Origin of the sequence: Stieleria bergensis (genome assembly GCA_007745635.1) — a bacterium.
GTDB classification, from domain to species: Bacteria; Planctomycetota; Planctomycetia; order Pirellulales; family Pirellulaceae; genus Stieleria; species Stieleria bergensis.
In genome coordinates this window covers 526,443-584,113 of sequence record CP036272.1, presented here as the reverse complement: position 1 = coordinate 584,113, position 57,671 = coordinate 526,443, and the positions used below count along the sequence as shown (strand labels likewise).

38 protein-coding genes (2 of these 38 cut by a window edge) are annotated in these 57,671 nt (G+C 55.8%); 20 read left to right on the top strand and 18 right to left on the bottom strand.

Annotated elements, in window-relative coordinates:
• The 3 genes from SV7mr_RS01860 to SV7mr_RS01850 form a co-directional block, all read right to left on the bottom strand.
• Positions 1 to 967: the 5' end (the start) of a hypothetical protein gene (locus SV7mr_RS01860; RefSeq protein ID WP_145268688.1), read on the bottom strand. Its footprint begins 3,011 nt before the window's first position; only the first 967 of its 3,978 coding nucleotides appear in the window; it begins with the start codon at positions 965 to 967; its stop codon lies beyond the left edge, outside the window.
• 63 nt (positions 968 to 1,030) lie between these two features.
• Positions 1,031 to 2,368: a histidine--tRNA ligase gene (gene hisS / locus SV7mr_RS01855; RefSeq protein WP_145277914.1), complete on the bottom strand. Its 1,338-nt coding sequence runs from the start codon at positions 2,366 to 2,368 to the stop codon at positions 1,031 to 1,033.
• 163 nt (positions 2,369 to 2,531) lie between these two features.
• A complete protein-coding gene (locus tag SV7mr_RS01850; RefSeq protein ID WP_419187974.1) occupies positions 2,532 to 2,984 on the bottom strand; it encodes a YkgJ family cysteine cluster protein in 453 nt (150 codons plus the stop codon).
• 114 nt (positions 2,985 to 3,098) lie between these two features.
• On the opposite strand from SV7mr_RS01850, the gene SV7mr_RS01845 reads away from it, so the two are divergent.
• The 4 genes from SV7mr_RS01845 to SV7mr_RS01830 all read left to right on the top strand — a co-directional run bounded on the left by SV7mr_RS01845 (position 3,099) and on the right by SV7mr_RS01830 (position 8,138).
• Complete coding sequence (locus tag SV7mr_RS01845) at positions 3,099 to 3,962, top strand: formyltransferase family protein (protein ID WP_145268686.1); 864 nt, start codon at positions 3,099 to 3,101, stop codon at positions 3,960 to 3,962.
• Between the two features lie 510 nt (positions 3,963 to 4,472).
• A complete protein-coding gene (locus SV7mr_RS01840; protein WP_145268683.1) occupies positions 4,473 to 6,026 on the top strand; it encodes an OprO/OprP family phosphate-selective porin in 1,554 nt (517 codons plus the stop codon).
• Positions 6,027 to 6,076: 50 nt separating this feature from the next.
• Positions 6,077 to 6,631, top strand: a complete 555-nt coding sequence (locus SV7mr_RS01835; protein WP_145268681.1) for a hypothetical protein — start codon at positions 6,077 to 6,079, stop codon at positions 6,629 to 6,631.
• A gap of 106 nt (positions 6,632 to 6,737) precedes the next feature.
• Entirely contained in the window at positions 6,738 to 8,138 is a 1,401-nt protein-coding gene (locus SV7mr_RS01830) for a lipopolysaccharide biosynthesis protein (RefSeq protein ID WP_419187972.1), read from the top strand.
• Here SV7mr_RS01830 and SV7mr_RS01825 read toward each other — a convergent pair.
• The gene (locus SV7mr_RS01825) at positions 8,123 to 12,319 is read right to left on the bottom strand and encodes a DUF7133 domain-containing protein (RefSeq protein WP_419187971.1); all 4,197 of its coding nucleotides are present in this window, start codon (positions 12,317 to 12,319) and stop codon (positions 8,123 to 8,125) included. The genes SV7mr_RS01830 and SV7mr_RS01825 overlap by 16 nt on opposite strands.
• Before the next feature lie 276 nt (positions 12,320 to 12,595).
• Entirely contained in the window at positions 12,596 to 13,765 is a 1,170-nt protein-coding gene (locus tag SV7mr_RS01820; protein ID WP_419187970.1) for an alpha/beta hydrolase, read from the bottom strand.
• 257 nt (positions 13,766 to 14,022) lie between these two features.
• Here SV7mr_RS01820 and ribA point away from each other — a divergent pair, with 257 nt between their 5' ends.
• The 3 genes from ribA (at position 14,023) to SV7mr_RS01805 (ending at position 19,919) form a co-directional block, all read left to right on the top strand.
• A complete protein-coding gene (gene ribA / locus SV7mr_RS01815; RefSeq protein WP_145268675.1) occupies positions 14,023 to 15,264 on the top strand; it encodes a GTP cyclohydrolase II in 1,242 nt (413 codons plus the stop codon).
• Positions 15,265 to 15,279: 15 nt separating this feature from the next.
• Entirely contained in the window at positions 15,280 to 16,137 is an 858-nt protein-coding gene (locus tag SV7mr_RS01810) for a prephenate dehydrogenase (protein ID WP_145268673.1), read from the top strand.
• 269 nt (positions 16,138 to 16,406) lie between these two features.
• On the top strand, positions 16,407 to 19,919 hold the full coding sequence (locus SV7mr_RS01805) for a WD40 repeat domain-containing protein (protein ID WP_145268672.1): 3,513 nt from the start codon (positions 16,407 to 16,409) through the stop codon (positions 19,917 to 19,919).
• Positions 19,920 to 20,182: 263 nt separating this feature from the next.
• Here the strand turns inward: SV7mr_RS01805 and ltrA are convergent, their stop codons facing one another.
• The gene (ltrA, locus tag SV7mr_RS01800; RefSeq protein ID WP_419187352.1) at positions 20,183 to 21,466 is read right to left on the bottom strand and encodes a group II intron reverse transcriptase/maturase; all 1,284 of its coding nucleotides are present in this window, start codon (positions 21,464 to 21,466) and stop codon (positions 20,183 to 20,185) included.
• A 674-nt stretch (positions 21,467 to 22,140) separates the two neighbouring features.
• Positions 22,141 to 22,869 carry an HAD-IA family hydrolase gene (locus SV7mr_RS01790; RefSeq protein WP_145268667.1) on the bottom strand — a complete coding sequence of 243 codons (729 nt, stop codon included), beginning with the start codon at positions 22,867 to 22,869 and terminating at the stop codon, positions 22,141 to 22,143.
• A 104-nt stretch (positions 22,870 to 22,973) separates the two neighbouring features.
• Here SV7mr_RS01790 and SV7mr_RS01785 point away from each other — a divergent pair, with 104 nt between their 5' ends.
• Positions 22,974 to 24,305, top strand: a complete 1,332-nt coding sequence (locus SV7mr_RS01785) for an MFS transporter (RefSeq protein ID WP_145277906.1) — start codon at positions 22,974 to 22,976, stop codon at positions 24,303 to 24,305.
• Positions 24,306 to 24,394: 89 nt separating this feature from the next.
• Here SV7mr_RS01785 and SV7mr_RS01780 read toward each other — a convergent pair whose 3' ends face one another.
• Positions 24,395 to 25,948: an ammonium transporter gene (locus SV7mr_RS01780; protein ID WP_473163668.1), complete on the bottom strand. Its 1,554-nt coding sequence runs from the start codon at positions 25,946 to 25,948 to the stop codon at positions 24,395 to 24,397.
• Positions 25,949 to 26,938: 990 nt separating this feature from the next.
• Between SV7mr_RS01780 and SV7mr_RS01775 the strand changes: the two genes are divergently transcribed.
• Complete coding sequence (locus SV7mr_RS01775) at positions 26,939 to 28,234, top strand: glycosyltransferase (RefSeq protein ID WP_145268665.1); 1,296 nt, start codon at positions 26,939 to 26,941, stop codon at positions 28,232 to 28,234.
• Here SV7mr_RS01775 and SV7mr_RS01770 read toward each other — a convergent pair.
• The 7 genes from SV7mr_RS01770 to SV7mr_RS01740 form a co-directional block, all read right to left on the bottom strand.
• A complete protein-coding gene (locus SV7mr_RS01770) occupies positions 28,213 to 29,178 on the bottom strand; it encodes a glycosyltransferase family 2 protein (RefSeq protein ID WP_145268663.1) in 966 nt (321 codons plus the stop codon). The two genes, SV7mr_RS01775 and SV7mr_RS01770, sit on opposite strands and share 22 nt — an antisense overlap.
• Before the next feature lie 45 nt (positions 29,179 to 29,223).
• On the bottom strand, positions 29,224 to 31,077 hold the full coding sequence (gene asnB / locus SV7mr_RS01765; protein ID WP_419187969.1) for an asparagine synthase (glutamine-hydrolyzing): 1,854 nt from the start codon (positions 31,075 to 31,077) through the stop codon (positions 29,224 to 29,226).
• Positions 31,078 to 31,168: 91 nt separating this feature from the next.
• A complete protein-coding gene (locus tag SV7mr_RS01760) occupies positions 31,169 to 31,987 on the bottom strand; it encodes an FkbM family methyltransferase (protein ID WP_145268659.1) in 819 nt (272 codons plus the stop codon).
• 53 nt (positions 31,988 to 32,040) lie between these two features.
• Complete coding sequence (locus SV7mr_RS01755) at positions 32,041 to 33,237, bottom strand: glycosyltransferase family 4 protein (protein WP_145268657.1); 1,197 nt, start codon at positions 33,235 to 33,237, stop codon at positions 32,041 to 32,043.
• Complete coding sequence (locus SV7mr_RS01750) at positions 33,234 to 34,364, bottom strand: CgeB family protein (protein WP_145268655.1); 1,131 nt, start codon at positions 34,362 to 34,364, stop codon at positions 33,234 to 33,236. The genes SV7mr_RS01755 and SV7mr_RS01750 overlap by 4 nt, the downstream gene beginning before the upstream one ends.
• A gap of 42 nt (positions 34,365 to 34,406) precedes the next feature.
• On the bottom strand, positions 34,407 to 35,132 hold the full coding sequence (locus SV7mr_RS01745; protein ID WP_145268653.1) for a class I SAM-dependent methyltransferase: 726 nt from the start codon (positions 35,130 to 35,132) through the stop codon (positions 34,407 to 34,409).
• Positions 35,129 to 35,881, bottom strand: a complete 753-nt coding sequence (locus SV7mr_RS01740) for a DUF268 domain-containing protein (RefSeq protein WP_145268651.1) — start codon at positions 35,879 to 35,881, stop codon at positions 35,129 to 35,131. Before SV7mr_RS01740 ends, SV7mr_RS01745 begins: the two co-directional genes overlap by 4 nt.
• Positions 35,882 to 36,452: 571 nt before the next feature.
• Here SV7mr_RS01740 and purL point away from each other — a divergent pair.
• From purL to SV7mr_RS01720, 4 genes are all read left to right on the top strand, one after another.
• A complete protein-coding gene (purL, locus tag SV7mr_RS01735) occupies positions 36,453 to 39,416 on the top strand; it encodes a phosphoribosylformylglycinamidine synthase subunit PurL (protein ID WP_145268649.1) in 2,964 nt (987 codons plus the stop codon).
• A gap of 4 nt (positions 39,417 to 39,420) precedes the next feature.
• Positions 39,421 to 40,458 carry an ATP-binding protein gene (locus SV7mr_RS01730; protein WP_145268647.1) on the top strand — a complete coding sequence of 346 codons (1,038 nt, stop codon included), beginning with the start codon at positions 39,421 to 39,423 and terminating at the stop codon, positions 40,456 to 40,458.
• A 240-nt stretch (positions 40,459 to 40,698) separates the two neighbouring features.
• A complete protein-coding gene (locus tag SV7mr_RS01725; RefSeq protein ID WP_145268645.1) occupies positions 40,699 to 42,039 on the top strand; it encodes an HlyD family secretion protein in 1,341 nt (446 codons plus the stop codon).
• Positions 42,036 to 43,271: a prenyltransferase/squalene oxidase repeat-containing protein gene (locus SV7mr_RS01720; protein ID WP_145268643.1), complete on the top strand. Its 1,236-nt coding sequence runs from the start codon at positions 42,036 to 42,038 to the stop codon at positions 43,269 to 43,271. The genes SV7mr_RS01725 and SV7mr_RS01720 overlap by 4 nt, the downstream gene beginning before the upstream one ends.
• A 41-nt stretch (positions 43,272 to 43,312) precedes the next feature.
• Here the strand turns inward: SV7mr_RS01720 and SV7mr_RS01715 are convergent, their stop codons facing one another.
• Positions 43,313 to 44,611, bottom strand: a complete 1,299-nt coding sequence (locus SV7mr_RS01715; RefSeq protein WP_145268641.1) for a glycosyltransferase family 4 protein — start codon at positions 44,609 to 44,611, stop codon at positions 43,313 to 43,315.
• A 249-nt stretch (positions 44,612 to 44,860) separates the two neighbouring features.
• Between SV7mr_RS01715 and SV7mr_RS01710 the strand changes: the two genes are divergently transcribed.
• The 3 genes from SV7mr_RS01710 (at position 44,861) to SV7mr_RS01700 (ending at position 50,250) form a co-directional block, all read left to right on the top strand.
• Positions 44,861 to 45,928 carry an ROK family protein gene (locus SV7mr_RS01710; protein ID WP_419187968.1) on the top strand — a complete coding sequence of 356 codons (1,068 nt, stop codon included), beginning with the start codon at positions 44,861 to 44,863 and terminating at the stop codon, positions 45,926 to 45,928.
• Positions 45,925 to 47,721, top strand: a complete 1,797-nt coding sequence (gene lepA, locus SV7mr_RS01705) for a translation elongation factor 4 (RefSeq protein WP_145268639.1) — start codon at positions 45,925 to 45,927, stop codon at positions 47,719 to 47,721. The genes SV7mr_RS01710 and lepA overlap by 4 nt, the downstream gene beginning before the upstream one ends.
• A gap of 336 nt (positions 47,722 to 48,057) precedes the next feature.
• On the top strand, positions 48,058 to 50,250 hold the full coding sequence (locus tag SV7mr_RS01700) for a sulfatase-like hydrolase/transferase (RefSeq protein WP_145268637.1): 2,193 nt from the start codon (positions 48,058 to 48,060) through the stop codon (positions 50,248 to 50,250).
• A gap of 55 nt (positions 50,251 to 50,305) precedes the next feature.
• On the opposite strand, the gene SV7mr_RS01695 is transcribed toward SV7mr_RS01700, so the two are convergent.
• Together SV7mr_RS01695 and SV7mr_RS01690 are read right to left on the bottom strand one after the other, a co-directional pair.
• Positions 50,306 to 52,315: a hypothetical protein gene (locus SV7mr_RS01695; RefSeq protein ID WP_145268635.1), complete on the bottom strand. Its 2,010-nt coding sequence runs from the start codon at positions 52,313 to 52,315 to the stop codon at positions 50,306 to 50,308.
• A gap of 399 nt (positions 52,316 to 52,714) precedes the next feature.
• Positions 52,715 to 53,671 (bottom strand): acetyltransferase, encoded by a 957-nt coding sequence (locus SV7mr_RS01690; protein WP_145268633.1) that lies wholly within the window; start codon positions 53,669 to 53,671, stop codon positions 52,715 to 52,717.
• A 297-nt stretch (positions 53,672 to 53,968) separates the two neighbouring features.
• Between SV7mr_RS01690 and SV7mr_RS01685 the strand changes: the two genes are divergently transcribed.
• The 4 genes from SV7mr_RS01685 to SV7mr_RS01675 all read left to right on the top strand — a co-directional run.
• Positions 53,969 to 54,226, top strand: coding sequence for a DNA-directed RNA polymerase subunit alpha C-terminal domain-containing protein (locus tag SV7mr_RS01685; RefSeq protein ID WP_145268631.1), 258 nt, complete (start codon positions 53,969 to 53,971; stop codon positions 54,224 to 54,226).
• Positions 54,227 to 54,245: 19 nt separating this feature from the next.
• Positions 54,246 to 54,653 carry a hypothetical protein gene (locus SV7mr_RS25005; RefSeq protein WP_419187967.1) on the top strand — a complete coding sequence of 136 codons (408 nt, stop codon included), beginning with the start codon at positions 54,246 to 54,248 and terminating at the stop codon, positions 54,651 to 54,653.
• Complete coding sequence (locus SV7mr_RS01680; protein ID WP_145268630.1) at positions 54,640 to 56,115, top strand: vWA domain-containing protein; 1,476 nt, start codon at positions 54,640 to 54,642, stop codon at positions 56,113 to 56,115. Before SV7mr_RS25005 ends, SV7mr_RS01680 begins: the two co-directional genes overlap by 14 nt.
• 135 nt (positions 56,116 to 56,250) lie before the next feature.
• On the top strand, positions 56,251 to 57,671 hold the 5' portion of the coding sequence (locus SV7mr_RS01675; protein ID WP_145268628.1) for a tetratricopeptide repeat protein. It continues 1,000 nt past the right edge of the window; the window shows 1,421 of its 2,421 coding nt (coding positions 1-1,421); it begins with the start codon at positions 56,251 to 56,253; the stop codon falls past the right edge of the window.

Below are 57,671 nucleotides of genomic sequence, written 5' to 3'. Positions count from 1 at the left end.
TCGAGGGACTGCTGGTGGTTCGTGCTCGATGGCCTGTGTAATCCGGTGGACGGATTTGGATCTTGCGTACCGCGACAACGGGTAGATTTTCGATGTCCAGCCGATAGGGTCCTGACTTGGCATCGCCTGCAGTGATTTGATACTCGATGTGTCCGGACATGGAAGGGTCCAGCGACAGGGCGGCCAGATAAAGACCGCTGTCTGGATCGACTTCCATGGGCAATTCGCGAACCGGTCCATCACTGGCCCAGACACACTGCACCGATTCGTCGCTGTACAGACCCGCAACCTCGGCAGAAAACTCGACAGTACGACCAGCCAAGACCTGAGCACTGCCTGGCTGAACATCCAAGATGGTCACACGCTTGGCAGGTTCAACTGTCGCCAGCGGCAGGAACAGTCGCTGGGCAGAGACCAAAGGGCTTTTTGGTGTCAGGACACAGTACAGGGCCAGAATAAAGAATGCAGCAATCGTGACCAACCACCAAGAAAACGTTCCCACGGCTTCGGCGGGCAGGGACTCATTGATCCGCAGCAAACTGGCTGCGCGAGCGCCGATGACTTTGACCACGCGAGCGCGAAAACCGCTTTGCTGGTCTTTTAAGGTCACGTAGCTGGTCAGCTGCTGACGGAAGTCTGGATGTTCTTGTTCGAGTGCCCAGGCGGCATACTCGTCGGTCACCTTGGATGTCAGGACGGGCCACAGCCGGGCAACGCAGTACCAGATCAATGCCGCACCGAAAGTAAGAAAGCACAGCGTGCGCACCATCAACCCGGGCGAGTAGATCCACTGATCGATCACGATCCATGCCAACGTGACCACAAAGCACGCGATCACAGCGCGCAGGGCGGTCCGCGTCAGTTCACCGAACCAGAGAGCACGGCGAGCCTCGTCGAGACGCTGGCCGATGAGCTGGTCGGTGGAATGAGCTGCCGGAGCATTTGCAGAGGGGATGCTGGTTGCCATGAATGAGATTCTCGGAAATCCGCCAAGAGATGGAAAAAGCAACGCACGGGACTTCACCCTCTACTATAGCTCGCCCCCCAGGGCCTGGGCCAGCTTTGCCAGGAGTTCCGCGGGCTGATCGTGCCGATAATTCACATCGACGGACTGCTTCTTGTCCAATAACTTGATTTGGATTTTCCCGCTGTCCCATTCGTTGCCCCCCGCAATCAGGGCGACCGGAAAGCCGTGGGCGTCAGCGTATTTCAACTGGACACCCAGTTTTTTCGGATCCGGATACAGCTCGCTGGAAATCCCCTGATCTCGCAGCGTGGCGGCGAGTCGCAAATAGTTCTCTCGCTGCGATTTGTCGAAGAAAGGAATGAACACATCGGCGGGCGTGCTGGTGCCCGGCAGCATCTCCAACTGCTCCATCGCCGCCAACAAACGATCCAGTCCCAACGAGCCTCCGATGCCAGGCAGATGCTGTTTGGTGTACAACCCGGCCAAGTTATCGTAACGACCGCCACTGCAAACGCTGCCGATCGATGGCAGGTCATCCAAGATCGTTTCGAAGATCACGCCGGTGTAATAGTCCAATCCGCGTGCGATCGAGACATCAATTTTGAGGTGTTGCTCAGGAACACCGGCCGCCAAGGCTCCTCGATAGATCGCCTCCAATCGCTCAATCGCTTCGATCGCTGACTCTGATCCACCGGTGATTTCTGGCAGCGCTGCGAAAATCGATTCCGCATCTCCTTGAAGTTCCGCCAGCTTAAGAACGTGATCGGCTTGTTGGGCCGAGATTCCCGCTGCATCGCACATTTCTTGTGCCACCGCTTCGCGACCGATCTTGGCCAGCTTGTCCAGGGAGCGCAAAATGGCAACGCTCTGATCGAGCAGTCCCAGGTGAGACAACAACTCTGTTAAAACGCAACGGTTGTTAACGTGAATCTTGAACCGTTCAAAGCCGATCGATGACAACAAGCGATCAATGACCGAGACCGCTTCGATATCAGCGACGACACTCTGAGTGCCAATGGTATCGAAGTCGCACTGCATGAATTCGCGATAGCGACCAGCCTGCGGTCGTTCACCGCGCCACACCGGGGCAATGTGATACCGTTTAAACGGCGTCCCAAGTTGGTGAATGTGCTGTGCAGCAAAGCGTGCCAGGGGGACGGTCAAGTCGAAACGCATGCCAACTTGGCGGCCACCGTTGTCTTCAAAACGATAGATTTGGCGATCGGTTTCATCGCTGCCCTTGCCGGTCAGAACCTCCAGGTACTCAAGCGTTGGAGTGTCGATCGGTGCAAAGCCATACGAACGAAACACAGCGCGAGCGGTCTCCATTAAACGCTCTCGCGGAATCATTGCCGCTGGCAAGTAGTCGCGGAACCCGTTCAACGTGCGAGGCTTAATCAATGACATGCGTGGTTCTTTCTATTCAGTAAGGGAGATCGTGGCGGGTCTGGGAACCCGAGTCACATCGACGTTTGCCGCATTGAGACAAGGTCGTTCGGAGCGAGTGATGTTGGTAACGAGGCGTCAAGCCAATTGAATCGGGAGTTCTAAATCACAGAGAGTTTTAGATCACGGGGAGCTCTTGCTGTCGACGGCGGCGCAATTTGTTGATGCCCCCATGATTTTGATCCGGAAAGTGCACTCCGTACAAGGCTTCGGCATAATCCTGAATCTGCTCTGGCGATTCAAAATACAGGTCGTAGCACCAGTCATCATCAAACTCGCATTCGTCAGTGGTGTAGTCGCGGCAGATCTGAGGTCGCGTTTGATAAATCCCACAGCGATGATCATCTCGAAGGTGTTTGCAGGTGGTATGCACCAACAAGTACCAGGCGCTACCTTCGGCAAATACCGTCGCTCGGTCGTGCAGCAAGTACCAGCGGATGTAGTCAAAGTCTTTCATCGACTTTGGTTTATCGATGGGTAAGGCAAAATAGCGACAACACTTGGCCGTACAAAGGTCGCACAACATCTGATCGCTGGGCACATCGTCACGATTGAGTCGTTTGGTCGACACGGAGCCTAAACCTGCAACTGTTTTGGGAAAAAGCCGCCCTCAGGCCGCGACTGCACGGATGGAAATTTCTGCAGATCATGACGACAATAGCCGCAATCACAAAGGAGCAATTTAATGGAAGTCGTCATCACTGCACTAGGCCCGGACAACGTGGCCCTGGCCGATCCGATCATTCACCACGTGACGTCCCAGGGTGCTCGCATCACCGAAATCCAGATGTATGACCATGACGAAGAGCAATTGTTCGCCATGTTGTGCCGAATTTCGATTGATGCCCAGCATTACGACCAACTGGATGCGGCAATGCGTCAAATTGGCGACCACACGGGGCTGGCGATTCGGGTTTGGTCCAGCCAACGGCACGCCGTCCCACGACTGGCCATCTGCTGCACCTACAGCGAATTTACCCCGCGGGCGGTCCTGCAAGCGATTCGCGATGGCTTCATTGTCGCTGAACCGTCGGTCCTGATCTCCAATCGCTCCACACTGGCTCACCTCGGCGAGGAGTTCGATGTCCCCTTCCACCAAATCGCCAACGATGGCGGGGTACCCGATGATGAACAGATGGTGCAACTGGTCGATCAGTACGACGTGGACTACGTGATTCTGGCTCGTTACATGCGGATTCTGCCGGCGAGCACCTGCTGGCAATTCGCTGGCGGACGCATCATCAACCTACATCACGGCTTGCTGCCCGGTTTCCCCGGCTTTCGCCCCTACCACGATGCCTTCGCCGCCCGCATGCTGACCTTCGGGGCCACCTGTCACTTCATCATCCCCGAACTAGATGCCGGCAACCAAACCATCAACCAACGCACCTTTAGCGTTGCTCCAGGAACGGATTTGCCAACCATCATCAAGCAGGGTGAGACCGAAAACGAACCTTCCTGCTTGGTCGAAGGAGTTCGCAGAGTGGTGGACCGTGAGGTGCAACTTCGCTTTCATCGTGTGATCGCGAGGTTGCCCGAGACCCCCTGAGATACCGGCCCATTGAGCACCATCCCAAAAGAAATGTTAAGAAATTAAGATCTCCCTGAAGCAGGCTCAACAGCCCGAACCTGCCCGCCCAAAGCACGCAGGCAGAATATCTTGCCGGATTAACCCACAAAAAGACGTGAAACTCACGTCGCTGCTATGACTTTAACGACTAGGCGAAATCTAGACACATCGAGGGTTCAATTGCACGGCGCCCCCAATGTGTCCCGACGCTAACACAGTTCTTTGAAAGGAGAGTCAGGCGACATGCGTTCGCCTGCCTCACGAACAGAATGGTCAAAGCATCTCGACAACGGATTGTCGACTTGATTGACTCGATGATTCCAGCTGCCAACACTCGCTTGGTTGGATAGTCGCTTGCTGCGAACAAAGCAGAGTGGCGACGCAACGCCGTGACACCCTCGCGACGCACCGAACGTTTGATGGCAACATTCATTGAGCAATCTTCATTGCCTTTGACCTGATCGATAGTCAATTATCACGGATGATAAAATGTCAGCTTCTCGTCAGCATCGACTTCGTCGGTGCGCGTTGGCAATAGGCGCCGTCCTCTCTTTAGGGGCTTCTCAAGTCTTTGCCGATCAACCCCAGAGCAATGATTTGGTAGAGGGTGGCCCGTTGCTGGACGCCTCGTATCCGTTGCTGTCAAGCAATGTGACCCAACCCATTCTGGCGTCCGCTGAAACGCCGACCACGGCTGAGGCGGCGCCTGACGCAGAGTATCAAGCGCTACTGGATCGGATCGAGTCTCTGGAAGCTTACAAGCTTGACCAAGAGGACGCTGCAGCAGCAAAGAAAAAGAAGTCTGCTTACAAACTCAATGGTCGAATTCACCTCGACAACTGGCTGTTTTCCAACAGCGATCCGGGGATCAATGAACTGGAAAACGGCATTGGCAACCCAGGCTTTGATCCGGAGAACCGTTGGGATTTCCGTCGCATTCGTCTGACCTGGACGGGAACGGTTCCCAACAACATGAACTACCGGATCCAGATTGACTTCCATAACCCTCAGACACCTGAGCTGAAGGACGTTTATCTGGGATTCACCGATCTACCACACAATCACACCTTTTTGATCGGTATTCAGAAGCGTCCTATCGGCTTGGACCATTTGAACAGTAGCCGTCACAACGTCTTTGCCGAACGCCCCCTAGCGGTTGAAACATTCAACGAAGACGCGCGTCGTCTGGGGATGTGTTTCTATGGGCTCAGCGACGACGAGTCGATGAACTGGAGATATGGTGCGTTCTTGTTGGAGAACATCACCTCCGATGGTGCTGCAATTGGTGACAAGGAACAGGGTGGCCTGTATGGCCGTTTCGCCGCGAGCCCCTGGTACGACGAGATCTCTGGCGGCCGTGGTTACTATCACTGGGCCATTTCCGGATCCGTCAACCAAACCGATGGTGATGGAACGACCGACGTTGACACCAATTCGAACGAAGCTCGCTTCCGGACACGTCCTGAAGCACGAAGTTCAAACCGCTGGTGGAACACCGGTCGCATTCTTGGTGCCAACCAGTACCAACAACTTGGTGTTGAATCGATGCTAAACATCGGTGCTTTCTCACTGACCGGAGAATACATCGGCAACTGGGTGCAGCGTGACGCCTCGGGTGGATTCAATGGCGACGACCTGTTCTTCCATGGCGGTTACTTGTACGGCTGTTACTTCTTGACCGGTGAGCACATTCCGCTGAAACGGTCAGCAGGAACGATCGATCGAGTCAAACCCTTCGAGAACTTCTTCTTGGTGGATCGCTGCCGCGGTGGCTGCGGGAGCGGCTGGGGAGCATTGGCACTGGCTCTGAGAGGCGATTACCTGGACCTGTCTGATTCAGACATCAACGGTGGCCAGGGTTACACCGTCACCGCTGGACTGAACTGGTACTGGACCGCCTATTCCAAGCTTCAAGTCAACTACATCACCGGTCACATTTCGGATGCGGGACAGGACGTCAACAACGCCAATTCAACGCCCTTTGGGACTCCACTGGCTGGCGACTTTGACATCTTTGGCATGCGTTACATGCTTGACTTTTAATCGGCACCAAGTCTTGATCTGACACATCGAACACTCTTTACGGAAATCTCATGATGACCTTCACAAACAATCACCTCAGGAATGGCTTGACGAGCTTGGCGTTCACGCTTGTGCTCGGCCTTTCTCTGGGCGTCACTGCCACTGCGGGTGGCCTAAAGAAATGTGATCAAACCGGCGTGCAATGCTGTCCTGTTTGCGACCACCGTTGCACCTTGGACGCAAAACCGGACACAAAAAGCAAAACCTGCTTTGAAGTAGAATCCAAAGTGATTTGTATTCCACGCGTGGTGTTTCCTTGGCAGAAACGCAAAGCGGGCTGTGCGGGATGCGATTCCTGCGATGGCAACGGCTGCACGGCCTGTGTCAACAATGGAGCTCGCCTGCGTCGCATTTGTGTCTTAAAGAAGGACAAGATCACTTGCCCCTCTTGCAAGTACACCTGGTCCGCCGAGAAAAAGGCTGGCTGCTGCGACATGCCTGTGGTCGAAACGGTGACTGCCGATTCGGCTCACCAACCGGTTTGGCAACAGGCCACCGCGTCTGAACAGGCGGTGTTGACCCAACGGCGCTTGCTGCCTCCACGTCCAACAGTGGCCGCCCAGTAGCGAGAGCACTTGCCAGCACGCAAACCAGCTGCTGGCAGGACGCAACGCACACTCCCCAGGCAGACCGCCCTCCCCGGCGGCTGCCTGATCACACGCGGACTCACGTGTGTCTCCTACAACGGTTTCCAACGACAGTATACTGTTAGCAGTCACTGGCTCCACTGTCCTTCAAGGAAACGTCTTGCATCAATCGGCTCGCAGCGATTCGAAACCTCAACCGTTACACGTTCATGCCGAGCTTGCCCTTCTAACTGCGGGGACCATTGGAGCTCTGCTTGGTTATGCGGTAACCGTTGTTGCTGCACGTAACCTTGGCCCAGAGTTCTTCAACCGGTTCATTCTGACCATTACGCTTCTGGGCGTTGCCAGCAACCTGACCGAAGCAGGTGTGGGCAAGTATGGGTTGAAAATCCTGCCGGCTTACAAGGCCGAAGAAGCATGGGGTTTCTACGCCGGCTACTGGCGATTTGGGATCGCTGTTTGCGCGATCGCGAGCTTATCGATCAGCAATCTGCTGGTCCTGAATGTGTATTTAAAGTCACACCAGTCGATCGCATCAGAAACGGTGTTTATTGGCGAACTGTGCCTACCGATCATCGCGTTATCAGGTGTTCTGTCCGAATACCTGATGGCTGCTGGACGAGCGGTGATCGCGACCGTCACGATTCGTGTGATTGCACCTCTGACGACCTTGATCGGGCTAGAACTCTTGCCCTATCTGTTTGAACAACCCACCGCCCCACAAGCGATCACTTGTTACGTGATTGGCTCCGTCATCGCGTCAACGATCTGCTTGCCGCTCTTTCTTAAACGGATCCCCCAACAGGCCAAGGAAGCCAAGCCTGTTTACCGTGGGGGCAGGTGGCTGTTTTCCTGTATCTCATTTGCAACGTTTGGCTTTTTGATGGCCTGGCTGCTGCAGATGAATCTGGTCATCGCCGGGATCATTGATGTCCCCGAAGACCAAGTGGCGCACTTGGCCGCGGCGATGCAATCCGGTTGCCTCGTGATGCTGGTCGCCAAGTCGACAGACAAATACTTTCAGCCACAACTGTCCAAGCTGATTACCAAAAAGCAATGGCAAGAAAGCATTGGACTGAGAAACCAACGCCACCAATTTGTTGCGCTTGGCAACCTTCTGTTTTTGGGCATCATCGCCTTCTTCGGACGCAACATTCTCTCGATCTACGGACCAGGGTATGTCGATGCTTATCCGACGCTGTGCTGGATCGCGGTGGGCGCCTGCTTTTGGACGCAATTTTCCATGGCACCAGCGTTTCTCAACTTCATCGGCCTCACACGATGGGTCAACACAATCATTGCGATCACGGCGGTGGCCATGACCGGGCTGACGGCCTGGCTGTGTCCGACCATGGGCATTCGTGGCGCCGGCATTGCCTTCACTGTCACCGTTGCACCACTCGCGGTGGGCTTCGCACTGTGGGCCAACCTGCTTGTGTTTCGCAAATCTGAACGACTCGCGCGATTGGATTACTTGGAGAGTTGAACCAGGTAATCCAACAGCGACGCCAAGTCTTTCACCGAATAGGTTTTTAACAAACCATCGGGCATCACCGACGTCTTAAGTTGCTTGCGCACTTCGATGTCCTCTTTGCTGATCACATGATCCTTGGCCTGAGCGTCCCGAATCGTGACTTGCTCGGCTTGTTCGTCGGTCACAAATCCCGTGATGACTTCTCCGTCAATGGTCAACACCTGCGTTGTTGCAAAGCCCTGTGCGATGGTCTTGCTGGGGATCAAGATCGCTTCGGCTAGCTGAGCGCGTTTGTAGGTCTTGGCAATGTTGCCCAGATAGGGCCCTTGTTGCGGACCCGACTTGCTAACCGTATGACAGCTCACACACGAAGCTTGCTTAAACAGCTCTTTGCCAAGCTGAACATCACCCGGCATCTCAGCGACCATTGCCAACGCATCGGCAACACTTAACGTTCCAATCTTGGGCGAATCATCTTGCATTCGCTTGACCAAATCCAACTGCTTGACGGCTTGGCCAGCCACTCGTTTTAGATCCGCATTTTCAGTCGACTGATACAGCGACCAAATCTTGCCATCGAGCAGATGATGACGCCATTGGCCAGCGACTTTGATCAGCTGTGACTGTACTGAGGCGTCTTGCCAAGCCGATTCAATGGCGTCTTCAGCAAGCTCCAAAGCTTCAGGACTGGCGTTGCCGGTCCCAGCGACTTGCAAGATCATTGCCCAACACCAATCACTTTCTGCTGTGCCTAACTTGGGCTGATCCGAACCCAACATCTGGATCAAGACGCCGACCTGATTCTGAACCAGCGCCGACTCCAATGCGACTTTCTGTGCCCGGCCGTACTGTCCACGCATCGATCGGTCAGATTGCATGCGAGCGAGTGCCTGCACCAGCGTTTTAATCGCGGCAGGCTGATTCATTCGGCTAAGCGCTTCCACGCAGTGCAGCAAAGACTGGCCGTCAATCTTGGGTTGCTTGATCGCATTTTCCAAAACAGACATCGACTCAGCTGGCAACTCTTTAGCCGCGGCGATCTGCTTGAACGCCTGAGGCATCAACCTCGCATCGACCAAGGCGAGCTGCAGCAGACGCTGCAATCCTTGACTGGATTCCATGCGGTTGCGATTCATTGTGGCGACCATCGCCGCTGCATCCGCTGCCTGTGCTTCGCCCAGCTGGCGTTGCAAGAAGGCCCGGATGCGATCGGTTTGCTCCCATGCGATCGGCTGGTAGTAAGGTCCGCGTGTATCAGGACGCGTGCCCCATGAGTCTCCGTTCCACTTGGCTTCGCGAAAATTCAAACGACAGATCGCAGCAAACAGAGCTTGGCGATCGAACGTGGCGGTCGCCGACTCGTAGCGCTGCATCAGTCCGCTGACAACATCCTCTCGATGAATCATCGCCAGCGCCCGCAAGGCGGCTTGCTTGACCGCATCGCTGGAGGCACTATCGAGCACTGCGAAAGCCTGCTCGGCAGAGCCACGTTTGCCCAGTTGTTGAATCGCGACGTGCACAACGATCGGATCGGCATGCGATAAAGCCTTGGCACATCGCGACGCGTCTTCGGTGGTCTGCAACTCCTCGACCAAGTTTCGTTCAGCGGTGCGCTGCGACTTGACTCGATTCAGCAGATCGGCGGCTCGTGCATCCTTGCGACGACTGAGTTCACGCTGTGCTGCTAGGCGGCGTCGATAACTAGGATCGGCATACAAGGCAACCAATTGATCACTGGAAAGCGAAGCGAAATCAGGCAACTCTCTTTGCGGTGCATCAACCGGCTGAACACAGACGATGTAGCCAACATCCGGTCCCTGCCACTTAAAGGTCGCACCTTTCCAGCTCGCACAGAACAAGCGACTCTGACCGTCAACATCAGCATCCGTCGGCCGCGTCATCCGCACCAGTGGCTGAGGCTTTTGAGTTTCCTCGAAAGTTGCTCCCTTGGGCTGAACACTGTGATGCCAGATAGCACCTGTCCCCCAATCCGCTGTCAACGGCGCGTCGTTATAAATTCCAAACCCTGGTTCGTCCACGTAAACCGCGCCACAACCTGAACCGCCGCCGTAATCAGCGAGCGGCACAATGCACTCATCAGCAAAGTTCTTGTACAGCCGTGGGTAGCCATGGTCATCGCTGCCGGTAAAGTGATGAAACCGAACGTCCCAGCCACCGCCGTCATTGGTATTATCCCGAGCAAACATGTCGAGTCGAGGACTGATCGCGACTTCAAGAATGTTTCGCGTGCCGGTCGAGTACAGTTCCAAGCCCGTGCCATCGGGCCGAACTCGAATCACCCCTCCACCGCGATGTGTCAGTTTGCGACCATCGGTTCCAGTGGCATCGATGAAACCAAAGTCACCGCCAGCGACATACAACCAACCATCCGGTCCCATCGACAGTCCGTTGGTGGTGTGATCTGCCGGTCGCTTGTCATAACCAAAGGCCAAGTCGCGAACCAGAATGCGTTGCTCATCGGAGACTCCATCTTTGTCATGATCAATGAACACCGACAGGTGTGGCGGGTGCATGAGATACAATCGATCGTGATCCCAAACCAAACCTCTTGGAGCATCGATTTCACAGAACACTTTCGTTTCATCCGCTCGGCCATCACCATCCAGATCACGCAACCGAATCACACGTCCGCGTCCCGGGTCACGGCCCAGTGAACCGTTCCCATCAGAACTGACAAACACGGTGCCATCAGGAGCAGCGGCAACAAAGACGGGATAATTCACAGCCGGTGGAGCAGCAAACAGCGTGGCCTTGAACCCATCGGGCACACGCACGTCTTTCAGAATGCCAGCCTCACGCTGAGCAGTCATGGGCTCGATCGTCGGTGGAATGTTCCCCGAGGTCTTGTAAGGATCGGCAAGTTTCGGTGCAAAGGTTTTACCGACTCCCTTGGCGACACTGGGCCACAAGACACTGAACTGATCACCACCGAGAGACACCTGACGGATGCTGCACCATGCCCCGGGGTTGCCACCCAGTCCGTTGATTCGCATGAACTTCACCGGTCCGGTCAACGTCAACGGGCGGGGCTGATTGCCAGCCTTCTGATTCTTCGATGCGTCTAACAACGTCTGCCAGGTTTTCCCATCAGCAGACCCCTCGACCGTATAAGCATACAGACGATCAGCAAATTCCCAATCAATTGAGATCGTTTCGGGCTTGCGCGGTTGTTCGAATTCCCATGCCAACCACTGTGGGAAACCGCCTCCGTTGGCACACCAACGTGTTTCCAGATCATTATCAAACGCGTTCTCTGGATCGTTACCGCTTTGCACCGAACTGGCCGAGGCAACCACCAACGTCGCTCCCTTGGGCATCACACCTCGTTTCTTGACCGCAGCTTCTGCCTTGCTGATAAAGGAAACCTTGTTCACTCCTTTAAACGGTGTCAGGTACTGATCATTCAGCTGATCACATGACCACAACAGCCCACGGGTGACTAAATCTAAGTAACGACCGTCAGCGACCGTCGCCGTGTTGTGCCCCAAGGTGGTGCTAAAGCTTCTGGCAAAGCCGGGCACTTGATTCGTCCAAGCCACAACGGCTTTGTCAGTGATGGTTTTCCCGTTGCGATCAAACTGCTGGACGCCTGTCATCAACGGGTGCGCTGTTTCAAAGACTTTGACATTATTGTAAAGCTCTTCGTTGCCGGTCTTCCAATCCACCAAGGGCTCGGTGATGGGGTGAGTCGGATCAACCCGGTTGATTTGGATCGGTTGCTGTGGCCCGTGACTGGTGGACTGCAAGCCAAGGTGTTTGAACCACAGATCTGTGCCAGTGCGAAAACTGTGCATGGCACAATGCAAATGCACCGCAGGAATCTTGCGATGCACCTCTAAAATGCGATTCACGATCGCCATGTCTTTGTTCGATGCTGCGCATTCATCATGAATGATCACATCGTAACCCTCGGCCCATTTTTCATCCTCAAACAACATCAAGGGCGGATTGGTACTGCCATCATCGGTCCAGTAAACATCCACCTGCACATTGGCACGCGATTGGATGCCCTTGGCCAGCACCAGATGTTGGCCGCTATAGTCATGACAGCAACCACCGGCAATCAGCAGTGCGCGGAGCGGCTTTTGCGCCTGAACCACAGCCACAGGCCCAAAGCAAAGGGCAAGAGAAACAAACGCTGTACAAAGTGAAGCAAGCCGAGCAGCCATCATCTGCATTCCATTGAATCGGAGAGACAGGGCAAAATGATCAGGAAACGTCGCGGTAGTTTAATTCGCGTGGATTGAAATGGGTATTGCAAAGCAAACGATCATCGCCGTCGCACGTCGGTGGTACGTCATGAACAGGAAATCACGAACAACCCGACACGCCAGGGGATCGTCAGAGAAGTTTGTGTCGGACCGGTCAAGGCAACCTGGGTGTCGCGTTGACGACGGCAAAGAGACTGCTGTCCGGGTGAGGATGAGGCCACTGACGACCAACCGCCACTAAAGACGATCGCCAAAGAAGTCCAGCAGCGCTTGGTTGAGCTGGCCACTCAGGAAGGTGGTCATGTGCCCGTGATTGGGTAACGTGATCAAGGTCACATCAATCCCTGCACGCTTGCACTGACCGGCGAACGATACCGTTTGCTTGCAACTGACCAACAGGTCGCTTTCCCCCTGCACGAGACAAATCGGTGGATCCTGCATCGATGTAAACTCAGCCGGCGAGGCCAGTCGATATTGCTCGGGGACCTGCTGACGGGTCCCGCCAAGAAAAAATTGGTAAAACGTTCCACGCTCGGGAACCTGCCGAAAATCAGTCGGCGGGCCACCTGCCAGAACCGCCTGAATCCTGGGCAACTGGCCCCAGCGTGGATCAGCTGGCTGCCACAAACTGGTCTTCTGCACCACTGCGGCTGGCTCATCTTGCAAACACCCCAGCAACGAGACCAAATGAGCCCCAGCGGAATAGCCATACAAGCCCACGCGATCGACGTCCAACTGGTACCGCCCCGCGTTTGCTTTCAACCAGCACAACGCCAACCGTAAATCATCCAAATGCGACGGAAACTTGACGCCGGGCGAAAGTCGATAGTTGATGTTTAGCGCCGCATAACCGTTGGCCGCTAAGTGCCGGGCATGGCGCTCCATGTTCCACTTGTCCCCGGCAACCCATGCACCGCCGTGCACCAAAACGACAACAGGAAAGCTGCTCTTTTTCTTGTCCGCTTTGGCGGCCGCAGCACTGTCCTGGCCAGCAATGATCGATTCAACAGGCAAGAATAAATCACAGCGCTGCTCACGGTTTTGTTGCGCTGGCGGATCCTGCTGAGTGGTTTCATCGGCACGATCCCGCTGATTGGGCACGCGGGTGTAGTCCAAGTTTGCCAGCTTCTTGACCGACCACGTTTTGGCAGGCGTCTCCGGCCTCTGCTTTTCCTTTTCCTTTTCCTTCGCCTTTGCCGCCGCAGGCGGAGGAGACGGATCATCTGCACTGAGCGTTGTGTCTGGCGAGCTTGCACCGGTCTGCTGGGGATCACCGGTTTGCTGGGGATCACCGGTCTGCTGGGAATCAGCAGATTGACTGATCTCTTGAGCGCTTCCCAGCGGAGCAAACGGACTCGAAATGGAAACGATTCCAGTCAAGCAGGCGTGAATGAGCCACTGTTTCATCTGCAAAAACTCTCTCAAAGTCATCGAAGGACGCAACTAACCGGAACAAAACCCGACTTATGGGACGACTTTCGGACCTCTCGGGGAAACTTCGCCGCAACAACTTGGGGTCTAGCCACCCTGCCTTATACTACCGCATCGTGACCTTTGGATTCACGTTTTCGCAAGAAATTCCCAGCTGCCCTCCCCAGCAGCAGCCCCTTGAATCCGGGCTTTCCATCAGCCCATCCCAAACTCCCAACTCCCTGATAAGTGCTATGTCAGACAGCGAAACCACCAATGACTTTCCGCTAGATCCGGTCAGCGAGGCCGTTGAGGCGATCCAACGAGGGGAAGTCGTCATCGTCGTGGATGCTGAGGATCGCGAGAACGAAGGCGATTTCATTTGCGCCGCCGAGAAAGCGACGACGGAGACGATCAACTTTATTCTGGGTGGTCGCGGACAGCTGTGCGTCTCCATCCTGCCGGAGGTCGGCGAACGGCTCAAGCTGCAACCGGTGGTCAGTGACAACAACGCTCCGCTGCGAACCGCATTCGTCACTCCGGTTGACATTGCGACGGCAAAGACAGGGATCACTGCTTCCGAACGTAGCGAAACCATCATTCGCATCGCTGACCCCGAAGTCCAAGCCGAAGACTTTGTGCGCCCCGGGCATGTCTATCCACTGATTGCAAAACCGGGCGGAGTGTTGCGGCGGGCCGGTCACACCGAAGCGGCTGTTGACCTGGCTCGCATGGCAGGCCTGCAACCGGCTGGCGTGCTTTGCGAGATCCTGAATGAAGACGGTGATCGAGCATCGCGCGATCAACTGATCGCCATCGCCAAGAAAAACAATCTCAAGATCATCAGCATTGAACATCTGATCGCACACCGCCGCGTGAGCGAAAAACTGGTCAGCCGTGCCGCTGAATCAAAGCTGCCCACCAAGTACGGTGATTTCCAGGTCATCGTGTACTCGGTTGATTTTGAAGCTCAAGAGCCCATCGCATTGACCTTTGGTGACTTGACCGATCCCAACACCAGCAAGCCACCACTGGTTCGCATGCACAGCAGTTGCTTTACCGGTGACTTGATCTCGTCCCTGCGCTGCGATTGTGGTGACCAGCTTCACATGGCTTTGCAAATGATCGCCGACGAAGGCCGCGGCGCATTGGTTTACTTGCCTCAAGAGGGACGCGGGATTGGACTCGCCCAAAAGATCAAAGCCTATGCCTTGCAAGATGAAGGGCTGGACACTGTCGAAGCCAACCACGCCCTGGGCTTTAAAGCCGACATGCGAGACTACGGAGTCGGACTGCAGATTCTGAAAGACCTCGGGATCAGTGAAGTTCGCCTGCTGACGAACAATCCCAAAAAGCAACAGGCCTTCAATCTGCGCGGCTTCGATTTGAATCTGGTTGACCAAGTTCCCATCGTGCCACCTGTCAACCAGCACAACAAACACTACCTGGAAACCAAACGCGAAAAGATGGGGCACTCCCTGCCAGAACTGGAATAAGGTTAGAATCGGATCATGCACCAGATTCCCCAAAAACCAGATTGGCTCAACCAGGTCACCATTGTCGGCGTCGGATTGCTGGGCGGTAGTGTCGGCATGTCACTGCGACGCTGCGGCGTGACTGTTCATGGCTATAGCCGGCGACCGGAGAGCTGTGACATCGCGATTCGCGTCGGAGCGATCAATCGAGGCTTTGCTGATTTATCCGAAGCCTGTGACGACAGCGATGTCATTGTGATTGCCAGTCCCGTCGATCGCATTGCTCCGCTAAGCAGTCAGGTCGCCGAGTTCACCAAGCCGGAATCTGTCATCACCGATGTTGGCAGCACCAAAGCCATGATCGTTGATCAAGTCAATCAAGATCCGCAGGTGGCCAAGCGCTTCGTAGCCGCGCATCCCATTGCTGGTTCAGAAAAATCTGGCGTCGAATATGCCTCCGCCACTCTGTTTGATGGCAAGTGCATCATCATCACGCCTGATGACAACACCTCCCAGGAGCATCTCAGCCGGGCCGAACAGTTTTGGCAACTGGTCGGTGGACGGACGGTCAACCTCTCACCGGCAGAACATGACAATTGCCTCGCTTCGGTCAGCCATCTGCCGCACTTGGTTTCCTCGCTGCTGGCCAGCAACACCGATCCCAAAAGCGCACCGCTAGTCGGTAGCGGCTGGAAAGACATGACTCGCGTGGCGGCGGGTGACCCGGAGATGTGGACTGCGATTTGCCAACACAATCGCCCTGCCATCCTGGACCAGCTGGATGCGTTTTCCAATCATCTTCAGCAGCTACGAGACCTTCTCGCCAGCGGCGATGATGAAAAGCTGCAAGCCTGGCTGCAGAAAGCCAAGGAAACCAAGCAGCAGATCGGATAGCGAACCTGCCACCCCAAGACATTCTGGACAGGCAATTCATCGCGCCGATCGCTCGCGGCAACCCCAATCGGGCACCGAGACGGATTGCGGTTTCGCGTCGCCGGGCAAATCCGGATACAATCAGCTGACGACGTTGGGGTGCGGCACTGCCCTCGCACTACTGACCTGGCCTCGCACTGGCCTGGCCCTGTTTGAGCGATTCTCTCTTTCGGCAGCTCATTCGGCAGCTCATTCGAGTCCCCATCCGCATTCCTAGTGGATCCCTTCCGATGAAGCTTAACAACCTTGCGCGAGTCCGTGCGTTAGCCAGTGCGCTAATGCTTTTGACCTGGAGCCTATGCGGTTGCGAAAAGATTCCTCAGCAGCCCTCGGCCGAAACCAACGCCCATTTAAGTGCCATTGAACTGGCCGGCCGGAAAGCTCCCAACGAATTGGCTCAACTGCAAACACAAGACTGCGTCCCCCGCTTGATCAGCGTTTCACCCGATCGAAGACTGGCCGTCGGCAGCACGTTCATTACCGAAACGATTGTTTATGATGTTCAGCAAGGCCTTCCGGTCAAGCGCTGGCCCACGGTCAACAACGCCTTGTCATTCAGTGCGAACTCCAAGCGTTTGCTGCGCGTTTACGGTGATCAGATTTCAGTCTATGACACCGACGACATGGCACGGATTCAAACCTGGACAGCCAATCCTAAACTGCCCACCCAACGCACCAGTCCGCTGTATCTCATGGCGGCGATCAGCCCCGAGGGACAGCACCTCCTTGTTGCCAACAAAGATCAGTGTTTTCACGCAGACTCCGAAGCTGCCTACATTCTCTTGCAGGTCGACAACCCTGAATCACGCATCGAAGTTCAAACCCCATTGCCCAAGGATGATCAAGAACCGCCACATTTTGAGTTTGTGGGTTCAGAAAATCGCTTGGTGTTCCACGGCATCCAAGCCGGCCAAAAGACGTCGCTGTTGTTTGACTTGCAGTCCCAAAAGACACTTTACTCGACGACCGGAGAACGAACGCTTCGGCTCGCTGCCGAGGCTGAACTGATCGCTTCAGCACAGGTCACACAGCGCGAGTCCATGTCCGAACTCGAAGCGTCTCCAGGCCAGATCGACATTGTTGATCTAAACAGTGGAAACGTGATCAAGGAGATTCCGCTCAACGGCATTTTGCGAGACTTTGACATCACGGATTCCGGTGCCGAAGTGATCGCTGCCGTTCAACAGAGCGATGCCAAAGCACCACCCAAACAGATTGATGTCCCCCAAGACAGCACAGGCCGACTGACGACCTTGCAACGTTTTAAGCCCTCGACCGGCGAAATGATTGGCGAGTCAAGCGAGCTTGAAATGCCCGTTTGTGCGATCCGTTACACGCGTTCGGGTTTAGCTTGTTTCGTTGGCATGGAATACCCCAATGGTTATGAGGACGAACTGTCAGCCAAACTGGGCGCGGTCCAGATTCCCGGTGGCAAACAGGTCAATGACAAGCCGACGATGACCAAACTTGCCGGTGACTATTTGGCCCGAGGAAATCGCATCGGTGGCGCTCAATCACCAGGGATTCTCGAAACCGTCAAAGATCAATTCCTGGCAACCGACCACGCCATTTGGTCCGCCTCGAAACAACCCTTTCGGGCTTACGAAGTTGCCTTTGCTCCCACCGGCAATCTGTGCTGGTTTAGTGACACGCTGACGAACCTGGCCACGGGCAACCAACGACTGATCACCGACCTGCAGGATGTTCAGTTCCTTGCCGATGGCGAGCATGTCTTTGCACGCACCTCCAACAGCCCTCTGATCATTTCCATCACCAAGGGCACAACGGTCTGGCGCAGTGATTTCGATACATTCATCTGGCCCCAGCAGTCCGTCTGTACGCTCGACGGTCGCTTCATCGCGTCAATCATTCGGCCAAGCGGTTTGCCAAACCAGCCACCGAAAACCCGCCTGCTGCTTGTCGATCGTCAGGATCAAGACCACCCACTTTGGCAGGAGTGCGATGCCCAGCGACTGTGTTTTAGCAAGGATGGAAAAAGCCTGTTCGCCGTCGGCAAACGACACGTGCAGCAACTGAGCCTGCCGGACGGTGAACTGGTTCAAGAAATTACCATTCCAGAACTGGAACCGCGGGATGTCGCCGTGCACCCCAACGGCAGACAACTGTTTATCGCCGGACAGTCGACTGCCCCAAAACTGTATTTTCGCGGCAGTGCTCGCACGGGCATGCTGGTCCAAGTGAATCTGACCGGCAACCAAGCCAGCACGCTTCAGACCATCAAAGCTCCGATGAACGCGGTCGCAATCTCGCCTGACGGATCCCATCTAAACGCAGCCAACCAAGCTCAGGAATCGGTGCCAGGTTCGATCTGGCAATGGAACCTTGACAGCAATGGGCAGCCCTTGCAACGCGACAACCCCGCGGTGCTCTTAGAAAGCCCGTATGGCATCAATGATTTGGCATTCAGCCCGGACAGCAAACAACTCCTGATTGCTGCCGGCAACGGAGCAAGGCTGTGGAACCTCCAGACAACAAACGAAACAGAAATGGCGTCGAAGCAACGGAAACTTGCCAAGCATTTTCAGATCGTTGAATACGGCAACTCCTGGACAGGGCAAATTCGACGTGCCAATGGCTCGAAGGCAACACTGCTAGACAAACCAGAAACCCCTGACGTGACAAGCAACAAGGCATCAACGAAGCTCATTGATTCCCAAGCGGATGCGAACTGGCCGTCGTTGGACCTGGGGACGCCGACGAACAATCGTCGCAGTGGGAACGTCAGTGAAATCGAACGCTGGCTGGCTAACGGAACCAAGCATCCCAGCAGCAAACCCGTCGCATGGAATCGATCCGAACTGGCTCAGTTGTTAGAACGCTACGAGCTTGGCCCTCGTAGCCAGGACTGGAAAACGCGACTCGCCTACGAATCATTCGGTCGAGAACGACATCATGTGCTGTTTGATGATCAGTGGAAACCGATCTTCAAATTCCCAAGGGTGGACAATGACTACCATGGCACACTTTCTGCATCGGGAAATCACGTGGCTCTGGCCCTGCCTCGCCAAATCACTGGCTTGGATGACAACGTGCTTAAGATTCAGCTTTGGGAGACGGAAACCCAACAGCCTCGCTGGACAGCAGAGGTGATCGGCACCCATGTCAGCGGCTTAGAAATCGATGCTCTGGATCGCTACGTTAAAGTCAATGACAACGGCGGTGCGGTTGTTGTCTTGGACTTAATGACTGGCCAGCAGCTCGGTCGCTATCCCACGGGTCGAGCATCGAACTTAATCTCACGGCTGTCACCCGACGCCAAGCTCGTCGCCGTTGCCAGCCGTGGCAATTCCGGTGTCCGCTTGCTGGATCCACAGACCATGCAACAGCAAGCCATCATCCCCACGCCCAGTCGAACGCTTTGGATGCAGTGGCTCCCTGAATCAGGCCATCTGGTCATCGGTCAGGCCTACGGCAGATCGATGTCATTGGCAACGTGCTGGGATGTCAGTAATGCAACCACACGATGGAGCAAACTGGTTCCCAACGCTCAAGAAGTCGACCTGGATCAAGCGGGCCGGTGGATGCTTGTGCACCATCAGGGACAGACCTCCGCAAGCGTGTTGTTAAACACCGATAACGGTCAAATCCACGCCGTGTTCGCCCCCACGCGTCTCAAAGCATCCCAGCGGTTGGTGCTCTCGAAATCAGGTGGCAAGGTTTATCAAACTGACCCCAGCGAGTTGCAGCTGTGGCCGCCGGTTGATGAACGCCAACCAGACTAACAGCGCCCGTTTTGGCGCTGGCCACGGTTTCTTAATGGCCGCGATTTCCTACCCCAAAACATCCTCTCTCTGGGAGGCCCGGACGGCAAGTCGCAGTGGCGCGTCGATGATTGGGACGATCGGCAAAGCGGGAAGCCTGTCGAATCTCAAGGCCATCCGGGGAGGGTTTCTTTGCAGCGCGTCGGCGTTGCCAACCACTTCAGTCACGGTAGGAACGGCCGTTTCCGGCCGCCCCCCGCACAGATCCGTACTTGAGTGTTGTCTCATACGGCTCCTGCCTTGATTCGGGCGCGAAATCGTTGATCTGGATACGGGTGGCGTACCTTGGCGTGAGGGAGGTAGGTCAGCAGCAACCGTTTCATGCGAGGCCAAGGCCAGCGATGCCGTTGGCTGCGACGACAAAGCGTACGCAACCATAGTCGGCTAACCTCGTCTCGAAATCGACGTAGGCGGCTCACATTGCCTGGGACGGCATAGTAGGCCAGCCAGCCGCGGACCACACTACCCAGCCACCGACCTTGTTGGCCGACTGACTGGTGTCGCCGACGACGAAGCTCCGCCTTGATTGCCGAGAGGGTACGAGCCATCCGGCTCGCGATCGTCTCGCGGCGAATCATGAACCATCCCGTCTTTGGGCTGGTATCACAGCGGTGCGTGAAACCGAGAAAATCGAACGTCTCCGGTCGACCGTCTCCTCGCTCAGATCGACGCTCGATCGCATAACGACCAAACTCGAGCAAGCGAGTCTTTTCGGGATGAAGCTCAAGGCCGAACTTACCGAAACGTTCCCGGAGTGCTTCCAGGCACATTTCAGCATCAGCTTTGCTCTCAAACCCAATCACAAAATCGTCGACGTACCGAACCACAACGACGTCCTTGCGGCCGCGCTGTCTTCGCCAGTGGTCGATCCACAAGTCCAACACATAGTGAAGATAGATGTTCGCAAGCAGCGGCGAGATCACCGCTCCTTGCGGAGTCCCCACCGTCGTCTTGGACCACTCACCGTCTTCGCTGACACCGGCTCGAAGCCATTTTCCGATCAGACGGAGAATCCGTTTGTCGCTAATGCGATGCTCGATGAACTTCATGAGCCATTGGTGGTCCACGTTGTCAAAGAAGCCTTTCACATCGGCGTCCAGAATCCAGTTCACCTTTTTGCTGCTCACACCGACACACAACGCATCGAGTGCATCGTGAGCGCCGCGACCAGGACGGCCACCATAACTGAATCCGAGAAAATCCTGTTCGTAGATGCACTGCATGACCCACCCGGTTGCCTTTTGGACAATCTTGTCCTCCAGGGCCGTGATGCCGATCGGACGTTGCCGGCCATCGGCTTTGGGAATGTAGATTCTCTTGGAGGGCTTCGCTCGGTAGGCACCCCGGTGAATACGACCGTGTAGAGCCTCAATCGAGGCTTCTCGGTCTTGCTCGTACTGCTGCCAAGTCACCTCGTCGATGCCCGCTGCGGCAGATTTCTTCAAATCATCGAAGGCCTCGTGCAGCAGGGGAACGTTGATGTGATGCAACAGGTTCTCGAACTTCAACGCAGGACAGTCCCGCGCTGTTTCGCGCACACCCAGCAGCCCGCGAGAACGACGCTTGGTCCGACTCGAAGTTCGGGGTCGATCGTGCTGCGAGGTGCTCATCTTGGCTGAGTCCCTTTCCTCGACAGACTCCGCGGCCGGTTCAGTTCCGGCGTTGTTCGCCTGTGTCGGCAGTACTATGGACTCATCCGACTTCCGATCAGCGTTCATGGCAGCCTTTCCCGCTGGACGGTTCGCTGCCCGCACTGGATACTTGCCAGTGGCCGATCGGATCTCCCGGTTCTCGCGATTGAGATTTCCACGCATGCGCAGGTTCTCGTGACTCCGCCGTGTCCGATGGGTTCTCGCCTAATGACGAACCCATCGGTGTTGCCTTCCCCATAGAGGGACCAGGTCGGCACACGGAAGTTCAGATTTCGGAGCTCAATAGCTGGCCTGCGTTTCCCCCCTTGTCGGACGCTCAGCACAGATCGGTTACCCTCTCTGCACCTCCGATGGAGGCCATAGCAGTTGGCTAGACTTTCTACGTAGGACACTTTCATTCCCTATCTCAATCCGGTTTTATCCCGGCACTCCCCTCGCCTCGCTTCGGCTCGACTCTCCCGCAAGCGAAAGAATTTAGCCAACAATTCATCAGCCGCTTGGGTAACTTGGCTAGACGATGCGGTGGCGGGTCATAGATCAGCCAACAGCGTTTCCAATGCGTTGTCTTTGTCACGCACCAAATGCCTGGCATCCCAGCCCACCGAACGCGGCGTTTGAACATCTCCTTGAAACGTATCACCAACCATTAACAAACGTGAAACGTCTGTCGCTGAAACCGCTTGCTGAGCCGCTTCATAGAACTTCTTACTGGGCTTTGACCAGCCAAGATCAGCGCTGATTACAATCCGGTCAAAACGATCCATGATTTGCATTTGATGCAGAATCTGAACCAAACGCTGATCAAAATTTGATGCCAGCGCGATCTTATATCCAGCTGTTCTCAGACGCTGCAGCGTGGGGACGGTATCGGCAAACAATTGCCAGGCGTCGGCTTCGCTGAATCGAAGCCATAGCTGTGCAAAGGCTTCGTCAAGATGTGTTTCTGGCAAGTCGGAGATCGTGTCGACGACGATCCGCCGCCAACGCTCTCGTTCAAAGGTTTGATCGGTGGGCAAGTCCACTGTGTCGCCCAAAAAGTGCGTCTTCATCGCTTCTTTCAACTGCTCGCGAAGCTGCGACACCGACAAATCAGATCCGAACGCCTGTCCGACTTGGTGATAAACCTCTGCCGGCTCAGGGACCGGACGCATCAAGGTGCCGGTGGAATCAAAGAAGACCCAGTCGTAGGGGCGATTGACCATGGATGAATCGATACAGAGAGGCAGAAGGAGTTTCAGTCGACTTGGCTTGGAAATCATAGTCCAATTGTCGGTCTTTGCCTGCCGGGCATTCTGGGCGTGCCAGCACTGGGGTCGGTGAATTGGTCTGGTCGAATCCCATCGATGCTGCCATGTTGGTTGCGATGAAGAACCCCGTAAAGCAAGCCGATTCAGAAACGGAAACGACCGTCGCCCCCGACGATCGCTCTCCCGAGCAGCTTGCAACGCCGGCCTCGGAGCCCCCCCACACACCTCTTGAAGCACAATCGGATTCGCCCTGGCTGCCACTCAAGAACCCAGTGTTTCGCACCTTTTGGCTAGCCTCACTGGTCTCCAATCTAGGCACTTGGATGCATGAAATTGGCGCCGGCTGGTTAATGACTCAGCTGGACGCGTCGCCTCAGATGGTTTCCGCGGTGCGCACCTCCATGGCGTTGCCAATCATGCTGCTGGCCATTCCAGCCGGTGTGCTGGCCGACCGAATGGATCGACGCAAATTGCTGATTGGAACACAGCTGATGTTGCTCTGCGTCACCGGCACGTTAGCGTGGCTTACCGCGATGGGCTGGATCACCGCTTGGGGCTTGCTGGGCCTGACATTCCTGATTGGCCTAGGGTTGACCTTGCATGTGCCAACCTGGCAAGCCTCAGTTCCCGAGTGGGTCCCCAGATCGCAACTGTCCCGTGCCGTCGCGCTGGGTAGCATTAGTTTCAACCTGGCCCGCGGCGTTGGACCTGCGCTGGCGGGACTGCTGGTCGCTTGGCTGGGTTCTTGGATTGCCTTTTCTTTCAATGCCGCCTCATTCGCTGCGGTCATCATCGCCCTGCTGGTCTGGAAACGGGACAGGGTCGAATCCAGCCGGGGCCAATCGTTTCAACAATCGCTCTTTGAAGGACTGCATTATGCGTTCAGCTGTGTGGCGATGCGACACGTCTTGCTGCGTTTGCTGTTCTTTGTTGCTCCGGCCAGCGCACTGTGGGGTCTGTTGCCGTTGATTGTTAAGCAACGCCTGGACTGGGGTGCTGATGGCTTTGGCGTGTTGGTGGCCTGCATCGGAGGCGGAGCCATCATCGGAGCTCGCTTGATGCCAGAACTGCACCGCTGGTTGGGGGCCGACAAAGCGGTGACCATGGCGATGACGCTGTTTGCCATCGGGATGACCCTGATGTCCGTGACCACCGATCGCACCATCAACGTGGTTGCCACACTGATCATGGGGATGGGCTGGATGATCACGCTGACCAGCCTGAACACCGCGGCGCAATTGTCACTGCCGGATCGCTTGCGAGCTCGTGGGATGAGCTGCTACTTGACCATGATGGCCTTCTCGATGGCCACCGGATCGCTGCTGTGGGGCATGTTGGCTGACGGCACCAGCATTGCCACAGCGCAAAAAATAGCGGCGACCACCGTGTTGGTGACCGCCGCCATCGGATTAAAGCTCAGCATCATCTCGACGCCCGAGCCGTCTTAAGTCTGCAAGCGACGAACCTGCAACTGAGTGTTTTTCGAGCATCGGTGCGTGCCAGCACGCACCGGACGTGAATGACTGTCGCGTTTTGCTTACGCGAGCATGTAGCCTTCTTCACCGTGATCGGTGATATCCAAACCACGCTGCTCGTTTTCTGCGGGGACTCGCAAGCCGATCACAACATCCAAGATTTTAAGCAGGACGAAGCTGCCGACTCCAGCGAAGGCAAAGGTTACCAGCACAGCAACGATCTGACCGATCAGCAGCGCAGGATCCCCTCCGGACTCGACCAAACCAATCTTTTCGCCTCCGGCGACATCCCAGCAAGCTCGTGTGGCGAAGACACCGGTCAGCACAGCGCCAACGGTCCCTCCGACGCCGTGAACGCCAAACGCATCCAAAGCATCATCGTACTTCAAGGCATGTTTCAGTTTGCTGCACGCCCAGTAGCAAACCACACCAGCAATCAAGCCCATCAGCAAGGCTGGCATGGGTTGGACGAATCCAGCAGCAGGTGTGATGCAGACCAACCCAGCGACGGCGCCACTACTGGCACCCAGCACGGTTGGTTTACCGAGCACAATCCATTCGGTCAACGCCCAGGCGACGGCACCTGCGGCAGCTGAAAAGTGTGTCACAGCAAAGGCGCTGCTGGTCAGTCCATCGCTCAGCAGTTCGCTACCGGCGTTGAAACCGAACCAACCGACCCACAACATGGCTGCACCCAACGCGGTGTAGGTCAAGTTGTGAGGCTGCATCGGCTCTTTGGGGTAACCCATCCGAGGTCCGATCAAGATGGCAGCAACTAAAGCGGAAACACCACTGGAAATATGAACCACGGTTCCCCCAGCAAAGTCCAACGCGCCGCCCATCAGGCTGGTGTCGTTGTACGACAGTGGACCGCCATCCCAAACCCAGTGACACAGTGGGCAATAGATCAAGGTGCCCCAGAGGATCGAGTAAATGACCATCGCGCCGAACTTCATCCGTTCTGCAAACGCACCACAGATCAAGGCTGGGGTGATGATGAAGAACATGCCTTGGAACAACATGTGGGTGAGTCGCGGAATCTCACCTTCCATCGGCGTGACCGGTCCACCTGCTGCATCGCTCCAGGTGCGTTGAACGTTGTTCATGAAGGCATAGTCGAAGTTTCCGATCCAGTAACCGTCGCCACCAAAGGCCAGCGAGTAGCCGTACAGGCACCAGACGACGGTCATCAGTCCCATCAAGAAGATGCACTGCATCATCACGCTCAAGACGTTCTTGCGTCGGACCAAGCCTCCGTAAAACATCGCCAATCCAGGCGCAGTCATGAACAGGACCAAGGCACAACAGACCAGCATCCAAGCGTTGTGTGCCGCCAAAGAAGAATCCTTGATCTCATCGTCGGTCAAGCCTTCCACAACAGCCACCGCTTCGTCGGTCGCGGTATCTTCATCGCCGTCGGTGGTGTCAGTGCCGTCAGACGCAGCGCCAGTCGCCTCGGTATCTGCGGGCGCAGCTTCTGCTGCTGCATCTTCTACCACTTCTTGCGCTGGCGGAGCGGCGGTCTCCGCGTCCTGAGCCATGACCGTTGACGGCAAGTTAACGGCGAACAGCGATGCAAACATCGCGATCACCAAATAGTTTTTCCAGTGTCTCACTACAAATCACCTCTAAGAAATAAAACGGGAGTGGCGACTGCAACGGGCTACATTCATCTGCACATCGACTGACATCTGGCCGCCTTTCTTGCCTGCTTCATCGACGTTCAACAGCTTCCCCGGCGAGCAGTGAGCGCGTCGGGACCGCCATGAAAATCGCTGTTCCGCCGAGTGAACGCATCGAACCTCAGCCAGAATACAAAACAAGAACCAGTGTCACTGAGATGGCAAAAAGGGGGGAAAGTGCCTGGACCCGCCTCAGTCACGAGCAGACTAGGATACGAAGTTGAGTTCTGTTTTGCAGCGGGTACACTAGCCCCCCCTGCCCATTCCGGCAAAATTCCCACCCTCATTTGCCCACCCGCTGGCCCCCTGCCTCCAATTTTGCACCCACCACCAGCTCGCACCACCAGCACCCACCACCAGCACCCACCACCAGCACCCACCACCAGCACCCACCACCAGCACCCACCACCAGCACCCACCACCAGCACCCACCACCAGCACCCACCACCAGCTCGCACCACCAGCTCGCACCACCAGCTCGCACCACCAGCTCGCACCGCCGAGACCACATTGCCCAGAGCAGCGTGGCGGTCGCACACTAGGTGCCAACACCAAGCCATTCGCCGCTGACCGAAAACCCCCAACGGTGGACCAAGGCTTGGTTACCGATCACAGTTGATGCGGGCAATCTGACACCGCACAATCCACCGGGCTGATTTCAGGCCGTGAATTGCGAGGCGAACCCGTCCCCCTGGTTTCGTTCACCGCCCGGCTTCACCCGTTCCACGAGCCTCGATCGGCGGTCACAGGGGAACCGTCCAGCAACGGATCACGCGCCAACAGGCAAACCGTTCTGGGCTTGGCTGGTTCATTTCGGTACACAGCAATCACTGCTTCACGCACCTTTCTAACCGCAATCTTCAGCTCTGACCGCAATCAACAACGGACATCAGGTTGTCATCCATTGAATCGAAGGACCGTTCCGTGATCATCCAGCAATTCAACACCACCGCAGTGGGAGGTGCAGCCGTTGCGGCCAACCGATTGCATCACGGACTGTTGCAGCGTGGCGTCCAATCAACACTCAATACCCTGTCCGCGCCATCCAGTGATGACCCCGCCAAGGATGACCAAGGCGTGCAGTCGCTGCGCTGGCCGAGCCACAGCACCGACCTGGCAAAACGCCTGCGGCTAAAACTCTCCAAAGCTTGGTATCGCAGCGGTCGCAGCCGGGAATTAGAAATCTTCACCGACCCGCGCGTCGCGCGGCGCACTGTCCTGCCCAGGAGCATGCGGAATCCGCAAACGATCTTGCACTTGCATTGGGTCTCGCGGTGGCTGGACTTTCCCACGTTCTTTGACAGCGTCCCCGATCATCTGCCAGTGGTCTGGACACTGCATGACATGAATGCCTTCACCGGTGGCTGCCATCATGCGGACCAGTGCCATCAGTTCCAAACCGGCTGTGGAAACTGCCCACAGATCAAACATCGCGGGCCGAGCGATTTGTCAAACAAGATCGTGCAAATCAAACAGCAAGCCTATCGCGGCAAACGACTGCACGTCGTCACGCCCAGTCAGTGGCTAGCCGATCTTGCTGGGCAAAGCTTACTGCTTGAAGACGCTTCCAGCATCGAAGTCATTCGCAACGGCGTCAACACGGATGTCTTTCAACCGCGAGACAAAGCAGCCAGCAAGCAAGCACTGGGAATCGCCCCACAGCAGTTCGTGATTGGATTCGGTGCTGCCTCACTGGGCAATCCTCGCAAAGGCTTGTCAGACTTGATCGCTGCTGCTGAACAGCTCCGTAGCAAACAAGAGATCACCGCATTAGCGTTTGGTGCGTCGAAACCAGAACTCGAAGACCAAATGCCACTGCCCATGCGCTCCACTGGTTTCGTCAGCAACCCAGAGCATCAGGCAGACATCTATTCTGCGATGGACGTGTTTGTGCTGCCTTCGTGGGCAGAGAACCTGCCACAGACTGCCATTGAAGCCATGGCTTGCGGGGTTCCGGTGATTGCCTATGACGTGGGCGGTCTCCCCGAGATCGTGCAGCACCAAGTCACGGGCCTGACAAGCCCGCTGCGCGACGTCGCACAGCTAGCCAAAAACATCGACGCGCTTCACAGTGATCCAGCGCTGCGTCAGAGCCTCTCCGTGAATTCACGCCAGCTCATTTTACAGCACTACACCATGCAGTGCTGTGTGCAAGCGTACCATGATCTCTATCAGCGAATCTCAGCGGCCTCGCAAGACTACGCCGCCCGAGCTGCCTGAGCGGTGGCATCCGAATTTGGCGGGCTGAGCGAGGCTGAGGGGGACAAAGCGTGCCCCATCAGTTTGGCAACGATCCCCACGTGACTGAGCGACCACGGCGAGGCTTTGATCCCGTTCCAGGCGTGCTTTCGAGCCACATCGACAAAGCCAGACTTCAAGGCCATTCTTGCCCAGCGGCGGTACACCTGAGACGCGGTCTGCCCCCGATCACTCAAATGGGACAGCAACGGAACGTCTTGCCCTATCCGCTGATACGCTGCGGCAACGGCACGACGAGCACATTCGAGCTGTTCACTGCGATGCCGTGATGTGATCGAGTTGACATGCAAGCGGTACTGCAACAGTGGCTCGGACAAATTGGCCAGCTTGCCAATCGCAGACAGTCGCAACCATAAATCCAAGTCCTGTGCTTTGGTAAAGGATTCGTCATAACCCCCGACCTGTTCGAAGGCCTCGGCGACCATCATGGCAGTCGGATGTGGCAGAGCGCCCTGTCCCTGAAACAACTGCTGGATGATCTGATCATGATCGGCTGAAACCACTTGTGTGCCCAAGGGATCACCATCGGGATCGATCAGCAACAATCCCGCACCGGCCGCAATGACATCAGAGTGATTGCACAGGAAAGCCACCTGCTGTTCAAAACGGGTTGGCATGGCCACATCATCAGCATCCATTCGGGCCAAGAACGAACCACGAGCCAGTTTGCTGGCATGGTTTAGCGACGGTGTTAGACCTTGGTTTGACTGTCGCACCAAGTGAATGCGGCGATCTGCGACAGCGTACTTGGCAATGCAGTTTGCGGACTCATCGGTGGAACCATCATCCACGACAATCATTTCCCAGTCGGCGAATGTTTGCTGCTGGATGCTTTCGATGGCAAGCGGCAGGTGCGGCATCCCGTTATGGACGGCCATCAACACGCTTACGATTGGATTCGCCATGATTTGAACCTCGTGACACGATCAAAATTCGTCGTTACATCGCGATCAAGCCGCAACCTTCTTGATCGTTGCTGCACTGGCAATGCGTTCCAGCCAAAGCCCCAGACACAGTAAATTCCAACAGAGCTGGGGATGCCGTGACAGCGACTCTCGCTGAGACTGCAAACCGGGCAGATACGTGGACAAGGCACTCGTCGACGAACACACCGCGGCAAACTGCTGACTGACCGCTGGCTGCTGGAGCCACGACCGAATGGGTGCACCAAATCCTTGCTTGTCTCGACCAACGATTGAGCTGGGCCATAAATGCTGACAGGACTGTCGCAACAAGGGCTTGAGCGACTGCGTGGTTTGAAACCGTAACGAGCGGGGTAAACGCAGCACGAACTGCACCAAATCCACGTCCATCAGTGGTGCCCGCGTCTCCAGCCCATGCGCCATCGCGGCTCGGTCCACCTTGGTGAAGATGTCACCGGGCAGGTAGCAGCGCAAATCAAAATCCACTGCTCGGTCGATGCCCCGGACATCATCCACTGGTCGATGGTTTGCCGCCCAGGAAAGTCCACTTGAACCGGGTCGGTTCAGCAATGGATCGATGCCCGTTCCAGCGCCTAACCGCTGCAGGTGATCCTGCCACAAGTCCAGGCCCTTGCGATTGGCTTTCACCGCAGTTGCTCGTGCTCGCCAGGTTCGCTTGTTCCCGCTCATGGAAAGCTCGGCCATTGCCTTGTAGAGCACCTGCTGGCCCAGTGAATCACCCACTCCTTGCCGCAGCATCAAGTGACGATACCAGCTGTAGCCACCGAACAGTTCATCGCCGCCATCTCCGGAGAGCACGACCTTGCAGTGTCGGCGAGCAAACTGCGAGATCAGGTAAGTTGGAATGTTGGACGAGTCACCAAAGGGCTGGTCATAAACCTGAGCCATCACCTGCAACATCTCGGCCACATCGATGGACATTTGCAACTCATGATGCTCGGTCTGATACGTCTGTGCGACGTCCCGAGCGTAAGGCAACTCATTGATCAAATCACCGAAGCCGACGGCAAAGGTCTTGATGCGTCGCTCTGAGTGTGGAGTCATCAAGCCCACAATCGTGCTGGAGTCGAGGCCTCCGCTAAGAAACGCTCCGACTTCCGTATCGGCAACCATTTGACGCTCTACCGCTTGAGCAATCAAACGCTGCACCTCTTGCACCGCCTCCTGTTCGTCCATCGAAACCGTTGACAGCTCGAAGTCCCAGTATCGCGACACCGTTAGCTGGCCATCGCGCCAACGCAATTGATGGGCCGCAGGGAGCACATGAACATTTGAATAAATGGTGCGGTCGGCGGGAACATAGTTCAGGTGCAGGTACGCAGCGATTGCGTCTGGATCAACCTCTGGCTGGATCAAACCCGAGGCCACGATGGCTTTGATCTCCGACGCAATGATAAGCTGGCCGTTTGCCGCAAGAGCGTAAAAGAGAGGCTTCTCGCCCATCCGATCCCGCGCCGCAAACAGCGACTGTTCCGCTTGGTCCCAGATCGCGAAGGCAAACTGACCATTGAGTTTCTGCAAGCAGTCTTCACCCCATTGCCGATACGCCAATAGCAAGGCTTCGGTATCGCTGGTCGTCCGCAGTGAAACGCCTTCCGAACGCAGTTCCCTGGCGATGTCGCGGTGATTGTAAATTTCACCGTTGAAGGTGATCGCCAGCCGATCGGTTGGTTCCTCCATCGGCTGCACACCACCTACAGGATCAATGATCTGCAAGCGTGTGTGCCCTAACAGGCAATTCCGTTGACGGAGTTGCCCATCAGCATCAGGGCCTCGATGGGACAGTGCAGTGACCATTGCTGCCATGGCTGGTTCCAGCGACATGACCTCGGGTCCACAGATCAAAGCGATTCCACACACGGACGGGGTTCTCCAGAAACGAATGGTTTGTCAGCGCAGTGTCGGTCAGGCATTTGTGTGGCGCAACCGCTCGCGTCATGTGGCGGTGCCCTCACGCTGCGGTACGTTTGGCAGCCTGTATGCTCTCGTGCACACAGACAATGTTTTGGTAAGCGAACCATTCCGATTGAATGGAACGGTCGGGGATCTCGATCATCGAATTCGGCAACAATCGAAAGAACTGATAGCCCGCCAGCAACTGACGAAAATCTCGAAAGAACACCCGACTGACGACGTTCATTTCATTGAATTCAAGATGAATCAAAGGGATCCGCTGCTGGGCCAGTGCTTCTGTGGCACCTTTCAACACCTCGAACTCATGGCCCTCGGTATCGATTTTCAACAAATCAACTCGGTCGATCGAGCGTTCTGCCAGCAATTGATCCAGCGTCGTCACATCAACCTGATGTTCCACCACATCGACATGATGCAAATCGGTAATCACTTCCCGGTACATCGATGCATGGCAGCTGATCTCGCTGTCGTTACGGTCATAAAGTGTCAGACTGCCAACCTCGGCTCCCAAGGCCACGTTCAGCATTTCCGCCTGCTGCAGGTGTTCCTGCATGTACCGGTAGTTATTGGCTTGCGGTTCGATCGAAATCACACGACTGTCCGGGTACCACTTCAACAAATCCGCTGAGTAGTCTCCCATGTTCGCGCCGACATCGACAAACACTGGCTTTCGATCGCTGGGCAAATAGCGTCGCAAGGTTCGCTGCAGAAAGTTTGCCTCTCCGCTAATGCGATCATTTTCGAAATTCAGAATCCCCAAACCGTGCATCCCACACTCCAGCAGCAGTTTGTTCAGCTTGTAACAACTGCGTCTGGCGAACAGACGGCGATAAACTTTTTTGATCGTTCGCTTCATCGAAGGCAACCAGCAGAATAAACAGGGTCAGAACAAAGGTTCAGTCAGTCAAATCAGGCCACGCGGCGTCCAACATCAAGATCCGGTGACACAGCGTCAGCGTGTTGCAGCCCCACGCCTTGAGCGACTTTGTCAGCGTAAGCCGACATGGAAAATTCACTGTCATAACGCAGGCGACCTTGCAAGCTCAGCCGCCGCCGCGTTTCGGGAGACTCGGCGAGCTGCTTGATGGCTCGGGAGAGTGACTGCACGTCACCTTCGGGCACAATCACACCTGCAGAACCGATCACTTCAGGGATCGCTCCGGAGTCAGAACCGATGAGGGGTACACCGACAGCCATTGCGTCTGCCAACACACCGCCAAACTGTTCTTTCCATTTGGGACGGGTCATTGAAGGCACAGCGACACAGTTCACCGCTCGATAGAATCTCCACAGCTGATCTTTGGGCAAACTGCCCGCCACGGCGACACGGCCGCGCAGGCCGGCTTCCATCGCCCGTTGCTTCAACTGCTGGGACTGATCGCCACAACCAGCGAAGGCAACCTTGAACGTCTCTGGCAATCTGGCCACGGCCTCCAGTAAGACGCCCCAGCCTTTCTGCTCGACAATGCGACCGGCAAACCCAACCACAAAATCGTCGGGCTTGGGTGCGATGCCAATCTGCAGTTCGTTCAGATCCAACGCAGTGGGAATGGACGTGGGACCCTCCATGCCAGCGACCAACGGCGTCGCCGGAACACGCTTTGGCATTCCAGCATTTTGGATTGCCTCAATGGATGGTGTTGCCGTAGCCAACAAGGCATCCAAGCGACGCCAGCGCCGAGTGCGTCCATAGCGTTTAAACACATTGCGACGACGAAATAGGTTTTCACAAACCGCCGATGCGATCACAGGACGCGGGTCGTTTTGGTAGTGCGCCAAGACCTGCATGGAAAGCTTCTCGACCGGTTCCTGTTGGAGCCAGATGTGATCAGCTTGGATTTCATTGAGCACTCCTGCCAGCCAGCGTCGTTGACTGGACCGACTGCCAGCGGGCAGATGCTCGATGCGATCGACAAACGGCTCTTTGGACGCCGCTTCCGATTCGACCCAGCCCAGTTGCTGGTGCACTTTTGGCAACTCTGGCGGTGCAGCAGCGATCACCGAACCACGCACGCCGTAGCGTTTGCAGCTCAAGGCAAACGCATTCCAGTGCGGCGGATAGAAAGCGAACTTACTGACCAACAACAATCGTTTTTGCTCACTCATGCTGCCTCCAATCGACTGCAATGATCAATGCCCATCTGTTCAAACACATCGACGAAACGCTTCTGCCAGGTGTGTTCGGCGCGAGCACGTTTCAGTCCAGCCTCGCGAATCGCTTGGGCTTGTCGAGGATGCGCTAAGTAATACTTGGCCTTTTCGATCAGCTCTGCTTCGCTGTCAAAAAACACGATCTCGCGATCGGGTTCGAAGAAGTCAGCCAGCTCATCAAAGGCTTCGACCATGTAGAACGCGCCACTCATCGTGGCCTCGAAATCACGCAGGCGAACCTGCTGGACCGCGGGGGTTCCATCGGCGGGGCGTTGGGCGACGGTGGTAAAGCCTAGTGAGATTTGACTGCGACTGTACATGTCGATCAGCTCTTGGTCCGACAGCGGTGGGCCACAGTGTTTGGCTGGCATCGCCAAGTACTTTTCCTGACGCCCGGTCCACTTGCGCACCTGATTACGGAGTCGTCGTGACCATTTCAGTCTGGCTTTCCTTTGCCAATGCGGCCCCCATGCGCGAGCATCCAATCCGGCTCGACACAAGGCTGCCATGTATTCAGGACGATTGCCGTAGCACTGGCCCACAAAGGTCACATCAAAATCACGGGGCACATCGCTGGGGCGATAGACCTTTGGATTGGCCGCTTCCTGGCAGTAAATGGGATTGGCACCGATTTGCCGATAGTCTGGCATCCGATACCGTTCTGGCACCAAGCAAAAGTCGTAGGCCGGAGCAATCTCCTGGACCAGATGAAACTGATACGACGCATTACAGTACCAATTGACCGTTGGAATCCCCAGCGACTTGATTTCACGAATCACTTCGGGAAACACGTACGCCGAATAAAAGTAACTGAAGAACAAGTCCAACGGTTTTTCGCGATGTGCCTTGCGAACCTGATCGATCAGCTGTTCGCTGAACATCGTACGATTCTTGCGCACCAGCTCATGCTGTTCGGTCGTCTTGGGTTCCAGACAATAGTTGAACGGCTGGTAATCAATCTGAAACTCAACCAGAGAATGGCCGAGGTCAACCAGCGAATCATACAGATTGGCGCGCCACAGCTTGGTATCCACCGTGCGGCGATCAAGCGCATAATCGGGCGCGGCATAAAAGATTCTCATCAATGCAATCCTTGCGTAGACGATGTCCTGTATCGGTTTGTCTTAAGCAGCCTGAGTAGCCGCGGCAGTTAACTTGGTCGCGATCAGCTGCGTCCCAAAACAACCTAACTCTGCTGAACCACGATCATGTTGACTGAAACGATCAAGCATCTTCAGCACTACCTTGGTCGCCATTCGTTCATACCAGCGGCGCTTACCGGCTTCATATCGATTGGCGACGCCGCCGACGCGCCGAACCTCTTGCGCCACTAACTTGAAAAAGTTGCCGTTGGGCATGACCGTGTCCACCTGGAATCCCAACCGCTGCAAATGCTCTTCGAAAAAGAATCGATTGAATCCGGTGGCAAAGTGATACGGCGCGAAATGGGTCAAACTGATAAACGGAACCGTCACGATCAGTTTGCCTTCGGGACGCAGCAGTCGCGCGAACTCCTCTAGCACTGCAATCGCGTTGGGCACATGCTCCAAAACCTCAGTACACAGAATCGCATCAAAAGACTCGTCCGGTTCTGGAATGTCAATGATGTCGCAGACCAGATCCAATTCTCCGTAATCCCACTTGGGCATCTGCAGGCCACGCTTGGATTCCGCGTTGGGAACGTACTGAGCAAAATCTTGGGAAACGTAATCAAGATGACCGCAGTTGCCGCGAAAACGCTGCTCGCCAGCACCCGCATCTAACAAACGCCAGCCAGAGGGCAAATCGCTCAACGCATTGGTCACCCAGGCGACGCGATTTGATTCATTGTCTGTTCCAATCAATGTCACTGTGCTGTTCTCCTAAACATAAAACATCCGCAGGCGTAATCTTGGTCGGCAACCAGGGCAGGATCCGCATCGATCAGCAAACCACCGTCTCTGGCGCTGTCGGGGATCAAAGCAAACTGTTCCAAGCAAAGATCAGAAAACGCGTTCAGCACTTGCTGGTAACTGAAAACGCGATGAGCATTGAAACAAACGCGTGGCCGCCCAACCGGCGTGACAAATAGCAAGACACCATCGCTGGCAACGACGCGCTGCAATTCACTCATCGCCCGCAACGCCGCACCGGGATCGATGGGATCGCCGTAACGCCCAAGCCCTACATGCTCAACAACATGCATGCACGAAAGCGAGGGAAGACTGCGATCTTCGAAAGGCAACGCGGTCAGGTCTGCGTGCCCGCTGCTTAACCCCGAAAGCGAGACCTCAGCGGGACGGTAGTCGTAAAACCGCACGGGGATGAACGCCGAAAGACCGGTGACGAAATACAAACTCGAACCGATATCCACGTGCTCGGCCGGACGCTGTTGCGACAACACTCGACTCGCCCAGGCTGTGTGATAAATGTAGTGTCGATCAAAACCGGTTGTCTGCGTGCGATCATCCAGACAGGGGTACCGGTCGGACCAATTGACGCTCGGTTTCTGCTGCGGATCACAGGAGGACCGAAAACGATGGTAGTCGCTGGCAAATCGTGCGAATTTCACAGCCTGACGACTCTGATTCCAACCGGGAATCAATCGATGAAGCTTCATGGGAACTCCTTTTCCGAAGGGATTGAGGCCCACATTAGCGGCCAACCCATTTGATTCACACGGCGTTATTCACGCAGTGTTAAAAACGCCCCCCGGTCGCCAACGGTCACGTTCGCCAACGGTCACGGTCGCCAACGGTCACGGTCGCCAACGGTCACGGTCGCCAACGGTCACAGTCACCAGGAATCCACCGTCGCCAGCGTCAGGAATCCGGACCCGTTTGCGTTCGCTCCTCGTGATCGGACAAACCGTCACCCGCGTCGCTGGGATTTGATGGGGAGAACCGTCGTGACGTCGCTCCGACGGACGCTTGAAATGCGCTGAACTCGACCGCAAATTCGGTAATCGAAGGCCAGTCAGCACACCTCAACAGTCCGCCATCGCGGTGGCGAGGGAAGATGGCATCACTCGAGCAAATTCTTTGTGGATCGGCTTCTCGGCAGCGGCCCCCGATTGCGATACACTTCTGGCAAATCGGAGCGACAGATTGGCTGCGTCCGGCCATCCACTCTGCGATCGACGCAAATCCTGCGGCAGCGAAGGCAACCCCCTCGAACAGGAAGACAGGCTCATGCCCCTTTGGCAAATTGATATTTACCCCGCTGAAAGTGAAATTGACCGCGAAGGCGAACGAACGCGTGAAGAGATCCATGAGCTTGGGCTCAGCGACGCCGCCAGCGTTGTCTTTGCCAAGAGCTTTTTGATCCAAGGGGAATTAGATCAATCACAAGTCGAAAACGTGGCCCAGCGGCTACTGGCCGATTCGGTCACCGAGCGTACCGTCGTCGGTCAGGCCGGATCGGTCCAACTGTCCACCGCTCCCAGCTCTGCGAAGGCGGGTGTCCAACTGGTCAACGTCCTTCCCAAGCCTGGCGTGATGGACCCGGTCGCGGCCAGCACGATCGGTGCGGCGCGTGATTTAGGATTCGACGTGGATGCGGTGCGAACGATGCGAAAGTACTGGATCAGCGGTGTGGATGATGACACCTTTGATTCTATTTGCCGTCGCGCCCTCTCCAACGACTCCATCGAGCAGGTGGTTGCGGGCCCACTGGAAATGGAGCAACTGGACGTCGGCGCCGCCTATGATTTTTCGCTCACTCGCGTCCCCATTCGCAGCCTCTCGGACGACGAACTGGAAACACTGTCCCGCGAAGGGCAACTGTACCTGACCTTGGTCGAGATGCAGAACATTCGTGATCACTTCGTCAAACTCGATCGCGATCCCACGGACATCGAACTGGAATCGGTCGCGCAGACGTGGAGCGAACACTGCAGCCACAAAACACTGGCGGGACGGATTCACTACCGGGGCGTTGGTGCCGACGGTTCACCGGGCACCGATGAGCGTCAGTATGACAACATGCTCAAAGAAACCATCTTTGCCGCGACGCAGTCGATCCGCAAACAGCTTGAAGATCAAGACTGGTGCGTCAGCGTCTTCAAAGACAATGCCGGCGTGGTCACGTTTGACGATCAGTTCCACGCTTGCTTTAAGGTCGAAACACACAATCACCCTTCGGCGTTGGAACCCTACGGCGGAGCCAACACGGGGATCGGCGGTGTGATCCGCGACCCAATGGGGACAGGCCTTGGCGCGAAACCGGTCTGCAACACGGATGTGTTTTGCTTTGCACCACCAGACACGCCCGCCGATAGCCTGCCGCCCGGTGTGCTGCATCCGCGTCGAGTCATTAAAGGCGTCGTCGCCGGTGTACGAGACTACGGCAACCGAATGGGCATCCCCACCGTCAACGGCGCCGTTTATTTTGACAAGCGTTATCTCGGCAATCCCCTGGTCTATGCTGGCAATGTGGGCATGATCCCCGTCGGCATGGAAGAAAAGGAAGTGAAGCCCGGCGACCTGATTGTCTCACTCGGCGGCCGCACAGGTCGCGATGGCATTCACGGTGCAACGTTTAGTTCTGCCGAATTGACCAGCGAATCCGAGTCTCTCTCCGGTGGCGCGGTCCAAATCGGAAACGCCATCACTGAAAAGATGGTCCTGGACGTTCTGATCCAAGCTCGCGATCGCGGCCTGTACAACGCTGTGACCGATTGCGGAGCCGGTGGGTTCTCCAGCGCCGTCGGTGAAATGGGCGAAGAACTGGGTGCTGAAGTCTGGTTGGAAAAAGCACCGCTGAAGTACGACGGGCTGAGCTACACCGAAATCTGGATCAGCGAAGCTCAGGAGCGGATGGTCTTGGCCGTGCCGCGCGAAAACTGGGAACAGCTAGAAGCCTTATGCGACAGTGAAGGCGTTGAAGCAGCGATCTTGGGCGAGTTCAAACCCACCGGCAACCTGCACCTGACCTATCACGGCCAGACCGTTGGCGAACTGAGCATGGAGTTCTTGCACGACGGTCGTCCGCCGGTGATTCGCGATGCCGTTTACGATCCGCCCGCACAACAACCGCTTGAACTGCCTCAGTCAGCCGACGCCCAGCAGCAGCAAGAGACCGTGCTGGCGATCCTTTCCAGCCTGAATGTTGCCAGCAAGCATTGGGTGATTCGACAGTACGACCATGAAGTCCAAGGTGGCAGCGTGGTGAAACCCTTGGTGGGTCCACTTTGTGATGGCCCCAGTGATGCGGCGGTGGTCAAGCCATTGCTGACCAGCAAACGCGGCTTGGTCATCAGTTGTGGGATGAATCCACATTACGGCGACTTTGACACCTACCACATGGCTGCTTCGGCGATTGATGAAGCGATGCGAAACGCAGTGGCTGTGGGAGCGGACCCTAGCAAGATTGCCATCCTGGACAACTTTTGTTGGGGCTATACCGATCGCCCAGAGACTTTGGGGTCACTGGTTCGTGCCGCCATCGCGTGTCAAGACATGGCGATTGCCTTGGGCACACCGTTTATCAGCGGCAAGGACAGCTTGAACAACGAGTTCAGCTACATGGATGCCAGCGATGAAAAACAGACCATCTCGATTCCGCCCAGCTTGCTGATCAGTGCAATGGGTCAAATTGATGATGTCGCCACAGCCGTCACCATGGACGCCAAAGAAGTTGGCAATGCAGTGATCTTGATTGGCAAGACCAAGGATGAGCTGGGCGGATCGCACTATTGCCTGGTCAACGATCAGCAGGGAGGCCAAGTGCCCACCGTAGACACCGATTTGGCCAAAGCAACCTTTGCGGCCGTCCATGAGTGCATCAGTGCCGGCCTGATCCGATCCTGCCACGACCTAAGCGAGGGTGGCTTGGCGATCGCGGCAACTGAAATGGCGATGGCTGGCGGATTGGGCATTTCGCTTGATTTGCAGGCAGCCGAACCCACTGCAGACGACCAACTGGGCGATCTGACGATGCTCTTTAGCGAGTCAAATTCGCGGTTTTTGGCCGAAGTTCAGCCAGAAGCCGTGCAATCCGTGCTGCAGATCTTCCAGCAAAAGGGTGTGCCCGCTGCTCAGGTAGGTACAATAGCTGAAGATCGACAGGTTCAGGTACTTCGGGGCCAGCGAGAGTTACTCAATCTGTCGACAGACGCAGCCAAAGCTGCTTGGCAGAAACCTCTTGACTGGTGATCACATGATCTCCCCCACCACAACACAAACTTCTTCCTGGACGGTCGTGATTTCTCGCGGCCAGTCGCGCAACCCTGCGAAACGATCCTTGGAACAATCGCTTGCCGATGCCGCTGCAGAGCTGCCCGGGGTGGATGTGCTTGTGGTGCCGCACTTGTATGACTTGCCCAAAGGCAGCGAGTCACTTGAAAAACTGGCCGAGCTAGAAGGCAATCTGATCTTTGCCTCCTGGATTTTCCCCCGCGCAGCGCATTGGGTTCTGGATCGCAATGGGATCGGTGGCCAATACGTTCCCACGGCCCTGGACGAACTCAGTCAAGAAGATGACCAGGCAGACACACCAGACAGCGAAGCCGAACAGCGCGACGATGTTGACCGTGTCGCCACGCTCTATCCGCGTCCTGATCGCGAAATTCGCTGCATCGACTTAAAGAACGAGCTCCCGCTCAGCCGTTTTGTTCAGGAAATCCAAGACACCGTCCAGCCTTCAGAGACGGCTCTTAAAGCTGACTCCGCTGTCACCAGCGACGACCCGCACGCGATGCCATTGATCGGCGGCCAAATGCTGCAGATCGACGAAACCACATCACGGCGCTGGTACCCGGTGATCGATTTCAGTCGCTGCACCAATTGCATGGAATGCATCGACTTTTGCCTGTTTGGAGTTTATGGCGTCGACGGGTCAGAGACCATCCTGGTTGAACAGCCCGACAACTGCCGCAAGGGTTGCCCTGCGTGCAGCCGTGTCTGCCCCGAAAACGCAATCATCTTTCCACAGCACAAAGCCCCTGCAATCGCGGGTGCCGACACGGGCGGCAGTGATGGATTTAAAATCGACCTGTCAAAATTATTCGGTGCTCCAGAAGGCGGCGACGACGCAATCGCCACCGCAGCACGCGAGCGAGACGAGCAACTCCTGCTTGCCGGCCGCGACGCGCGCGGCATCGATGACCAGCTCAAACGCCGACAATCTGATCTCACTCAACAGCCCAAAGACGACCTGGATCAGCTGATCGACTCGCTGGATGCGCTGGATTTATAAGCCGCTACAAGGGTCACCGGACAACGCGACACCTGTTTGTAGAGTATGGTTGGCCAGTGTCCCGCGGAGTTCGCCAGGCTGCGCTCATCCGTTGCACTGACCGCTGCCAGCAACTCAATTGCCAGCAACTCAATTGCCAGCAACTCAGCGAATAGCAACACTCCTCGGGACGAATCAGTGCGGCGAGAGACGCTAAGCACCCGCCTTCATTCATCCAACTCACTTTTTCAATCACACACCATGCGATCTTATTTTCAATCACTGATCCACCCTGGCAAACAACTGCTGCTCTTGAGCTGCGTGGCAGTGTCACCCTTTCTGACATCCGGTCAGTCTCATCTTGCTAGCGCGGACGACGACAAAGCAGACCAGGCGGAAACCATCTCCATTGACGGAGTGGTCACTGGCGGAACCGTCGTCGAGTTAACCGCGAACACCAAGCAACTGAGTGGCTTGACGATCGAAAAGATCCTTCCATCGATTGAACTAGTAAAAAAGGGACAGCCCTTGATCTGGTTTGAAACGAAAGCGTTGGACAAGAAACTGGAAGACGCCGAGACGGCTTTGAAACTCGCCGAACTCACGGCCAAAGAAGCCGAGTTCGATTACGAGGCATTTGTAAAGTCCAGCGAATTGGACCTGCAAGCTGCGACTCGCCAACGCGATCGGGCACGTCAAGACCATGACTATTACCAGAAAGTCGATCGCCCCGGCCAACTCGAACAAGCAGAACAGTCGCTGATCAGTTCCAGATTTTCGTTTGAAAGTGCTCGTGAAGAATACCAGCAACTGCTGCAGATGTACAAAGAAGACGACCTCACCGAGGAATCCGAAGAAATCGTTCTGCGCCGCGCGAAACGGTCCATGGAATCGGCAGCCTTTAGCTTGAAACGCGCCGAACTGCGCCATAAACAGACTTTGGAAACCACCATCCCGCGACAGGACATCGACCAGAAGGACGCGATCGCCCGGGCCATGATGGCATTTGCCAAATCCAATCAGTCAATTCGCAACGCTCAAGCGAAACGCAAATTGGAAATCCAGCAGAGCCGAAGAAACTTTCAACGCCAAAAGTCTGACTTTGAAACCATGCAACGCGAACGTAGCAAGGTCGTCATCAACAGCCCGATCAATGGCATCTTTGTTCACGGCGCTTTGGAGAACGGTCGCTTGCCAGCCAAGCCCGTTAAGCTAAAAGCCCAGTCCGCAGTGACCGGCTCACAAGTGCTGGGCACCGTCGTCGGCATTGACGACCTGCATGTCGCGCTCGACTTGACCGCCGAGCAACACGGCAAAGTCAACAAGGGAGCCGACTGCAAGATTGAACTCGCCGGTCAGCCTGGGCAACCGGTCAAAGGTCGTCTGGCAGGACTGGCCGGTCTGCCTTACGCAGCGAACAAATTCCGAGGGGGCGTGGCCGTGTTGGCCAACATTCCTCCCTCGGCCATGTTGGCGCCCTGCAAAGTGACCCTGCCCACCACCGGCGGCAAATCCGATGCACCTGCAACCAAGAAGCCAGCCAAGAATGACAAGGAACAGCAAGCCAGCAACAAGCAGGCTGAGAAAGAGGCCAAGCAATGAGCTGGCAACCTGCACAGGGCCCCGCCGCCTGCTTCCTGCTGATTGCGTTGCTAATCGGATTGCCAGCAACTGCTAACGGACAGCAAGCTGACCGGGAAACATCCGACACCGAAACCGCCGCTGAAACGGTCACCGTCAATGGCAAGCCAATGCCGTTGCCCGACGTTGCGATGGCATCCCCAGAGACCTTGCAGGCGGCGATTGATCGCGGCATTGATTTCCTGATCAAAGACCAGCGACCAACAGGTGGCTGGGGCTCACCAACGAAGACCAAAGGCTTAAACATCTTTGCGCCTGTGCCTGGCGCCCACGATGCGTTTCGAATCGCCACGACATCACTTTGTGTCGCCGCCTTATTAGAAGTCGCTCCCCAGCGCGCCGAGACCCAGGACACGATCAATCGTGGTGAAGCGTACCTGATGAAGCACTTGCCGACCTTGCGTCGGGCAACAGGCGACGCGATCTACAACGTTTGGGGACACATCTATTCGATCACCGCACTGTGTCGGATGTATGAGCGATTCCCCGAAGACACCGAGCGGCGGGAAAAGATCGCCGACTTGATGCGTGAACAGTTTGAGCGTCTAAAACGCTACGAATCCGTTGACGGTGGCTGGGGTTATTATGACTTTCGCTATCAATCCAATCAGCCCACGTCCAGCTCCATCAGCTTTGTTGGCGGCGCTGGCCTGGTCGCCTTGCATCAGGCCAAGTCGCTGGGGATTGAACCGCCAGAGCGAATGGTCAATCGCGCAATCGCTGCGATCGAACGTCAAAAGCGACCGGATTTTTCCTACCTGTACGGTGAATACTTGAAAGATCGCCCAGCGCGGGAAATCAATCGCCCCGGTGGCTCACTCGGTCGTTCACAGTGTTGCAATGTCGGGCTGCGCCTATGGGGTGACAAGACGATCACCGATGAAGTGATTCGCACGTGGCTGTATCGCTTGTACGTTCGCAATGGCTGGTTAGACATTGGCCGGAAGCGACCGATCCCTCATGAGTCGTGGATGCAAGTGGCCGGGTACTTTTATTACTTTGGCCACTACTACGGTGCGTTGGAACTTGAATTACTTCCCAAAGAAAAACAAGCGCCCTTCAAAGCCATGCTGGCAAAACTGATGCTCGATCGCCAAGAAACAAACGGCAGCTGGTGGGATTATCCACTGTACGATTACCATCGTCCCTATGGAACCTCGTTCGCGTTGATGACGCTGCATCGCTGCCAGTAGACTTCTGCGATCCAAGCACGCCGCGTCTGGGCTTGAAGGGCTTATGACAACTCGCCGATGATCTCTAACACGTGCTCTGCGGCACGATCAATGGTGTGCTTGGTCTTCACGCCCTCCAGCCCTTGAGCGGCCAATTGTTGACGCTTTAATTCGTCATTCTTGATTTCGATGATCGCCTCTGCGAGCGCTCTGGGATCTCCCGGAGGCACCAAGACACCGCCGCCCGTTGAACGAATCAGTTCACCGAATGCGCCATGATCGGGCATGACAACCGGTGTGCCACTGGCCAAGGACTCCAGCACAAACAAGCCTTTGGGATCCTCGTACTCAGTCGGCACACTAAGCACATCCAGGCTGCGCAGGAAGGCCGCCTTGCCAGCCAGGTCGGGACTGCCGTGATAATGAAATCGCTCGGACAACCCTGCGTCTTGCAACTGGCTTTCAATGGCCTCCAAGTAAGGCTTGCCGCTTGGTCCTAACCAACCCGCTGCGTGCAAGGTCACCTCGGGATGTTCCATTGCGATCAACACAAAGGCATCGACCAAACGCTGCAGGCCTTTCTCTTTGGCAATTCGCGCGAGATAGCCCAGGCGAAATTCACTGGGCTGGCTGAGCCCTGCTCCTTCGACGAGACACGCCGGTTCAAACGGTTGATGATCAACCGAAAGCGGTGTGATCACCAACTTATCAGCAGGGATGTTCAGCAATCGACTCATCTTGTCAGCGTAGAACTGACTGTGACTGCAAAAACAATCCACCAGCGGCACCAACTGCTGGCACAATTCGATGGCTTGGGCGCGATGCTTTTCGGGCAAGTGATCCAGAAAGATGTCGTCGCCTTGCAACATGACGACGACTTTCGTCTGTGGACGTTGCTGTTTCAGTTCCGGGATACCGCCGCCGATCAAGAGGTTGGTAAAGACCACCGCATCGGGCTGAAACGCTTTGCAGATCCAATCATTCAGTTCCTCGAACTCGCCAGCTTGATTTCCCTGCGCTCCGCGGAGCATCGAGACCGACAAAGCGCCCAACGTCTTGGCGTCCGTTCCGCCGGCATTGCGAGTGGCCCAGCGGATCAGCGGTGGAAAGTCCAGCACCGAACGAAACGCTCGCGGCAGGTGTTTCAACCAGGGAAACTGCTGCAAGAGATAAACGTGAATGCCTCCCAGGAAAACGCGCTGCCCTGACACGTCGATTTCGTCGGTGCGAATCGGCGTGTACACCGGCTGCAAAAGACATTCGGCTCCACGATCGTTCAGCGCCCGCGCCAAGGCGTTATCGTGCATGCAGCTACCGCAAAACATTCCGGCAGCACCCGCGGTTAAAAAAACGATTTTCATGGAGTTCTTTTGAGGAATCAGATTCAGCAATTGGTGCCGTCAGAGATGCAGAATATTGTAAACCAAGTCACCACAACAACGACCTGGGGTCCGGGGAGGGCGACAATCCGGGCTGATCCCCCAAAAGGGCCTAAAAAGCTCGTTGTGAGTGATCGCAACCGGTCCTATACTCCCTCGCAAACACCGGGCGCACCGCGTGCAACTGACATTGTCGAGGATGACGACGTCATCACCTGCCTACCAACATGAATGACAAAGGTTATGGGTTCACCAACGGATCATTCCGGGCCGCAAATCATCCAACTGACCGAATCTGAGCCCCCCTACTACTGGGGAGTCGATATCGGTGGGACCGGAATCAAACTTGGTTTAGTCGATCACTCAGGCCAAACCGTGGCCTACGAAAAAATCGCCACGATGGAGTCCCAAGGGCCCGAGTCCGGGGTGCAACGGATCGGTGATCTGGTGACCAGCACCGAAGAGACACTCGGGATCGTTGGCAAAGTGCCTGCAATCGGCCTGGGAGCCCCTGGCCCGATGGATCTCCCGAAGGGATTGTTGGTTGAACCTCCGCAGCTGCCGTCCTGGTGGGGTTTTCCAATCGTCAAAGCGTTCCAAGACCAACTGCAGCGGCCGATCAGCTTCCTGAATGACGCCAACGCCGCCGCGTATGGCGAATTCTGGATCGGTGCCGGTGAGCACTGCGATTCAATGCTGTTGCTGACCCTTGGCACTGGCGTGGGCGGTGGCATCATCGTTGACGGCGAACTGGTCAACGGAGTAAACAGTTTCGGTAGCGAATGCGGTCATATCATTGTCGATTCATCGCCACACGCACGGCTGTGCATTTGGGGCGGAGGCCGCGGACAACTGGAAGCCTATGCCAGTGCCAGCGGCGTTGTCGCACGCACCCGGCAACTGCTGACCGACGGCGAACAGAGCAGCCTGTCGGGCCTGCTGGGCGGAGCGGATGATGAACTGACAGCCAAGAAAGTTTATGTAGAAGCCGAGGCGGGCGACGCGCTCTCCTTGCGGATTGTTGACGAGACCGCTCGCTGGTTGGGAATCGGCGTCACCACCTTGGTGCACGCTTTGGACCCCGGAGTTGTCTCACTGGGCGGAGCGATGAATTTTGGTGGAGCAAACTGCCCCATCGGCCGTCGCTTCCTAAATGGCATCATTGAAGAATTCAAACAACGCACCTTTGAAAGTGTCTTTGCCGGTACCGAAATCAACTTCGCCACGCTCGGTGCGGACGCGGGATACTTGGGGTTGGCCGGCTATGCTAGGAAAGAGTTACTCGCAGCATCAAAATGACCAAGCACCTTCGAAACTTTTGCATCATTGCACACATCGACCACGGCAAGAGCACGTTGGCGGATCGACTTCTGGAAGAAACCGGAACGGTCAGCATCCGTGAGATGAAAGAACAGCTGTTGGACGACCTGGAATTGGAACGCCAACGTGGGATCACCATCAAAGCCCGCGCGGTGGTGATGAAGTTTCGTCGTGGCAAAGATGAGTACGAGCTGAACCTGATCGACACTCCCGGCCACGTCGACTTTCAGTATGAAGTGTCCCGCGCTTTGGCCTGTTGCGAAGGCGTCCTGCTGCTCGTCGATGCCTTCCAAGGCGTGGAAGCGCAAACCGTTGCCAACGCCTACGCCGCGATGGAACATGATCTGCACATCATCCCCGTGATCAACAAAATTGACTTGACTCACGCTCGGCCAGACGAAGTGGCCGAAGAGATGATGAACTCGCTGGGCACCGACCCAGACGACTGCGTCCGCGTGAGCGCAAAAACGGGACAGGGAGTTGGCAAACTAGTCGATGCAATCATCGAACACATCCCCGAACCGCCGCGCGATACCGAAGCGGTTCTGCAAGCGATGGTCTTCGATAGCAACTACGACGATTATCGCGGCGCGATCACGTATGTGCGAGTCATGCAAGGCACCGTGCGCAAGGGGCAAAAGATCCGCTTCCTGCGTGCCGACACCACTCATGACGTTGTCGAACTCGGCCAGTTCACTCCCCACCGCACCGCCTGTGACGAACTCTCTGCCGGTCAGGTTGGTTACCTGATCTGTAATATCAAAAGCTTGGGTGATGTTCACATCGGTGACACCATCAGCATCCCAGGCGACGGCGCTGCAGAACCGCTAGCTGGTTACTCGCGTCCCAAACGCATGGTCTACTGTGGTTTGTTCCCCAGCGACGGTCAAAACTTTTCCGACCTGCGTGAAGCCCTGGAACGGCTAGCGGTCAACGACCCCAGTTTCGAGTTCGAACCCGAGACCAGTGATGCGTTAGGCTTTGGTTTTCGCTGCGGCTTCCTGGGCCTGCTGCACATGGAAATTGTGCAACAGCGATTGGAAAACGAGTCCGACATCGACCTGGTGCAAACCGCGCCCAATGTGACGTATGAAATCGTCAACAAACGCGGTGAAACGGTCGAAATTCACAAGCCACAAGACGTGCCTGACCCGGGCGATGTCGAAGAATTCCGCCAACCCATCGTTCGCTGCAACATCATTGTGCCGACCGACTTCATTGGCGCCGTGATGAAACTGTGCCAGGAGCGACGCGGCATCCAAAAGTCACAGGAATACCTCGCGGCTCAGCGAGCAATGTTGACCTATGACATCCCGCTGGCGGAAGTCGTCTATGACTTACATGACAAGATCAAAAGCTGCACGCGTGGCTACGGCACCTTGGATTATGAAATCATTGGCTATGAAGCAGCCGATCTGGCCCGACTCGATTTCCTGGTCAACGGCAAGCGAGTCGATGCGTTGAGTATCGTTTGCAACCGCGCAGATGCAGACCGTCGCGGTCGCGCGGTGGCGAAGAAACTCAAAAGCGAAATCGACCGCCACATGTTCGAGGTCGCTGTGCAAGCTGCGATCGGCAGCCGCGTGATCGCCCGCGAAACCGTGCCCGCAATGCGGAAGAATGTGACCGCGAAGTGTTACGGCGGTGACATCACACGGAAACGCAAGCTGCTGCAAAAGCAGAAAGAGGGCAAGAAACGCATGAAGGCGATCGGCAATGTCGAGATCAGCCAAAAGGCCTTCATGGCCGTCCTGAGCGAAGACGACTCCTGAGCCACACGTTCAAGAACGTGTCAGATTGATGGCAGACTCGATTCTAGCCGCGGGTTTTTGAACGTTTTAGCAAGACAGGGTGCATGCTTGCAGCACTGTTTTGAAGATCTTTGTGTCCGGTGGGCGGAGGCGGAAAATCCACGCGTTTGCCGCCCAGTCGTGCGTTGTCATTTCTTTGGTACGTGCAAGCACGGCACCCTACGAATCCAGGTGACTGACCGGTGGCTCGAGAAACTGGTCCTCAGGCTGCGGGATCATGCTTCAAAACACCGGCGTTTCGTCTATTCTATTAGCGCGACTCTTCCCTGCCCTTTCCCCACTGCCCGCCCCTGCTTGATGTCAAAATCACTTGCCCTCTTCGCGATTGCGCTGATCGCGTTGATTCGCCTAGCGTCCTCCAGCCACGCTGAACAACCCAACATCGTCTTCTTTTTTGCCGATGATCAGACCACGTCCACGTTGGGCTGTTATGGCAACGACGTGATCAAAACGCCCAACATTGATCACCTGGCCAAACAAGGCACGCGTTTTGAAAACATGTTTGTCAGCCATTCGATCTGCTGGGTCAGTCGGACGACCATTTTGACGGGATTAACGGGACGCAGCTATGGCACTCCTGCCAACCCCGACCAGACCCGGGCCGACGCTGCCAAGGTGCTGTATTCTGACCTGCTTCGCGATGCCGGCTATCGCACGGGCTACTTTGGAAAATGGCATGCCAAAATGCCTCGGGGCTACAAACCTCAAGATCACTTTGACGACTTCCAAGCCATTGGCCGCAATCCGTTTTACAAACCTCAACCCGATGGTTCGCTGCGACATGAAACCGAGGTGATTGTCGATAAAGGGATTGAGTTCATTCGCAACCAACCCAAAGACAAACCCTTCGCACTGAACCTGTGGTTCAATGCCTGCCACGCCGAAGACAGCGACCGTCGACCTGCCATTGGCCACTTCCCTTGGCCGCGCGCCGTGGATGGAATGTACGACGACGTGCAGATCCCGGGACCACGTCTGGGCGACCCTGCCATCTTTGATGCCTTGCCAGACTTCTTACGCACCACGATCAACCGCGAACGCTACTTCTGGCGTTGGAACACCCCAGAAAAATACCAGACCAACGTCAAAGCCTATTACCGCATGGTCAGTGGAATTGACGGGGCGATTGGCCGCTTCATGGAAGCCCTCGAGGAAGCCGGGCTAGCGGACAACACCATCGTTGTTTACAGCGCTGACAATGGCTATCACATGGCCAACCGCGGCTTGGCTGGCAAGTGGTCGCATTACGAGGAGTCCTTGCGAGTGCCGCTGATTGTCATGGATCCACGCGTTCCATCAGCCCACCAAGGTCAAGTGACCGACAAGATCGCACTGAACCTAGACCTTCCTGCAACGTTCTTGGACTGGGCTGGCGTGCCGGTGCCGAAACGCTATCACGGTGCCAGCTTGAACCAGATCGTTCAAGGCCAAGCAGCAGACGATTGGCGTGAGGAAAGCTTTCACGAACACTTTGCGGTTCGCAACCGCATCCCAGCCTTTGAAGGACTGCGAAACAAGCACTACAAGTACATTCGCTACATCGACCAAGGCAACCACGAATTCTTACACGATCTGCAACAAGATCCCAACGAACTGGTCAACTTAGCTGGCGACCCCAAGCATCAGCAAGTTCTCAACCAGATGCGGCAGCGGTTAGATCAAAAAGTAGACACGCTCGGTGGGCCACTGGATCCGATGAAGCAGCCACTCAGTCGATCCACTGCGCCACACCCAGACGCCAGCGCCATGGTCAGCGCCCGAGCGGACCAAGAGGGTTTTGTTTCGGTCTTTGATGGTCGCAGCCTGCGAGGCTGGTCGGGAGACAAAAAGTACTGGTCTGTCAAAGACGGCGCGCTTACCGGGGTGACCGACGGCAGCTTGAAAATGAATCGCTTCATCACTTGGAAGCACTCAACGGTTCGCAACTTTGACTTGCGAGTCAAAGTCAAAGTCACCGCTGGTGGCAACAGCGGCATCCAGTATCGCGGCACGTCACGCCCAGACTTGGGCTTGGACGTGGTCACCGGCTATCAGTGCGACGTGGTCGCCAACAATCCGAACTTCAACGGCATGCTGTACGAAGAGAAAGGCCGACGCATCCTTTCCCACACCGGCGAAAAGGTAATCGTCGATCCGCAGGGTCAGCCTTGGGTCGTGGAACAGCTCCCCGTCAAATCGTTTGCGGCAGATCAATGGCACGACTATCGCGTCTTGGTTCAAGGCAACCATCACCAGCACTGGATTGATGGCCATCCGACCGCTGATCTGCTGGACTTTGACGCCGCTGGCCGCTCCCTAGAAGGTGTTCTAGCGGTCCAAGTGCATGTGGGCCCAGCGATGACAATTCAGTACAAAGACTTTAAGATCAAACATCTGCCGGACGATCTTCCGCTAAAGGAATTCAAAGATCATCCGATTCCTGTCGGCAGCAAAGGGGTCCGTCCACAGGGACGCTTGCCCAAAGACTGGCAACCACCGACCTACCCGTAATCTGGCCGCTGGTGAATGCCTGAGTCACGATCCGAGACCAGGCATCTGGAACTGTTTAAACGCGCCGAATGAAATCTTCGGCGTAGGAACGCACTTCGTAACCGTTCAAGACATGCACCATCCGCAATTGCTGGACCTGTTCGTCACTGAACGATGAAAGTGGGACATGGACCAACGTTTTCTTAAAACGTCTGGCTAAACGCTGCCAACCACCACCGGGCGGCAATCCACTTAACAAGGCCACCTGGCGTCCGCGGCCGTGCAAGCACGCCGCAGCAATCAAACGCTCTTCCAGGGTTTCAGTAAAGTCCAGCCGGGGATCCTGCCAGATGTCGGGAACCATCACCGGTGGATACAAGAACATGGCACCACCGTAGCGAGCCATGGCAATTCCGGGACCGACCATCTGATCTTCATAGCTGGTGGCAAAGAACGCCAACGTCGATTCGTCTTTGTGTTCGGCAAACCAAGTCGTCCGCCAGACGTAGTGCCGCGGATCAGCAGGAGAATCGAACAGCATCACACAAGCATCCAGGGTTCCGCGACTGGGCGGAATCACTTTGACGTAGATCTGCTTGTCGTACCAGTGCCTTAAGGTATCGCGAATGTCGATGCCATCTTTGACACTGGTGGTGAACTTTTCCGTCCTGGCTAAATCATTGCCCATGATGGCTTTGGCGCGATCAAACACTCGCGTTCGAAAGTTTTCAATTTGCTCGTCTTCGGGCGGATAGCTGCACTGCGAATACGGATTCCACAAATAGCTCCAACGCTGTTTTTCAGGATTGCTGGGATTGCGTTTTAGCTCCAACGTTCGCCAACTCAGTGGCGGGCCGGGCAAACGACTGACGACCGGAACCACGTTGCCATCGGGCAACTGAACCTGATCGATCCCTAACTTGACGGCGGAGTCCTTGGTGAAGGCATCTTCGTCCTGTTCCGATCCGTCATCACTGTAGGCGTAGCGGTTGGCAAGCTGAGCCACATGCAGGGCGTACTGATCGCCCATGATTTGCTTGGCCGCAGTCACGATGGTGATCAAGTCCGGAGTCATCCGGCGAGACATCAACGACAGGTTACGAATGTACTGCAAGCACTTTGACAAATGCAGCGGAGTGATTTTACGAGCGAATTGCTTGAGATCAGCTCGATAGCTTTCTCGCGCCGCTATCAACAATTCCTTGACGCCGTCAATCTGTAAGTTTTCGTCATCCTCTAACTGCAACCGAGCCCGTTCATACAAGCCCGTGATGTAAGGCAACTCACCGAGCATGAACATCAAGGTGCGTTTCTGAACAGGATAATGCTGCGCAGACAACACATGATCATGCTCGGGCGGATCCAGCGTTTCGTCCAGCGATGCTGCTGACTGATCGACCCCGGTGATCTGGTTGTACGCCTCGCGAATCCAGGGCCAATGCAGAATACTGGTGACCAGCAAAATACGATCGTAGCGGGCCTCCAATTGCACCAAACGCAACGCCATGTGCCGAATCCTGGCCTGCGTTTGGCGATCAGAAGGACGAGGTAAACTCGGCAGCAGCGCCGCGGCAAATCGCTCCACCGAAACCTGCTGAACAGCGTAGGGATCCGGCATCACCGAAGAAAACGGCATGAACGGTGCGGTTTCCAAATCGATGTATTCGCGCGGGATGTGTTCGCCCATCGCCGCCCGGATCGCCATGATCACCGGTTGGCAGGGATCAATCGGCACGTAACTGTAAGGCGACTGATCAAACTCAGCAGGCGCGTCGTCCAGGTCATCTTCGCCGGAGAAGTGTTCGCCGCCAAACTGTCCCGCCCGAAACTGTTCGGGATCAAATTGCGATTCGGTGGGCTGAATCACAATCGAAGGCCGTGGCAGCTCTAAAATGCCCTGCTCGACCGGCTGTTGAAACGTTTCCGGCAGCGGCACGGCAATGCAATCAAAGTCCTGTTCCAACATCCAACGCCGCACAGTCAGCGCAAATTGACCGCTGCCGTGAATAACAGGAAGAACCACAACCTGCCCCCCCAGACGCAGAAGGTCTGGTGGAGAAAACGCTTGATCAGGTGAAAAGTTCATAGAAATAGTGTTGATCTTCTAGGCCGCTCACGATAACTTAATCTTACCGCTAAGGAGACAATCATTGACTTCGAGCACAAATTTGTGTTTGAAGTAGCTCGCGGCGGTTTATCGGCTTGCGATTGCTTGCTGCCATCATAACGTTATTTTTGAAGCGTAGGTGCCAATTGGGTCACCTACGCTTCTTTTGTGATGGGGTAAGCCAATCCGCCGCTGGGACGGATTTCTGGCCGCATTTTGCGAGCTGACAGCACTGCTGCCGGGCCTTTCTTCGCAACATCTTGCCGCCCAGCACCATCGAAATCACAGCGCCATCCAAATCACAGCGCCATCCAAATCACAGCACTAGCGAAACCATCGCGTTGCATTGCACAGCAGAGATCAAGCGAACTGCAGAGATCAAGCGAACTGCTTTCGCATCGCTGCGACGAAGGCGTCGAATTGGTCGGCGGGCAGTTGATTGATTCCCGCAGCGGCTTGGCGACCACCACCGGTTGGAAATTGTCGACACAACTCGTCGGCACCTTGCTTGGTTTCCAGCGGAGCACGGACGCTGACCAAGAACTCTCCGGAATCGAGCTCGCTGACTAAAGCGTGTGCTCGGCTTGGATTTTGCCTGGCCAGTTGATTGCTATAAACACCACTGACGCGGCGAGAAAAGGCTTCGTTGGGAAACCGAAACACGGCGCAGGATTCATCGACGAAAGCCGGCTCGATCGACGCCGCGCGGCTCATGTCGCTGTCATAACCTTGCTGCAAGGTCGCAAAGGTGTCGTCTGTCTTGATGAATTCGAACGGATCGGCGTACGGCTGAACACGACGATACAGATCATCGGGAGCGAAATACAAATCCTGTAACGTCGCGCCGTAACCGTTGTAGTTCAGCAGGGTTCCCAAGGTTTCTAGCTGTTGCAACTGATCCTGGTTCAGGTCCAGCGGAGCGGCGGCTTGATGAGCAGCTTGGTGCAGGTTGTCGCCAAACAACGCCGTCACTGCCCAGCCCAGATAAGCACCACCGAGATGCTGATTGACCAACCAGCCCGTGCACACATCACCTGCGGTATCGATGTGCACGTCCAGAGCATCCGAAGCGGGAATTTCGCCAGCGAAATGATGGTCGAAGTACATCACTTGAACGCCGTTGCCAAGCAAGTCGACCACGGCGTCGCGATTTTTATCCAACGAGACATCGAGCACTAACACATGGTCGCCGGAGCTTGCCGGAACACGCTTGACGAGCGCAATATCGCGTTTGACGCCGGTGATCAGCGTACTCTCGCAGGGATTGGCGAGCCGCATTTGATGCAGGGCACAAATCCCGTCCGCATCCCCATTAAACACATCAAACTGTTGCACCACGCTGCCTCATTCGAATTTCAACACGCCTCGAACCACGATTCTGGCACAAAGAATAGTGCAGATCAGGCGATGTTGAAGTCGCTGGCAGCAGCTTTTGCTCAGTTTAGAGGCCTTGATGGTCGGATCAATCGGCACGTCGGCGAACCACCGTCGGCCCTCATGCGTCACAAACGCCCTCGGGCTGCGAGCGACCACCGCTGCGGGGAAATTGCCAGCATTCAATCTCTCCGCTACGATAGACCGTCGCTGGCGATGGTGCCGCATTAGAACGCTTTTTGTACAAAGGACTGCCAAATGGCCAGAACTCGAATTCCTCTCGATCACACCTGGGAAAACAAACAGCAACAAGAAAAGTTGCTCCAGGAACCGATCGCCAGCCTGGAACTAGGCGTCCGCACGATCAATGCCTTGGAAGAGGACGGGATTTTGTACGTCCACGAACTTGTTGGCAGGACTCGCAAGAGTCTGCTACGAATCACCAACTTTGGTGAAACCACCGTGGTTCAGGTGGAAAAAGTCCTCAAGGGGCACGGCCTGACACTCAGAGACTAGCCAACAGGCTGCATCATCGGTGGGCTCAGAAACTGCCGAACCACCACTCTCAGCGCGGAAATCCAATCCCGCGGCGGATGACTTTGCCGAAGAAGTCGCTGATACTGCGGATTCGGACTGCTTTTCTGAATCGCAGCTGGGGATTTTGAGTCTGCCGGGCGATCGCCAGCGTTCGAAGACCAGTGTCTACTTGGACCTGAGATTGATCGCTTCCAAACCGTTCATTGCGGTGCGATTAGCCTCAAAACAGGCTGCAAGAGACTCTGATTTCCGGCCAACCACCAAACTGAGTCGATTCCTGACTCTGGAATTGCTGAAACCAAAATCAATTCCCAGTAGAATAGTGGTTGCCCCTCACTTGCCAGCCCAGCTGCCAGATCTCTGGCAACTCCGTCCGGCCGAGGCAATCAGACGTGACACTCACTGACGTGCACTTCTCTTATCCACCCAACGTCAAATCGATCGCCGCCACTGCCCAGCAGCCTCGCCTGCTTGGGTTCAGCGACAACGAAGACAACATCCCAGCTTGTCGACTTGACGATACCGAACATTGCGCGGGGAGCGTTTCCGTGTCAGATCATTTCATCATCTCCAATGGCAAGATGCTTTTCCAAACCAACCAACAGGGTTTGGAGCAGGCTGCCAAGTATGGCTTCTACTGTCCCTCGCAGCAGAACCGCGTGCTGGTCACCGATGGGGATTCCTCTTTCGAAATCCCACGTCAAGACTTGGACGAGGCACTGCTGGAAGGATTCACGGTGGTCACCGATGGCTCCGAATCCCCAGCCGCGATGGTCTCCAAGTACCGCCAAGCGGAGCTTATCGAAGAACGCAAACGCGCGGAGCTAGAGGCTCGACTTGCCGAGGCTTCCGGTTTGAGCAAGCCGTTCATTGCCGCCAATCTCTGGTGGCACAATCGAGGCAACCAATTTGGCAAAGGCGCCCGCACCAGCGCCATCAGCATTGCCTTGCACCTTGCGGTTGCCTTGCTGCTTTCGAGCATCTTGTTCCTCGATGACACCATCGAAAACCCGGGGTTCATCACTGTTGACAGCCCCGTGAGCGATCCGATCGAAGAAATCGTCATCGAACCGGTCGAAGTGGAGATGAACGAGGAGGTTGAAGAGGTCGTCGAAGAAACCAGCGAGCCGATGGAAGTGATCTCGGAAGTCACCGAGCAGTTTGTGTCCGTCGATGTGATGCCATCAACCGATGGTCTGCTGGCCGCACCCGAATCATCCAGCGGCAGCGAGGGTGACGGCAAAGACATGACACCAACCAAGAACAAACTCAAGTTCTTCAACGCCCAAACAGAAGCCATTGACTTCGTGTTTGTCATCGACAATTCAAACAGTATGACCAGGGGTCGGTTTGAAACAGCGTTAAACGAACTGGTCAAGGCCGTCAGCAAACTCAATCGCAAACAAAAGTTCTATGTCATTTTTTACAGTGACACGGCTTACCCGCTGTTCTATCCGTATCCGGCGAGGTCATTGATCCCAGCAACCGATCGCAACAAACAGTTGCTCGCCCAATGGGTTCAGACCGTTCCACTGTGTCTGCGAACCGATGGCAAAGAAGCCTTGAACCTTGGTTTCAGCCTCAAGCCTGATATCATGTTTGTGCTGGGCGATGGAGCTTTCACCGACAAAGCCTCTCAGTTCTTTGTTGCCAATCCCAACAAAGAGGTCGTTGTGCATACCTTAGGGATGGAAGTCAGCGGACAGAACGCCAAGCAATTCGAACAGCTTGCCAAGAAACACCGTGGCACCTACCAAGATGTTGGCGTCCATCCTCAAGCCGCTTTGATCGCCAAGAAATTCCCCCGCCCCCGAAACAACAAGCGAAACGGAATCTGGGGCATCAAGCTTGGCAACAAGAAAAAATAAACTCCTTTTCCGATCCTCCTCCGCAATCCTTTAACACTTCCTCGCTGGCGGCAGCCGAACAACCTGCACGTTCAGTGAATGAAAGTGGGCGTCCGGGCAACACGCTGGAATTCGCTCTCCTCCTTCAAGCTGCGCATGACTTCGCCTTCCCACGTCAACTCGAATGATCCATCAAGCAACTGGAAACAGCGAGCCAAGCCGGTTGATGCTCGCCCAGCTGCCAACGCCAGCATTCCCGAGCACTGGGAATCGGTCGACATCAAAGACATTCCTGATCAGCAACCCTCTCCCCAAGGCGGCTTCAAACGCCTGCTGGCAAAGATCAGCTGGGTTGAATGGTCTGCTTTGATCGTGATCTTGGCGGTCATCATCGCTGCCCTCACTTCGAAGTCCTTGGCCCAGCGTAAGATTCAGGAAATCGCCGATGCCGCGGCACGGGCACAGGCCGAAAATCCTGAATCCGTTGACCAGCAGTTCGGTGCAGGCACCTTCGCCGAACTGGGAACCGCGTCCAGCTCCGGCATGGCTGGCTCTGAACCCGCATTGCCCTCTGGAAAAGAGGTGGCCAATAACGTCGTCAGTGGGACCGGCGGCGAATCCTTCGCGCTCGGTGAATCTGGCTCCGTCGATTTCGCTGCCAGCTCCTTGCCGAAACCAGGCTCCTTGCCGAAACCAGGCTCGTTGCCCAAGCCAGGCTCGTTGCCCAAGCCAGGCTCAGCCGGCAAGGGGATCAACGCGGTCGTTCCCGCGCCGCCCATTGGACAGATCCGCGCGTTGAATCGCCCAGCCACGCCACCGGCTAAACAGCCCACGCCGCGTGCGGCTCTTGAAATCCCCACCCCGGGAAAGGCTCCGTTTCAATTTAGCCGCATCTATGAAACGGCGTACGACACGATGCAAAAGTACAACGCCGCAAAAAAGAACCCCTCGCCGGAAAGCGACGAGTTGCTGTTGACGGCGATCACTCAGTTTCGCCAATGCCTGATGCGACCGGCTGAAGAAATACCGGACAACTATCGGGGACAGATCCTTTTCACACTGGCTTCACTGCTGAACGATGCTGGCCATCCTTACCAAGCGATGGTGTATGTGCAAACCATTCTCGGCCTGAAAGAAGCCGACATGAAAACCAAGCATGCCGCTGGATCTTTGGGATTTGGCGTTATGCAAAACGCCCACACTAGGCACTTCGGACGACCGGAACGAGGCGGCGAATTGAAACGCATGACAGAACTCTGCGACCTGATCGCTCAGCAAGCCAAAGGACACCCCCAACTGCCTACCATGCGTTATGCCACGGCGCAGCGTTTGGACCAGGCAACCTGGCATGTCAGAGCCGCAAAAGTGTATTCGCGCATCCCCAAGACCGCACCGCTGTACGCACAAGCACAACTCGCCGCCGGACGAGCGTTTTGGAGCGAAGCGGCATTGCGTGAATCAACCAATCAGACCACACAGGTCCCCGAAATCATCAGCTGCGCCGAACGCTCGTTGCGAACCGCAGTGGCTGCGTACCAGGAAAAGTCCGAAACCAGTGAAACCCTGCTGGCGGGCAA

Coding starts and splice junctions, on each gene's coding strand:
- SV7mr_RS01725 (WP_145268645.1), top strand. CDS start 40,699: ATGCGATCTTATTTTCAATCACTGATCCACCCTGGCAAACAACTGCTG.
- purL (WP_145268649.1), top strand. CDS start 36,453: ATGCCCCTTTGGCAAATTGATATTTACCCCGCTGAAAGTGAAATTGAC.
- SV7mr_RS01695 (WP_145268635.1), bottom strand. CDS start 52,315: ATGAACTTTTCACCTGATCAAGCGTTTTCTCCACCAGACCTTCTGCGT.
- SV7mr_RS01715 (WP_145268641.1), bottom strand. CDS start 44,611: ATGAAAATCGTTTTTTTAACCGCGGGTGCTGCCGGAATGTTTTGCGGT.
- SV7mr_RS01790 (WP_145268667.1), bottom strand. CDS start 22,869: ATGATTTCCAAGCCAAGTCGACTGAAACTCCTTCTGCCTCTCTGTATC.
- SV7mr_RS01730 (WP_145268647.1), top strand. CDS start 39,421: ATGATCTCCCCCACCACAACACAAACTTCTTCCTGGACGGTCGTGATT.
- ribA (WP_145268675.1), top strand. CDS start 14,023: ATGTCAGACAGCGAAACCACCAATGACTTTCCGCTAGATCCGGTCAGC.
- SV7mr_RS01685 (WP_145268631.1), top strand. CDS start 53,969: ATGGCCAGAACTCGAATTCCTCTCGATCACACCTGGGAAAACAAACAG.
- SV7mr_RS01755 (WP_145268657.1), bottom strand. CDS start 33,237: ATGAGTGAGCAAAAACGATTGTTGTTGGTCAGTAAGTTCGCTTTCTAT.
- SV7mr_RS01845 (WP_145268686.1), top strand. CDS start 3,099: ATGGAAGTCGTCATCACTGCACTAGGCCCGGACAACGTGGCCCTGGCC.
- SV7mr_RS01740 (WP_145268651.1), bottom strand. CDS start 35,881: ATGAAGCTTCATCGATTGATTCCCGGTTGGAATCAGAGTCGTCAGGCT.
- SV7mr_RS01805 (WP_145268672.1), top strand. CDS start 16,407: ATGAAGCTTAACAACCTTGCGCGAGTCCGTGCGTTAGCCAGTGCGCTA.
- SV7mr_RS01825 (WP_419187971.1), bottom strand. CDS start 12,319: ATGATGGCTGCTCGGCTTGCTTCACTTTGTACAGCGTTTGTTTCTCTT.
- SV7mr_RS01720 (WP_145268643.1), top strand. CDS start 42,036: ATGAGCTGGCAACCTGCACAGGGCCCCGCCGCCTGCTTCCTGCTGATT.
- SV7mr_RS01785 (WP_145277906.1), top strand. CDS start 22,974: ATGAAGAACCCCGTAAAGCAAGCCGATTCAGAAACGGAAACGACCGTC.
- SV7mr_RS01750 (WP_145268655.1), bottom strand. CDS start 34,364: ATGAGAATCTTTTATGCCGCGCCCGATTATGCGCTTGATCGCCGCACG.
- SV7mr_RS01810 (WP_145268673.1), top strand. CDS start 15,280: ATGCACCAGATTCCCCAAAAACCAGATTGGCTCAACCAGGTCACCATT.
- SV7mr_RS01710 (WP_419187968.1), top strand. CDS start 44,861: ATGACAAAGGTTATGGGTTCACCAACGGATCATTCCGGGCCGCAAATC.
- SV7mr_RS01840 (WP_145268683.1), top strand. CDS start 4,473: ATGTCAGCTTCTCGTCAGCATCGACTTCGTCGGTGCGCGTTGGCAATA.
- SV7mr_RS01760 (WP_145268659.1), bottom strand. CDS start 31,987: ATGAAGCGAACGATCAAAAAAGTTTATCGCCGTCTGTTCGCCAGACGC.
- SV7mr_RS01700 (WP_145268637.1), top strand. CDS start 48,058: ATGTCAAAATCACTTGCCCTCTTCGCGATTGCGCTGATCGCGTTGATT.
- lepA (WP_145268639.1), top strand. CDS start 45,925: ATGACCAAGCACCTTCGAAACTTTTGCATCATTGCACACATCGACCAC.
- SV7mr_RS01770 (WP_145268663.1), bottom strand. CDS start 29,178: ATGGCGAATCCAATCGTAAGCGTGTTGATGGCCGTCCATAACGGGATG.
- SV7mr_RS01835 (WP_145268681.1), top strand. CDS start 6,077: ATGATGACCTTCACAAACAATCACCTCAGGAATGGCTTGACGAGCTTG.
- SV7mr_RS01820 (WP_419187970.1), bottom strand. CDS start 13,765: ATGAAACAGTGGCTCATTCACGCCTGCTTGACTGGAATCGTTTCCATT.